This window comes from Sporosarcina sp. 6E9 (assembly GCF_017921835.1).
Classification (GTDB): Bacteria; Bacillota; Bacilli; order Bacillales_A; family Planococcaceae; genus Sporosarcina.
In genome coordinates, this window is record NZ_JAGEMN010000008.1 from 1 (window position 1) to 56,695 (window position 56,695).

Genomic DNA, 56,695 nt, shown 5'->3' on the forward strand with positions numbered 1-56,695 from the left:
GCGCCCGTAGGTCCAGCAGGTCCGATGTCGCCCGTTGCGCCCGAAGGTCCAGCAGGTCCGATGTCGCCTGTCGCGCCCGAAGGTCCAGCAGGTCCGATGTCGCCCGTAGCGCCCGTAGGTCCAGCAGGTCCGATGTCGCCCGTCGCGCCCGTAGGTCCAGCAGGTCCGATGTCGCCCGTTGCACCTGTAGGTCCAGCAGGTCCGATGTCGCCCGTCGCACCCGTAGGTCCAGCAGGTCCGATGTCGCCCGTTGCGCCCGTAGGTCCAGCAGGTCCGATGTCGCCCGTCGCGCCCGTAGGTCCAGCAGGTCCGATGTCGCCCGTTGCGCCCGAAGGTCCAGCAGGTCCGATGTCGCCTGTCGCGCCCGAAGGTCCAGCAGGTCCGATGTCGCCCGTTGCGCCCGTAGGTCCAGCAGGTCCAATGTCGCCCGTCGCGCCCGTAGGTCCAGCAGGTCCGATGTCGCCTGTCGCGCCCGAAGGTCCAGCAGGTCCGATGTCGCCCGTTGCGCCCGTAGGTCCAGCAGGTCCGATGTCGCCCGTCGCGCCCGTAGTTCCAGTAGGTCCGATGTCGCCCGTCGCGCCCGTAGGTCCAGCAGGTCCGGTAGCGCCCGTAGCCCCACCTGCTGTAGTGATTTGAGTAACTTGTTTCAATTTGCTATCCAATAACAACTCCTTTTTCATCGCTAACTCGAGCGTATCTTGGACGCTTGTATTTACTTTCAAGATATCCTCTAACGAAGCTGACGGAGTCAAGCCAGGTAACGTGCCGAGTGCATATTGAATCTTTTCCCCCTCTGCATTAATAATATGTGCTAGTCCTAACTCTTCCATCGCAATGGAGGCTAAGAGTAGGTTAATGGCATCATCCCTTGTAAGTGAAATATCAGGGGTGATATTAGGGATGTTTGGTTGAGACATATAATCTCTCCTTTTCTTTTTTTTGAACAGTCCTTTATCGTAAAAGATAGAATAAGGCTTGTTCTATTTCTAATCTATTCAGGTAAGAAGAAAGGAGATGGGACGAGCGCCCCTTTGTGTTTTTAAAAGTTTGGATATGGAATTCACTATTTGGTGTTTTGATTGTCTAAATTGAAGTTAAAGAAGGCGAAGGTTATTGGGAAACCACATTATAGAAATAGATATGAAGATTTGTAATATGCAGCTACTTCATTTTTAATCATTGGAGGTGTCATCGGTTGGTTCGCGGGAATAATTTTTGGGAAGGACTTGCCGGGCGGAGTTATGGGCAATGTTGTTGCCGGTATCATCGGTGCACTAATCTTTCTAATTAACTTATGTTTTGTAATGAAGTCGATGCGCGAGAGATAGTGATTTCTTGAATAGAGTGAAACGGATGAAGGACCTAACACTAAGTTTTCCATCTATACCAGATGAACAAAGCCGTCTCCCTAAAGAGATGGCTTTTAATATGTATCGCTAAGCACAGTTGAATCCCAGGTTACTCCTGAATCCTCAAGTTCGGGCAGCGTTTTTTCAACTCGGCGACAAACCCCTTTTGATCATTAGGTGAAATCTTAACGCTCCCCAACACTGTCGTCCTATTAAATATTTCGATGCTATCCCGAGATGACAATATTCTATAACCTGTGAAAATCGCTGATGTAGGGGAAACCTTCGTAATACTTTCATAGGGAATTCGACTTCTAAAAGGCCCGCCTTTTACAAATAAGTGTTCTTCATGAAAAACGTATTTAATCGAAAAGGAACACCACAAAATAATCCCCGTCGAAACAAGAAAAGTCAAGGCCGAAATTAGAACAACAAGTAATTGACCTCCACCTACTGCAAATAACGGAAGTAATGTCACCAAACCAATAATAAGTATCATAATCAAAATAAACTTAACAAAAAAGGAATCTACTTTTGAACGAAAAATCATTTGTAATTGCACCACCTTTATATTTAATACGAGTAACTTTCGTAAAGGTTTCATTCAAAAGTATATTGCAATCTATCATTTCCTCACTAAATTATCACAAACGCTACAAGCAAAAACATTATAGCTCTCATTAAAACCGAAATCCTCATACGGCTCAGGGAATCCGCAAACGAGACACTCACAAAGCTTCATATACGAAACAACATCGTCAATTTCAATCGGCGTGTCTTTCGGAAGCTCACCCTTTAAAAACGCAACGCCCTCGTCATGCAATATCTTCACTAAGCTATTTTCATCTTGATCGTCTTCACGGGAAAATAGAATGATACTATCTTCCTTCCTAGCATCGAATTCCTTGCAGTATAAAATATCAGGAGAGCAACCGATTTCCGCTAACACTTCCTTCAACTGAGATTCCAACCGTACCGCCAACTTATCCTCACAGTTATCCTTCAGCTCATCCCAATAAATATATAAACCCTCATAATAGACATATCTCTCTGGGTCCAAAAAGTAATTATAGACCTCGTCATACAAATGCGAAAACAAATCATGCATCCTGGCGATCAACCCATTATAGAAAAAGGCATCAGGATCCATCCACGCTTCGCTTAAACACTGCTGCATATAAAGGTCAACATCATTCGCTAGATCGTCACGCTGTTCAACGGTCTCCATATACGCCGCATCTACCACACACTGCCGATACAACTCCACCATCTCCGCATAAGTAAACGCATAAGGCTCATCCAAAACCCCCTCTGGATAGCATTCAACAGAACAAAATACTGATTGATCCAAGTGAAACTGAAATGGCTCTCCCGTAAACGTTTTTTGACATGTCGCACATTCATGCATCTAAAACCCCTCCTTACGGTCACTATACATACGGCTAAATTAATCTGCTACGGCAGGGAAAATTTTTTTGTTAAACAGTATCCCTTTTTGGAGTTCGCATCTATATATCAAATGAAAATATCATTTGACCAGGGGGATCTTTGTTATGGACTATCTAAAGAATCATCAACCATTCAACAACAAACATGAATTAAACGAGGCCGTGTCTTCGCATTTATATAGATGTAATTTCGAGTTAAATAAAACAGACAAAAGTGTTATCGAAATGTTAAGCCGCTATGCCGTAAAATATCCTGGCGTCGCTCATTTGAAGATGGACACCCTTTCACAAGCAATCAAAAAAGCAACGAGAACAATTCAACGTTCGATTCGAAAACTAGAAGAGTTGAAAATCATCGAGAGAAAACCATTTACTAGGGAAGTGAGTGGGGGTTACGGCGCGAACTTGTATATTTTTTTACCACCAAGTGTCATATCGGAATTGTCACCTCGACAGGAGCCGAACAGACCTACAGCCACAACAGAAGAACACACTAATTTTGAAAATGAAGTTATTAATCTTAAAAGCAAAAAAGATCTTTATAGTCATAATACGTATAAGCAAGTGACCGTCACGCATTACCAAAGATTCAAAAGTCTTCTTAATTCTTACACAGGCGAAGAGAACCAGCAGCAAATCAGCAGGCTCTATAGCATTTACCGTGGACAGACGGGTCGCTTATTAAAATTCAGCATTCACCAAGACAAAAAATTACTACTCGAGGCCCTAGCACTTCAAGCCATCACTATCACATTCCAATCAACAAAAAAGAAAAAAATTCGAAATCTATTCGGATATTACGACGGAGTCTTGCGGAAGTTAATTGAAAATGCATTATTTAGTGAGGCTTTTATGGACTATGGTGTTTCAACGGAATTAAAAATACCTAAGGTAATAGTCGGATGAATTTTGATCTTGATATAATAAAAACCAGAGTATGACAGAGAGAGTGATTCAAATGGAAAATTACTTTATGTCTGCAATGAATGTGATGCCATGCATGGAGATGAAACAGATCATTGTCAAACTTGCGGTTGTGAAAGCATTCGAACCGTACGGGAAGTGGAGTTGCTAGATGGCATGCAGTGGAATTAGAAAGGAAGTTTCCTAAGATGAATTTACAAGTTGAAAATACCGATGAGCGACTCTGCTCGCAGTGTAATATTCCTATGTTTGAAGGGTTTTACTTTGAATCAAATGGTACACATTATTGCAGTGAGGAATGTTTAACAAAGGTTATATCCTGGCAGGAATATTTGATGATTTATGACGATGGAAATGGAGATGCTTTTTGGACGGATTGGTATGATTGTTGAAAATTAACAGCAGTTATCGGACAATTGGTATATAAGACTAATGCAGAATTTTACATGCAAACAGAAAAGGTGAGACAGATTAAAAAAACAGTACATGTCGTAGGTGCAATTATTGAAAATGAGAACGGAGAAATACTTTGCGCATTACGAGGTCCAGAAATGACTTTGCCGAATTACTGGGAGTTTCCAGGTGGGAAAATTGAAGAGAACGAATCAAAAGAAGAAGCCTTAATTAGAGAGATCAAAGAGGAATTAGGTTGCAAAATTGAAGTGTTGAAACATGTCGATGATACGACTTACGAGTATGAACAAGTTATTGTTAGACTTGAAACATTCTTGTCGAAAATTATTGAAGGGGTACCTGAATTATCTGAGCATGCAGAAATAAAATGGGTGCCTAGAAAAGAGCTAAACACTCTAAAATGGGCACCCGCTGATATACCTGCCATTGAAAAGTTGTTATCTAATGAGGTCGTGATATAAGTCTTCTGGGACAGGCTTGTGTAATTTCCAAATAATATTCATGGGCTTGTCCCCATGACTGCTTACGTAATCAATCTCGCCAAGATACATAAATGGTAAAGTCATGCCATGCATTGTAGAAAATTTACGTATAAATAAATGAATATGGATATCACGCTCTTTGTGGTTAATATATTCCTGACCTTGTCCGGATTCATGAGATGTTTTATTTTGACTTTGCCAATGGAAAGTAGTTGGATCTTTGAAGAAGTCTTTATAAAGTAAATGATCCTCAACATCTTCGGCTTTATTAAGATTAATAAAGAGTAAATAATGATTGTCTACTCGACTTACACCCTCTCGCCACGTGCCTTCCGGAACCTTTGCTTCAAAAATAAACATTAATTCATTTCTAGTATAATTTCGATAAAGAGCTAGTTTTTTCTCCCGTGCTAAGACTAAATCGGTGCGAAACGACCTACGGAAATCAATTAAACCGTATTCTAATCTATCTTTTACGTAGTTAGCGTAACCGTAATCGGTTAATATCTCGCTAATTGCCCTTTCAACGTAAAATATTTCATTCTTTATTTCCCCGAAACTCCACTTTTGCTTTTTATAGCGTTTTGATAATCTATCCATAGCACGTAAAATTAATGTTTCATGCTCATCACGATTAATTTCAAGGTCGAACCTCTTGGTTAACCAGGCGACTACGTCATTAATCGAAATTTCATTACTAGATTTAGCCAAATAAATGATGGCATATTCGTATGGCCATTTAATTGAAAGCATGCTTTCAATTCTCTCAACAATTTCATATTTAAGATCGTTTTCTAAGATCTCTTCATCGTAAACATTAAGATCATCCATATATTCTTTAGTTCTTACCCAAGACCGGAACTTATAAATAAAGAAATTTAAGCTTGGTGCTTCTTCGGCATATAAAAAGTCTATAATTTCTGGTGACCTGCCAAGATCATATTTGAATTGTGCATACATTTCTTTGAGAACAGCAACGGAACTAAGTTTAATATTGTCGATTCTATTTAATATTTCACGCTGTGCAATAGGATCTAACTGGACGACTGAACCGCCGGGTGCATCAGCAAATTCATGAAGAACTGCAACACGTAGCGAATCAGTATCAAAGGCTTTGGCGTTATACTGTCCTGACAATGCTAAAGGAATAATAAAAGACTTTTTATAGTTTCCGATAAAGTCGAGTACTGTGACATACTCTTTGTCTTCTGTTCTACGCAATCCCCTTCCTAACTGCTGAATAAATATAGTGGAAGACTCAGTTGGTCTTAAAAAAAGCATAAGATTCACTTTCGGAATATCGATTCCTTCATTAAATATGTTCACTGTAAATATCATTGTCAATTCATCTTTGGGGTCTTCTAATCTACTTATTATAGCTTGTCTGTATTCAACGGAATCATCACCAGTTAAACATTCAGTAACATACCCGCGTTTATTAAATTCCGCACTCATATATTTAGCGTGTTCAATGTTCACACAAAATCCTAAACCATGTAAGAAATCTCCGTCATGTCCATAAGTTTTCATTTTATCAATAATAAATTCAACCCGGGTGAATGTTGATAATGCTCGAACAAGTGAGTTTTCCTCGTAATGCCCATTCAAAATATCTACTTTGTCATAATCAACGGTTTGGTCTGCTACCCCAAAATAATGGAATGGGGCTAATAATTCAGCCTCCAATGCATCGCGTAGACGTATTTCATAGACGATATTATTATCACACAACTCAAGAACATTTCTACCGTCCATTCTTTCCGGTGTTGCAGTCAATCCTAAAAGAAATTTCGGCTTGAAGTAATCAATAACTTTCCTATAGGTTGGTGCTTCCGCGTGATGAAATTCATCGATGATAATATAGTCAAAGTCATCTGGATTGAATCTTTCTAGTGTATTATCTTTTGATAAAGACTGGATTGTACTGAAAATAAACCGTTTATCAAATTCCTTTTTACTCCCCGTTATTTTCCCACATAGAAATTCATCCTTAAACAGTGAGCTATATGTTTTTATTGCACTGTCTAGTAATTCCTCCCGATGAGCAATAAAAAGAAGTCTTTCAGGCTGGAATTGTTGTACGTCAAATGCTGATAGATAGGTCTTACCGGTTCCAGTTGCAGCAATAATTACACCTTTTGTGTGTCCGTTTTTCCTAGTGAAAATCAAGTTTTTTAAAGCTTCTTTTTGCATTTCATTTGGCTGTATATCTGTGTGTTCTAAATAAGGTGCTTCACGTTCAAAAGTAAAGGATGGTAATAATTTAGTCTCCGTCTTTTGGTGTTGTTCATACTGTTGTAAAAACTCTTCTGATGGGTATATAGCCTTTTCGTTTGTCCACATTTTATTGAAAAATTCCATCGTTTGTTCATAAGCAGGCATGTGCTGTGTATGGGGAATTTTCACGTTGAGCTCGTGACCATTGATAAGGGCAGAATGTGAAATATTTGAAGATCCAATGATTACTGTATTTTGATTGGATTTTCGTTTAAATAAATAAGCCTTTGTATGAAAGGACTCATTCTTTAATGGCAATACCTTTATGTCCACATTTGTAAATTGCATTAAGTGCCGAATGGCCTTGGCTTCCGTAATATTTAAATAGGTTGTTGTTAAAATTTTGACTGGTACATTTCTTTTTTCTAACTCAATTAATTCTCTTGTTAATAATTGTGCACCAGACATTCTTACGAAGCTCACAAGAAAATAAATTTCATCGGATGTCTGCATTTCATATGCAAGTGTCTTAAAGAAATTTTTAATCTTATGAGAGTCATTATATAGAACATCAACGCGTGTTAAAAATAGATCTTCTTTGATGGGTATCGTGTTTTCCTTTTCGCTGTAAGTGATCATTGATAAAGGGTGACTAAATTCTCTTTCATCTTTCCCGGCAAGATCATGAATTTGGTCAATTAACTGGAAAATCTCACTATATTTATCATTGTCAGCTAATCCTTTTAGTTTATCGCCAATTATATTTGCCGCGTGCATGGTTAAAGTTTCTACGTACTCATCTACAGATAATTTTTGAATTAGTTTCGCGGAAGGGTATTCTTTTTCTATACGGTAAATCTCTTCTATAACACCTTTTGGTTTGATATCCAATATTATAACCCCCTACTTTTTAGAGCTCTTACGCTAAGTTTAATATCTTTTCTAAATAACACTAATTTCCATTGTATCAAATTATTAAATTGTAAGCCGGGAGCTTTATGGGAGGATTTTCAAATTTATTGTCGAAGTGAGAGTAATTAAGGAGGGGTATCTACTTGGCACTAACACAAATGCAAATCATTCAATCCTTAGGGGAAGCGATGAGTTGGCTAGAAAGAGAAATCAGCTGGGGTAAAAATCCGGCTGAATTGACGCATTTTATGGGGCGTATCGGTGAGTTATATGTGGCGATGTACACGAATGGAAATATAGCGGACGATGTAATGTGAATGAAAAAGGGTCTGACGTTTTGCGAAGGATAATGAAAGGATTTAAGTGAAGACGTCTTCTCTATCTAGTTATCTAGCAGACATAGCCATCGATATCCGGTAAATATTCCCTATGTCAATTTGCTTGGATAATATAAAAAGTCGTCCAGTAAAATTTTACATTTCAAGCTTATAAAGTCATGAAATATTTTAGGGGGAGAACTAATGGAAACGGAAATAACTAGAGGAAGTATATTGAATCTTTTATCAAGCTCCATAATCTACGGTAATTTAGGTCTGTTTATTGGGGCGGGTTTTTCAAAAGCTGTTTTAGATGATGATCAGGATTTAGGAGCATTATCTTGGGGAGAACTCATTGAGGCATCCAGTAGTGAATTATCAATTGATTATTCAAGCATATATAAGACTGGAATCTCTTATCCTGAAATCTCCACGTTAATATGTGATAAATATGCAAGTGATAATAACATCCCATACGAAGAAGCAAAATTTTTATTTAAAAGTAAAGTTTGTGAGTTAACAAATTGGTATCCAGATAGTGAACAAAGAGGCATCTATAGTGAGTACCTCGAATTGATGGACCCCAAATGGATTATTACTACTAATTATGATTTAGTAATAGAAAGTCTACTTACTGGCCGCTGTTTATCCTTAAGTCCTCAAGATTATTTAACTAGCCCAAAGGAAGCAATACCTGTATATCACCTTCATGGAATCCGCCATAATCCCGAATCAATAATTATTACTCAGGAGGACTATGTAAAGTTATTTAGGCCAAATGAGTATCGACAAATAAAGTTGGCGTTAACTATTAAAGAATCCACGTCACTAATTTTAGGGTACGGTTTGGGCGACGTAAATGTTCTTTCCGCAGTAGATTGGTCAAAAAATATTTATAAAGAGGAAAATGTGTCGAATGTGTATCCCAATGAAATAGTACAAGTCATTAGAGTTGATGAACCAAAGGAAGAACCTTATATGGATAAAAATAATATTATCATTATTGAGACCAACGAAATAGAAAGTTTTTTGAAGGAGTTCACTGATGCACATCAAGTAAATTTACGATCTCATGTAGAACAGATGGAGGAAATTCGAAGAATGAACGGTGAATTAACTGCAACTAGTGACGTGAAAGTAAACAAGTTTATCTCTGATCAAGGATTTAGATTGGGTTTATTGGAGGCACTGTCTAAGTTTGAGATACATATGATTTCTCCATTTATTGACTTTTTATCTAGGTGTATTGATAAGACATGGGAAAATGCCATGCCATATGGTGCCTTTCACGGGTATAACGAGAATTTAACGGTTTTACTAGACATTATCATTCATATTGAATTTCAAAAAGTTCCACCTGCTCTTTTTGAATTTGTTGCCTATTCTCTTGATAGAGTTCTGTATTATGTGGGAAACAGCCATGGACAAAGTCATCAAGCAGAAAGAACCTGGCAGTCCAATAAAGATGAAATATCACGAGAAATGGTGAAAGAGTTGCATGGATTCGCGAAAAGACAAAGATACATTAATCTTGAGCGAAAACTGGGCTCTCTTCTGATTACTTAAAAACCCACTTACAAATTATAGGTACCCAAATTGGATATTCTGTATGACCATCTAGTTGTTAAATTAATTGAACATACTATAACTATAAACTAGGAGGGATTGACTGGAATTTTTAAATGCTTTATTGGGAAACGCCTCAACTGCGAACAAAGAGGAAGTTACAAAAGAACTGGATTGAATTTTGGTAGAAGGTGAAGAGGTAGAAGTTGCTTTTTAATTGGTCAGAGATTTAATTGTTTTTACAGACAAGCGCCTTTTGTTGGTGGATAAGCAAGGGGTTACGGGGAAAAAGGTTGAATATCATTCAATCCCATATAAAAGTATCTCACATTTTAGTGTAGAAACGGCAGGACGTTTTGATTTGGATGCAGAACTAAAAATATGGATATCCGGAGCGCAACTTCCTGCGTTAGAAAAGCAGTTTAGAAAAGAAGATAGCATATATGATATTCAAAAAGTGTTGGCTGCTGTATGTGTTTAAGGTTGGGAGCCCGTTGAAGAATTAGCGTGCGGGAAGACAAAGGGGGATGTAGAGATGGCAATCACAATGGAAATGAGTATGGGTGCTTATGAAATAGCAAAAAAGGTTTATTCAAAAAAAATGATCGCGAGCGAAGGGAAATTTGAAATTAATAGGATAACAGGTATGAACGCAGGTTCTGCAAGTGCTTTTATCACCATATTCCTAGCTATGATGAACGGGGAAGAATACAAAAGAGCATTCAATAATGCGACCAATAAGTTTTTGCTTGAAAGTATCAGAAAAGACTTTGGTGAAGGTTCTTATAACAATGCTCTGAATGCTGTGCAGAAGCACATCAATTATTATGAGTCGTTTGGAAATGGTAAACTACCAGGATTACAGAAGATTGTAGATCAAATGAGGAAAGAATATGCTGTGTGAGCAAGGGTATTCTGGTTCATTATTAATTCAAAGTCGTGAATGGTCATTATTTTACCTCGCACAGTAGTCGGCAGAATGCGGGCTGCAGGACATTGTAGATGATTTGCTTTAGATATGGTATGGGGGTGTCATGCGATGAATGAAAAATTTGAGGTATGGGAACCCATTTCAGAAAGTCCTTTTTGTCATGTAAAAAACCAATTGCATTTTTATGATATGAGTTGTATGAATGATTTTATATTAGTGTTTGAAGAAGCAGGAAGTTCAAGATTGTATGTGTTTATTTATGAAGATTTGAATAGGGATAGCGCTGTTATCTCGTTTCGGTTTTCTCTATCGTTAACCCGCTCTGATTTTAATCAGTTGGTCATTGATTTTTCGGAGGGTAAGGAAGCGGCTGGAGCTCATTTTCTTTCATATGAACCGACGTTTTTTAAAGTAAGGCATTCGAGTTGGATTTCTTGGTATAATCGTGTATTTCCAGCAAGGGTGCAGTTGAATCCGGAGATAGCACATCATACATATGTTACTTCTGATTATTTGATTGAAGTATTGAGTGAGCAGGAACCGGGTGTGAAGGTGATGGAGAAGGAAGCGTGGAAGACATACCGGAGTTCTTTATTGGAACAAGAACGATGAACAAGACAATGTAATCAATCTGATTTTAGGAGTCTGTCATGAAGAAAAGTAAGGTTTCTATAACTTCTATAATTTTATGTGTAGCATTTATTATATTTATGTTTTCAACTTTTTATCTTCAATATGAATTTTTATTTGTAACACGTATTGTTTCAATTGCTTTTGCATTGGGATATTTGGTGATTGAAATAAAAAAAGAGTATTTTTCGGAAAATAAAATGATGTTTATTATTTTTAGTGCGGTTAGTCTAATTGCTTTAATAGTAAGTATTGCACTTGAAGATGCAGCGGCGAATAACATGCTAAATGAAAGAGTTTTCTTTATTCCTGTGTACATTTTTATTCTAATTGTTATTATGTATCGTGATTTATATGATGAAAACAAACAATAAAAGATGATAGTTTATATGACATTCAGAAATTATTGGCGGTTTATGTGTATAAAAGGATAAAAACCTAAGAGGAATTCAACCTGATTAAATACTTGGTTGGATCCCTCTTTTTTTATCTTTGCTAGTAAATGTGTAAAGGTTTCGGAGACGTTGATGTCGAAGACAAGCATAGGGAAATGGGGAAATTATTATGAATTGCAAAGGGTAGGTGATTACTGTGAAGTTTATTTCTTTTACTGCCATGTCAAGCAATGGTTTAGATCATAAAGTTAACGAGTTTCTTGAAACCCATCCTAATATTGAAGTCATTGATATTAAGTTTACTGCTAGCTTTGGCAGTATCTATGCAGCAATTTTATTTCGTTGATATCAAAACATTTATTTTAAATTCTAGATAAGCGAACACTGGTCATATCAATCCCTTGGGACTTTCAATAGTTTCAGGGGATTTAATTATTTACAAGATGACAGTACTTTTTATAAACCGAATCGTCTATTGGAGTGAGGGGGGAGGAAGAGTATCATGACAGATTATGAATTTGATGATCTTTATCGGTTGGAGAGTGACCGGGTTTACAGATATATTTATATGCTTATTGGACATAAACAAAAAGCTGAGGACTTAACGCATGATACGTTTTTAAAAGCGTATCGCAGTATTCATACGTTTCGAAACGAATCAGGCCATGCGACTTGGTTGATGAAAATTGCTCGAAACCTGACTTATGATTATTTTAGAAGAAAAAAGGTTGTGCAGTTTTTCGCATTTGGGAAAGAGGATTATGTGGATGAGCGACTAAAAGATCCAGGACAGCTATCAGTAGAACTAGATGATATAGAAAAGTTATATCGGGCAATCAAATCCTTAAAACAAAGTTATCAAGACGTTATTATTCTTCGAAGAATTGATGAAAGTTCCATTAAGGAAACTGCATTTATTTTAGGCTGGTCGGAAGCGAAAGTGAAGGGAATGTCACAGCGGGCATTTAAAGCACTGAAAGAAAAGATGTTGGAAAAGGAAGGTGAGTATAGTGCAGGAACTTGATAATTTATTTAATGGGCTAAAGAAAGTAGAACGTCCAACTGGCGCAAAAGAAAAGACGCTTCAAAAGCTGCAAGGAAGCCGTTCTCGTAAACGTCGCTCGGTTATCCCATCTCTTGTTACGGGGGTTCTTGTAGTCGCCGCACTCCTATTTATTATGATGAATATGGAGAAGGAAGTCAGTCCGTATGCATCGGGAGTTTCAGTGGATAAAAGTTTTATCATGTATTCTGTTAGTGTGATTGAATTTGATCCGGAATTGGTGGACCATATAGGAAAGGTTGAAATTAAAGATAATCCTGTATGGAGTGCCAAAGTGAAGCAGATCTTGGAAACAATGAGTGAAACTGAAGTTTATCCAGAAGGGATGTCCCTATACGATCTTGGGGTGTATTCCGGTGAACAACTATATCGGTTTAAAATTTGGGCTACAGATGATGGGCTGGCAATTAAAGACGTTGATAGTGGGATTCATTATGTAAGTACTAGTGAGGAATCAGATAGCTTTTTGAAGATGGCAGAAGAATTCTTGGAGCCATTAAAAACTCCGCCGTTGGATGAGGACGAAATAGAAGACGAAGACATAGATACAGACGAAGAGAAGGGGACAGATGAAGAGAAAGAAGATGAAACGGAAGTTGAAAAAGTCCCTACAATGAACTTAAGTAAAGAACAGTTAAAAAGTCTTTTCAATAATGATAAGTATGAAGTCAGTATAAAAGTTAGCGATATTGAAGAATCCGCTGATGGAAGTACTGTCAAATTCCATTTGGTTCATGAGAAAAATGGCGGAAAGACGTGGAGCAATATAGAAATGACTAGCAAAAATGATCCTAAAGAAAACCAACTCACAAATATTTCCCTCTTTGGAGCAGGGCTAGAATACGACGCACATTCTTTATATTACTTCTTAGAAATTTTTCATGACATTTTACAGTTGCCAGTGAGTACTGATGAGTTTGTGGAGTTAACTGGATTGTATCCGGGCGCAAGCGTTCAGCAAGTTGATGAACAGTTCAATTTAGGCGGATTCACCTTTACTTCCAAAGTTTCTGAGGAAGGCATGCGATTCATAATAGAGCCAATTAAAGATGTGTAGTAATCGAAGCTAGTACGGGGTCAGTTGAAATGAAGTTTGAAAAGGGAAAGGTTCAAAGCGAACTTTTCCCTTTTTTAAACAATCGCACGAAATTCATAGTTCTTTAGTAAAAGGGCAATTAATATAGATAAGGCATTGATATTTATTTTACCGAATCGTTGAGTATAGGTGAGGAAATTGCTATATTTGACTACACGCTTCACCATAGTCAAGATACATTTTATGCGTTAGCTGATCAAATTTAGTGGAGAGGCTTGTTTCATGAGGGAAGCCTATTTGCAGTTTAAATACCAACTAAATCATCAGCAGGAGCGTATTATGAACAATATCTCTATAAAGCTTTTGTGAAGAAAGGGAAGGTAAATATGAAGAAAGTTACACCGTTTTTAATGTTTCAAGGCGGAATTGCAGAAGAGGCGATGAATTACTACACATCACTCATCGAGGATTCGGAAATTACAAGCATTACTCGATACGGGGCTGAAGGACCTGGTGAAGAAGGTACAGTTGTACAAGCTGTATTCTCGTTAAAGGGACAGGAGTTCATGTGTATCGACAGCCATGTTGACCACGAGTTTACGTTTACCCCGTCTTTTTCAATTTACCTAACGTGTGAGACCGAAGAGGAAATTGACAGCCTATATGAAAAAATGATGCAAAATGGTACAGCTCTCATGCCTTTAAATAACTATGGGTTCAGCAAAAAGTTTGGCTGGCTGAATGACCAGTTCGGCATATCCTGGCAGTTGAACTTACCAGCGTAATCTGGCGTAAATATGAGCGATCTTATTTAAGGGGAGATGTAACATGGCCAAACATAAAATTTATACAATGAGTACCGCAAAGATTTATATCTGTTATGTAAAAAAAGCAGAAAGAAAGGGACGTACAAAAGCAGAAGTCGATGAAATTATCCGTTGGTTTACAGGATATAGCCAGGAAGTGTTAGAAGCGCAATTGGAAAAAGAGATTGAATTTGAGTCCTTCTTTGCGGAAGCTCCACAACTGAATCCTTTGAGGACTTTGATCAAAGGTGTGGTTTGCGGTGTCCGAGTGGAAAATGTCGAAGAACCAACTATGCGGGAAATTCGCTATTTGGATAAGCTGATTGATGAGTTAGCGAAAGGTAAAGCAATGGAGAAGATTTTACGGACAGAATAATTCAAACCGAAGAATACTGAAAGCCTAATTCCTCGCGCTAATGGAGGGATTAGGCTTTTTTGTCTGGGCATGCTTGCGTGCCAAGTATTTAACTTCTAAACGATAACCCTTCTTCCTCCAAAGCAGTCCGAAGTTTGGGTAAGGATGCTGGTCCCATGCCGTGAAATTGCAAGATCTCTTTTTCACTATAAGCTGATAGCTGTTCCAGCGTTTGGATGCCGTTGTGTTCCAATGCGCGCCTAGCCGGTGCTGCTAGCAGTGACAAAAACCCGCTTTCCGGTTTCCGTTCTTGCTCGCAAGTCGGGCAGGTTTGGCAGTCGCTGCTTTTATAATAGGTATGTCCCTTGTCGCAGGCCCGTAGCTCTTTTTTTGATTTCATGATAAGTGGGTCTCCTTGTTTTTATATGTTTTCTGAAGCGTTTAGGAAAACAACTTTTTTTATTGTCTTGTTTGAATTATACAGTGTCGGTTATGTCTTTTACTATAATGACCATACGTGATTTTATTAACTAGGAGCGTGGAAAAATGGAAGATAACGTTTTTGAAGAGATGGCAAAAAGATATGATACAGAGCTAAGAATGGAATTAGCTAACGTTGTCGTTAAGGAAGTAAGACCGGAAATAAGATGTAGTGAGTCAAAATCCTTACTAGATTATGGAAGTGGCACTGGTCTAGTTAGTTTAGAATTATCGGATTTAGTGGATTCTGTTCTGTTGGTTGATTCATCAAAACAAATGTTGGAGGTCGCGGAGGCTAAAATTTCTCAGAGAGGAATTACCAACGCAAAAGTGCTTTATTCAGATTTTACGAGGGAAACAACTGAACTTAAAGCAGACATCGTTTTAATGTCGTTAGTCCTTCTCCATATTCCGGATACTAAAGGGATTTTACAAAGCTTGTTCAATATATTAAATGATGGTGGCAAGTTAATTATAGTTGATTTTGACAAGAACGAAAAAGTTTACCACCCGAAAGTTCATAGCGGTTTTTCGCATGATGAACTGGAAAAAGTACTATCTGAAGTTGGATTTAAATCGATTGGAATTGAAACTTTCTATCATGGAAATCGTATATTTATGAAACAAGATGCTTCGATGTTTATATGCGGTAGTATAAAGTGATTTTAAGTTTAGGGGGGGACTCCATGGGAAATCCATTCAAGATCATGATCATGGGGTATTTACTACCTCTATTATCGGCTGCAATGGTGGTGTTCATACCGGATTATGATTATACGTACGCAATGTGGATAGCTGCGGTCTATGTCATATTGTTGCTGATGCCAATTGTATTGGTAATCCGATTTCCAAGCAATAGGAGGAAGGCATATCTGTTAACGGTTACGTATCAACTATACGCCTTCACCTTCTATATGGCTTTTCCGTTGATAAAAGTGTTTAGTGGAGAAATCGTTTATCAATTGCTGTTGGTCGGCTTCATTTTTGCCGTTTTCTTTTTGGCGCGATTCGATCAGCGAACGGAAGTGCCAGTCGTCTTCCCGGATAATAACAGAAAGGTGAAATGGATTGCCTACGTGTACTACCCAATTCCATTTTTTCTAACTGTTCTCGGTTTTGGAGGAAACCATATAGTAATGGGTAACTATTTTGAAAGATTTGGAGATGCCATCATGATGCCTTACGTTTCAACCATTATCTATCTATTCTCATGCTGGCTAATTTTCCTATTTAGTTCCATGGCATATAAATCCCATGTGAAAGAGGGTTATTTGGAAAAGTAAAAATACTGACAAAAAGGTACCTGTGCAAGAAACTACTCTGACAATACATGAAAGTTGGATAGAGCGTAAGGATAACCCCCGTACATAAGGGTTTGTTAATATCCCTACGTATTTTTATCCAGAGCCGTGAATTGTCATTATTGCGCTTTGCACAGGCACGACTTAATTGTTTCTGTGGAATTTGCCGTCGACTTCGACGGTTTCAAACATATTTATAAATGCATTTTCATCATGTTTTCGGACGATGCTTTTAACGTGTAACGTTTCATACCGAGTCAGAACCATCATCAAGATGTCTTTCTTCTCTTGCGTATAGCCCCCGTAACCTTCTGACATTGTGATTCCTCGGTAGATGGATGCAAGTAGCTCATCGCGTATAGCATGACCTTTAGTTGTGACGATTTGCATTGTCAACTTGACGTGATCTGTGAAGATGGTGTCGATCATTTTACCCGTTATATAAATAGATAGCAGTGTGTAAAGTGCAATTTCCCAGTCAAAGATGAATCCTGAGATAAGAACAATGACGCCGTTCATGCCGGTTAAGAGAAGTCCAATGCTAAAAGAACTCACACGGGAAACCATGATTGCGATAATATCCAAGCCGCCGGAAGTTCCGGAATACTTTAGAATTAGTCCGACCCCAATCCCTCCGATGCCTCCGCCGAAAACGGTCGAAAGCAGCATGTTATCTGTAATTGCGACCTCTGGCAACAAATATAAGAATAACGATAGTGAAGCGACACAAATCAAGGTGTTAATCGTGATGGTTTTTCCAAGTTTGTAATAGCCTAAAATAAGTAGGGGCAAGTTCAGTAAGAAATTCATTGCACCGATGTTAAAGGGGGTAAGTAACCCGATTAAGATGGCGATTCCGCTAAGACCACTGCTTAAAATCCCGAAAGGCACGAGAAAGCAGTTAAAAGCAAATGCCACGATCAACGACCCTACGACAACAACTAAATTCTTCATCATTAGCAAAACCCCTTCTTCGTTAAAAATAAAAAACCCGCCCCTTAAAAGGGACGAGTATGTACTCGCGTTACCACCCAAATACCGCACGTTTTTTTGGGAAAACCAGCGGCGCTCATTACGTACTATTATACGTACTCCAGTATAACGGTGGAAATCCGTCAAAGCCTACCATTCTCGGCTTTGCATCTCGAAGATGATTTTCGGATAAGCGCTGTTCATCGACTTTCACCAAGTGCCGACTCTCTGAAGAACGAGATGCTTTTCGTACTTTTTCTCGTCATAGACTTTTGTATAATTTATCAGAGAAAAATACCTATGTCAATATGTTATGGCACGATATTATTAGCCAATTATAAAGATATCGAAAGACGCAAAAGCCTGATTCCTCTGTCTTTTCAAGGGGAATCAGGCTGGAGTATTATTACACCATGTACAGGTGCCGATATAAGGAATAACAGTTAGTGGTATTGGAACCAGACAAACCATCCTTTCTCCTTACTTTTAGCTAAAAATATTTGGCCTTGAGATAAGTCTGCACCAGGTGCTTTGGGGAAGTCTAGGCGTACCAACCATGACTTTTCGGCAATTTCTTTACCGCAAAAATGTTTTGCCATTTCAAAATAATCTTCATCATCTTTGATACCGACTGTTTCAGGAAAAGGTTTGGCGGTCACTACATGCCATTTGGTATACATATCGGGTAAATTAGGTAACCCAGTTCCATAAGTTTTGGGTATCAATGTATGTAATGCTTTTATTACTTCTTTTCTATCCTTAATTGATGTTTGCGCTAATTCACTTAACACAGGACACTCTTTTGGTTGTGCGTATCCCTCAATTGAATTAAAAAATAAAGTTGAGCCGATAATAATTAATGTAATAAGCTTTTTCATTTGATAATTCCACCTCAAAATTAGCTTTCCCAACCTTCGGAAAAACATGATGTGATGTAAAACTTTTTAAGGCAGCGATACAAGGATAATTCTCATCATCAAGGGAATTCTATCTTTCAAAAGGTGGTGCATTATGAATAAGTTTTTACTTTCCCTGACCATTTTCACCCTTCTTTTACTCAGTTTTGACGGAGCAACTACGGAAGCCGAGACAAAGACTGAGGTAATCCCGCAGAATCAAGTCCCAAGTTTAATGGAAAGGGCATTTCTAAGAAGCCTTGGCGGAACAATCCTTGATATCATGAGTAATCACGGCGATAATCAGTTATTCGAATTTGAAAGAATAGAAAAAATCAGCTCTGGAAACGGTAAATATGACGTTACATTAAGGGTTATCGGGTTCGAAGGAGCGCATGGTCCGCCTTACAAGTTAATTCGTATGACCATTCGTATACCTGGGGATGGGAATGCGGAATATAGTGTTTTGTCTTATTCTCATCGACATATATCCGACAAGGAACTGGAGAAATTAATAAAGTTTGCCACGTATGATTAAGGATCCTAAATTATTAGGTACCTGTGCAAGAAACTATTATGACAATACACTACAATTGAATAATGATAAACAGTGGAGGCGTTTAAACGGTGATTGTTTATTCCTCCACGTATTTTTATCCAAACCCGTGAATTGTTATTATTGCACCATGCACAGGTACCGACACAAATCTCGCGTCGACTTTTTATTTCACTAGCTTTGTTGGCTGGTATTCTTCCGAGACGATGAAATCATCTTCTATCAAAAGATAAGGATGTGTTTCCATTAAAGTTTTTCTGAGGTACTCCGGCATTCTTTCTCCTTCGTAGGCGCAAACTAATGGAAAGGCCAGCTGACATACAGCCTCGTCGACTATTTTCTCAAGATCTTCAATGAGGTGAAGTGGTTCTTTCATGCTGGCCCACTCTACATGTGCCCATGCCCGGAAAGTAATATTACTTTCCAAATAGGGCTGTATTGTTTTACTAAAATATTCAGCGATTGAGGGAGGATGGTAGCTGCCGCTTGACCAATAGAAGTCGAAGCTATTTACATAATGCACAAGCTCCATTTGCTCAGCTGTAAAACGTGTGCTCATTTCTTTATGGATTTTAGGAAAAAGTCGATCATTTTCAATAATAATCACGTAATCTCCTGCTGCAAGGCCGTCTTCGATATAGCTCAAAATCTGTTCAAGATAACTTTCCGGCCCATTATACTTATATAGAAAGTGAAGATGACCATTTTCTTTTTCAAGCAACTGATCCATTTTACTTTTCATTTAATCATCTCTCCTATCTCTATTTTGTTCTATTTCACCATTTCTTCTCAATCCGATTTGTTTGTAAAGTGGTAAAGCCGTTTTTCTCCAGTTTGTTTATCAATTTATCGAGTTCCTCGTCAGTTTTATCGCCTCTGAGTGTGACCACGACGCGCCTGGCCAGTACTGAACCGTTATCCAACGTGAACAATCCTTCGATATGCTCACCGCGTAACGTTTTGGTCAATCTCTCCAGCGTGCTTGACGACTCCGACGATGCAACTGTCATATTGATGCCGCCCGTTTTGAGTCCGAATGCATCTTCTAAGACGCTTTCGACTTGATTGTGCGTAAGAATCCCTGTCAATTTTCCGTCCTTTACAATGCTGATGAACGGCAAAGCTTTAATTTCAAGTAGCGCATTTAAAAACGAGGCATTTTCGTCGAGATGAATATCTTGGTGTTTCACTAAGTGACTGATTGAATCATCTTCATTGCCATTTTTCTCAAGAAGGTGTTCAAGCAAATCCATTTTATAAATCATGCCTCTATATGTATCGTCTGCATCCACAACAGGTACAGATCTGTACCCACTCTCATTGATTTTAGCCAATGCTTCAGCAACCGTTTTATCGCTGTTCACAGTCGCTACAGCAATTCTTTTTAACAATAAATCTCCAATATACATGGTCATTCCTCCTAGAGATATATTTCTGTAATATTTTAATTTTTAGATTATACTAAACCTAAATCTATTATAATAGATTTTTTATTGAAAGTAAAAGGTCTTTAGTATCAGAAGAAAATATAGGATAGCCAAGGTGTACTATAAATCAATGGAGGTTTGTGGAAATGGTTCCAAAAAAGCGTTTAAAGGGGGGCGTATGGGATGGATGAAAAAGACCTTGAAATACTAATCAAATTAAATGAAGAAAGAAATATCACAAAAGTTGCAGAAAGCATGTACATCACCCAGCCGGCATTAAGTTATAGAATTCAACAAATTGAAAAAAACGTTAATGCAACCTTGTTTGTTAGGGGAAGAATGGGGATGCGGCCAACTCCACAGGGGGAGGTTTTCATTGATTATGCCAAAAATATATTAAGTATGATGGAAGAGGCAAGAGAAACAATTCTGCAAATGAATACCGAAATAACAGGAACTATTAAACTAGGGGTTGCTTCGACGTTTGGTCAATATATTATGCCCAACCTGCTACAAGATTTTCTGATAGAGCATCCAAAAGTTAATGCCAATATCATCACAGGGTTAAGTACGGAACTTGCCAAACATTTGGAGAGCGAAGATGTACATATTGCAATAATCAGAGGATATGATCAGTGGGCTGAGCAAAAAATGTTGATTTGTGAAGAGTCGATCTACGTAGTGTCAAAGGATCCTATAGAGTTGAAAGGTTTACCTGATGAGTCAATGATTTACTATAAGATGGATACCTATCTAAAATCACTGGTCGATGAATGGTGGAAAGAAAGATTCAGCGAACAAAGAACTTCTTCAATGACAGTTGATAGTCTTGAGACTAGTAAAGAGATGGTTCGAATTGGATTGGGGTATACAATTTTACCGGGAATATGCTTGAGTGGGGAAAGGGACTTACACTTCCAGCAGCTTATTAATATTGCTGGAGAACCAGTCAAAAGGAAAACTTGGGCACTTTATAAAGAGGAATCATTAAACTTCAAAGCAGTTAAATCGTTCATTGAATTTCTAGATAAATACAAGGAGAAAATTCGTGATTATTAAATAAACTAAATAAAGTTGCTACTTTTTACAGTAGCAACTTTATTTAGTATTGGTCAAAAACAGCTTGTAAATCATCATAGTTCGTATACTTAAGTAAAGCGACCATTAATAGAATCCTTGCCTTTTGAGGAGAAAGATTATCTGCAGTCGGTGCTTCCAGATATTCATACTTCTCAATCGGGACAACCCTTCCGTTTTCGACCCTGCTACTCATAATAACTTGTATGCCTTTATCACGAGCTTGTTTGAGCGCCAGTTCTTCCTCAGGCGAACATCTGCCTGCCCCTGTCCCAGCAACGATAATTCCATCCACAGTTGTTGTATTTATTAAAGAGCTTATAATATTGCCGTTAGCGCCAGCGTAGGAATAGACAATTTCGACGGTCGGTAGTTCTTTTATTTCAAGTTTCGAAAATTTGGATTGGATTGTGTGTGTTCGGGTTGGCGCTCGATAAAACTGAACGGTATTATCAGGATCGATGTAGCCTAAAAATCCAAGTTGGCCTGATTGAAATGTCTCCAAGCGGTATGTATTTGTTTTTGCTACATCTCGAGCGCTACTTATTTGATCATTTAACGCAACAAGCACACCTTTCCCATACGAATCCTTAGAACTTGCCACCTTCACAGCGTTTAAGAGGTTTATGTGTGCGTCCGAACTTAATCCTGATAAAGGTCGTTGGGCTCCCGTCAAAACGATTGGTTTTTCAGTGTCCATTGTAAGGTGTAAAAAATAGGCTGTTTCTTCAAGCGTATTTGTTCCGTGTGTAATCACAATCCCATCGTATCCCTCGTTATTTAAACATTGGTTGATACGCTTCCTTAATTGTAACCAATGACTGGAAGTGATGACTGTGCTACTAAAGTTAGCGAGCTGTTCAATCTCAATAGATGCAATGTCATGGATTTCTGGGATTTCTTTCGTAATATCTTCACAGGAATAGTGTCCAGAAATGTAATTTCTAAAGTCAACTCGATTCGCATGGTGGGCGGATATTGTACCGCCAGTAGCAAGTATTTTTATCTTTTTCATAGTAACCCCCACAAACGAAATTCAACAGTAAGTTAAGCTGTTTTCCCTTTTTTTCTTAAAGATAATAATGCTGGTATTGTTAAAGACAAGACCGTGATGATGAGAAATGCCAATGTGATTGGTCGTTCCAAAAAAATCATGAAACTCCCATTTGAAATTGTTAATGACTTTCGTAACGATTGTTCAATCATTCCACCTAGTATAAAAGCTAATATAAATGGCGCTGCGGGAAACGAAACCAGTCGTAGTAGCAACCCAATAATTCCAAAAGCTAATAATAGGTAAAGGTCAAACGTATTAAAACTAATCCCATAGACGCCAATTAAGCAAAAAACAGTTACTAAAGAGATCAGCATAGGTCTAGGGATATTCAATATTTTAGAAATGTACGGGATTAGCGGTAAATTCAAAATTAGTAAGAATATATTACCGATATACATACTAATGATAATACCCCAAAAAATATTTGGTTGTTCAGTAAAGAGCAATGGTCCAGGTTGGATTCCCATGACCATAAACGCGCCTAGTAAAACCGCTGTGGTTCCCGAACCGGGGATACCTAAGCTAAGTAATGGAACAAATGCCCCGCTTGTTGCGGCGTTGTTTGCAGTTTCCGGAGCAGTCAATCCTTTAATCGAACCTTTTCCGAATTCTTCAGGGTTTTTGGCAATCTTTTTTTCTGTAATGTAAGCAATAAACGATGCGATTGTGGCACCTGCACCGGGCAACACACCAATTAAAAATCCAACAATAGATTGTCTTGATGCAGGACCGCTCATCTCTTTAAGGTCTTCTTTTGAAAGTTTGATACTTCCGATTGTCCGCTGTGGTCCATCATCTTTATTGCGGTCAACAATTAGTTTGAAAACCTCAGCTAACGCATAAATTCCTAAAGCGATTACAAGAAAATCGATTCCACTCAGTAAAGAAGAGCTACCGAATGTAAAGCGTGAAGTTCCAGTTTGTCCATCAATTCCTATCATGGCAACCATAAATCCGAGCGTTCCAGAAATTAGCGCTTTTATCGTCGAACCTTCAGATAAGCTTGCAATTGCCGTCAAGGCGAGTAACATGAGTGCAAAATACTCTGGAGAACCAAACGAAACTGCAACGGTCGCAAGTAAAGGAGCAAATAACATAAGTAGTACTACGCCTACCGTACCCCCAAAGAATGAAGATATTGCCGCTATCGCAAGCGCCTTACCCGCTTTACCTTGCTGTGCCATTGGATAACCATCAAAGGCCGTTGCCACCGTTCCTGCAACACCGGGGGCATTCAGTAAAATCGAGGACGTTGAACCCCCGAAAATTGCGCCATAATAGACGCCCGCCATCATAACAAGTGCCATTGCAGGATCCATTCCATACGATATAGGAATCATGACGCCAATCGCGGTAATTGGTCCTAAGCCTGGAAGCATTCCAATAATCGTACCAAGTAGTACACCCATCAATACAAATGCTATACCTTGGAGGCTGAGGGCAACCTTTGCCCCTTCGAGTATTCCGTCCATCACTCCCATTTTTCATCCTCCTCTAAAAAGGTAAAATCCCTTTTGGTAGTGAAATTTTCAACACAAAGTTAAACAGATAATAAAAGCCAACTGGAACCGCAAGGGCTACGATAATATTTGTCTTATGCTTCTTGTACCCTAAAAGTAGGGTAGTGATAAATATGAAAATTGCTGTCGTAATAAGAAAGCCCAGTATCTCTAGCAAAACAATATAAAATAGAACGATACCACCGAAAACTAGTAACATTTTAGTGTTTTTATCAAGTCCCTTTTTAGGTTTAGTGACTTGCTCCTCACCATCTTCAACTTCTGTTTCTTGATCTTTCGTAAAAAATAGAATGATAGATAAGAAAATCAACAAGTACCCAAGAAAGATTGGAACGGCATCCGCATCAACGGGAACGAGCGTATATTTGGGTAACTTATAACTCATGAATAAAAAAACACTACCTAATCCAATTAAGATTAGGCTGACTTTCTTATTTTGCGAAGCGAGCAATTGATACACATCCTTTTCAAAAAAATTAAGTCAATGCCTAGACATTGACTTAAGATTGGTTGAAACTAATTATCGGCTAATGCCTAGATCGTCGAGAAGTTCTTGACTGGCCTCAACTTGTTCTTTTAAGAACGCTTTATATTCTTCGTGTCCCATGTATAGGTCGCCCCAACCATAATTTGCGCGGATTTCTTTCCATGCGTCTGTTTCTGTCATTGCTTTAAATTGCTGCTCATAATACTTCAAAGCTTCTTCTGGCAAATCAGCTGGTCCAAAAAAACCTCTCCAGTTAATGTAAGTCGTATTAATCCCTTGCTCGATTCCTGTTGGGAAATCAGAAATTGTTTCGCCTTCAAGACGCTCTTCTGATGTTACGGCAAGAACCCTAACATTTCCGGCACGGACTTGTTCAACTACTTCGGAGACGTCAGTTGAGAAAACATCCACACTACCATTTAATAATGCAGTTAATTCGCCACCGTCTTGTTCTGAAACATACTTGAGTTTAGTAATGTCAACACCAGCTTCTTTCGCAAATTTCGCGAATTTTAGGTGGTCCATACTACCAGGTGAAGAAGATCCGATAACAGTAACGCTTGTCGGGTCTTTTTTCATATCATCAAACAAATCATTTAGATTTTCCCATTTCGAGTCTGCTTTTACGGCAAATGCACCGTAATCCGCGATAACGTTCGCAATCGGAGTGAAGTCTGTATAGTCATATTCAGACTGTCCGTTTAATGGTACGTCAATCATTGGAGTAGAGGTTACGAACAGATTGTATGGACTTTCTTTTTTTGTTGCAATATAAGCCCACCCGACTGCTCCTCCGCCACCTGTCTTATTTACAACACCAATGCCTTGATCGATTAAACCCTCTTCTTCTAACACTTTCGCTGCCATACGTGCAGTCGTATCCCATCCACCGCCTGCACCAGATGGAGCAACGATTTCAATATTCTTTGACGGTTTCCAGTCCCCATCCTTATCCCCTGAGCTATTTCCATCAGAAGAATCGTTACAAGCCGCAACAAAAACAGCCAATACTAACACTAAAAATACTAAATAAAACTTCTTCATACTCGACCTCCTAATGTAAGTGCTTTCAAACCAAGTATAGAAACATCAGACAACTTAGTAAAATTGATAAATTCTATGGTTAACCATAGAAACCATTGATGGAAGATTTGGTTGACTTTGGCACATTTGCTAAGGGATTTTTATACCTCATAATCTGACCCCTACGTTATCGACTGGATTGATACTTTCACAGATGCCAGATACGTGCTAAGTTATCAGTATTGAGAAAACAATAACTTTTTGGAAGAGGTTTGACTATGAAAACAACTACAGCCGGCTATTCGAATTTACGCACTTTTGATCTAATTATTACTGCAATGTTAATAGCGCTTGTCTTTGTAGCAACGCTAACGTTAAACATCAGATTGCCAATCGCAGCAAATGGCGGTTTGGTGCATCTTGGAACGGGCATGTTGTTTATCGCGTCGATTTTATTCGGACCTAAAAAAGGCGCACTCGCCGGAGCAATCGGCATGGGATTATTTGACTTAGTATCAGGTTGGACGTTGTGGGCGCCATTCACCATTGTCGCTCGTGGCTTGCAGGGGTATATCGTCGGGAAAATTGCTTGGTCGAATGGACGAAAAGGAAGTAGCATGTCTGTCAACTTGCTAGCTGCCATCCTCTCGATTCCAGTCATGTTAGCGGTTTACTTTCTTTGTGAACGAGTTCTATTTGGTAGTTGGATTATCCCGGTGGCTTCCATTCCAGGTAATTTAGTTCAAAACGTTGTCGGGATCGCCATAGCCCTTCCAGTTTGTGTTTTGTTAAAGAAGGTTTCTGTTTTTAAATAAAATAAGAGAGGCCATTGTTTTGTAGAGATATGTACATTCTTTACCCACATAACGCATAGGATTATTTATTAGTGATGAAGGGATTGAACGAATTGTATTATCACAATCGATATCCTTATTATGTAAATAGGCCAATGTATCATTATGGTTCACAATGTGGTTGTTGGACAAAACAAGCAAACACATGGGGTTCATTTCGCCCCGCCAATGGCGACATTATGTTAAAAGATCATGGTGCAGAACCGTTTGTCGTGAATATCAATCAAGCGGTGAAACAAAACAATACGTTCCGTACTGCTTTATGGACGGGAGAATATTTACAACTGACCTTGATGAGTATCAATGTTGGTGAAGACATCGGTTTGGAGATGCACGATGACGTTGACCAATTTTTGCGTGTTGAACAAGGCCAGGGTATTGTTCAAATGGGAAAAAGTAAAGATAATTTAAGTTTTGTAAGAAACATTCAGGATGATTCTGCAATATTTCTGCCCGCAGGAACTTGGCACAATGTAATGAATACAGGTCATGTTCCACTAAAACTTTACTCGATATATGCGCCGCCAAACCATCCATTTGGAACAGTCCATGCAACGAGGGCAGATGCAATGGCTGCAGAGGAAGGGTACGGCCATTAAATGGCGGATGAGATGAAATGGCTTGGTAAGGGATCCAAGCCATTTTTGACGTGGTTTTTAATCATTACTTAACTTGCAAAGAAACTTCCCTCTTTTTTATATGTCCTAACTAGTCTATAATTGATAGTAGTAGATAAAATTATGTGAAAATAATTGTGATAGATTCTTACAGGGGTATGGGCGGAATATTGGCGTGATGGGGGTGCATAGTCTCCCTCTTTTTGAAAATTAAAAGTATGGAGACGGTGAACATGAATAATACAGAAAACAAAACAGACATTATTTTAATAGGCGCCGGAATCATGAGCGCGACTTTGGGGACGCTTTTAAAAGAATTGGCACCTGACTGGAAGATTACCGTATTTGAAAAACTTGTCAGTGCAGGCGCGGAAAGTTCTAATGAGTGGAATAATGCGGGGACGGGGCATGCTGCATTATGCGAGTTGAACTACACATCCGAAAAGCCAGACGGGACAATGGATATTAGCAAAGCCGTCAAGATTAATGAGCAGTTTCAGCTGTCCATGCAGTTTTGGGCTTATCTCGTAAACAGTGGACTGATTAGTAATCCAGAGGAATTCATCATGCCTTTGCCACATATGAGCATGGTGCAAGGGGAAGACAATGTCACGTTTTTAAAGAAACGGTTTGAAGCATTGACGAAAGATCCTTTATTCCAAGGGATGGAGTTTTCCGATGATCCCAAAAAACTGATGGAATGGATTCCGTTGATCATGCAAGATCGACAGTCGAAAGAACCGATGGCGGCAACGAAAATCGACTCTGGAACTGACGTTAACTTTGGTGCGTTAACGCGCATGTTGTTTGACCACTTAAAAGATCAAAACGTCGAGATGAATTACAAGCATACCGTTGAAGATATTAAGCGTGCTGATGACGGTTCATGGGAATTAAAAGTGCGTAATGGCAGCGGGAAACTTGAACGCCATAAAGCGAAGTTCGTCTTTATCGGCGGCGGTGGGGGTAGTCTGCATTTATTGCAAAAGACAGGCATTCCCGAATCCAAACATATCGGTGGATTCCCGGTTAGCGGGATATTCTTATCATGTACCAATCCGGAAATTACAGCGCAACATCATGCGAAAGTATACGGAAAAGCCAAGGTCGGCGCACCGCCAATGTCGGTTCCGCATCTGGATACAAGATTTATCGAGAATAAAAAAGAGTTGCTATTCGGACCGTTTGCCGGCTTCTCGCCGAAGTTTTTGAAAACCGGTTCCAATATGGATTTAATCACTTCGGTCAAACCGAACAACGTCCTGACAATGTTGGCGGCAGGCGCGAAAGAGATGTCGTTGACAAAGTACTTGATTGAGCAACTGATGTTGTCGAAAGAACAACGTATCGAAGAATTACGCGAGTTTATCCCGAATGCTAAAGCTGAGGATTGGGATTTAGTCGTTGCGGGTCAACGCGTACAAGTTATTAAAGATACGGTTGACGGCAAGGGAACGCTTCAATTTGGTACGGAAGTCGTCAGTGCTGAAGATGGTTCAATCGCAGCCTTACTAGGTGCTTCACCGGGCGCGTCAACAGCCGTTCATGTGATGCTTGAAATATTCAATAAATGCTTCCCTGAACATATGAATGAGTGGGAACCGAAAATTAAAGAAATGATCCCTTCATACGGCAAGTCACTCGGGCAAAACCCGCAGTTGCTAGCAGAGACTCATGCGATGACAGCAAAGGTATTGGGTTTGAAAGAAGAAACGCCAGTTGTTGAAGAAACTAGAGTTGAAGTAACGAATTAATGATAAAAAGCTTAGTCCGTCACAGGTAGAGTGGCGGGCTAAGCTTTTTTATTTGTCTACTGGATCTTTTTCTTCGGATTCCTCAGTAGCTACGATTTCTTCCTCAAATGAAATCGGTGCCTTTTTCTTCTTTCTGATGAATCCCCATAGTGCCGCTAGACCAGCGATTATTAGTACGCCGAACTTTTTGGCGAAAACGAGAATGACGCCTAAAATCCCTATTTTTTTAGCTATAGCTAAGCCGGCACCACCTAGGATTAATGCGTTCAATCCGTATTCTGATACTTTATCGGTGGATTTATCAAAGTCTTCATATTTGTTGCCAGCGGTTACTTCTAACTTTGACATAATTTGTTCATTCAGCATCTTCTTGTCCGCTTCTCTATTGTCGGGATCGGTCACAAGAACGACTGAGATATTTCCTTCTCTTGTGAGTAGAAGGGTATTATAATTTAGGAAAGTTTCTTTGTTTTCGTCTTCTAGTAATAAAGACCATGTGAGTCTATGCGTTTCTTCATCGTAATGTGGTTCGATATCCCAACCGGTTACATAGAAACGTTCACCGGGTTCACGCGTTTTATTGTCCTCTTTTGCGCCATCTTTGTAGCTTTTCAATAAAGCTTTGGCGTCAATTTTTTCCTTTTCAGCGTCTTTAATATGACCGATTTCCTCATAATCGAAGAAAACTGCCCAAGTTTGGGATTCATCCATAGGGTAGATGCTTCCGATTTCAAAACCTGAAACATAATCCCCGTAGTCCTCTGCCATTTGCTGCGTGTTTTTCCCGTCTAGAAAGATGAATTCAGGATCAAGGTCTATTTTTGCCATATCCCCTAAGTCTACCGACGTGCCACCTTCAATCCATTCATAATCATTCTCTGCGTTTACTGTCGTGCCAAATACCATAAATAGTACAGCCATCAATCCAATCCATCGTTTCACGTTACGACTCCCCCAAATGACTCATTTGTATTCAAATAAGGAAAATTATAACATGCCTGCGTTGAGAATTGATAGACTTTTTTAAAATTAAAAAAAGTTTAATCCTGCATTTTTTGTGCGTCAAAAGTCACAACTTGCAAGCAAATCGCATTGAGTGCAAGCAAAATACCGGCTTGTGCAAGCAAACGTGGTCCGTGTGCAAGCAAATCATGTACGAGCACTCAATCAGTCGCTTTTTCTAACAATAAAACTCAAATGCCTTCCGCACTGTCTATCTTCACGATATGAAAAGCCGTTTGGATCTTTAAATGTACAGGTTTGATCTATCTCAATTTGATCAGCAGGTATATCAGCAAGCTCCAATTGTTTTTGTACCGTTAATTGATTGTCGATGTGGTATTTGTAGGTGGCATCATTGAAATACATAAACTCGTCCGCATAGCCAAGGCCTTTGAATTTCAGATAGACATCTTCATCGACTTCGAACTTTTCTTGGCTAAGGGCGGCGCCGATTTGAACATGAAAATCTTTCGGATCGCACTGTTCAACTTGTATTAAATGATTGAAAAGCTTTTTTGTGATTTCTTTCACGGTGCCTTGCCAACCGGAGTGGATGACGCCGATGAGTCCAGTTTTTTCGTTGCGGAAAATGACGGGCACACAATCTGCTGTGAAGCTACATAGGACGATATTGGGTTCGTAAGTGTAAAGTGCATCTGTGTCTTGGATAGCCGTTTCTAGTTGCTCAGAACCCCGTCCTGTGTCTTGTAGGGTTACTTTGTAGAAGTTGTCACTGTGCGTCTGATTCGCGCATACAAAGGAAGCCAGCTCGCATTGTAAAGATGCGGCTAGTTTTTTTCTATTTATGATTATATTGTCAGGGTTTTCACATGCGTGAAGCGCCATATTGTTCATTTCGAGTTCTGTTTCCTCTTTCATTGTCATGCCTGCAATTAAGTTTTCGTTGTTAATATATAGTTTTGTTTTCATGTCATCACCTATTGTTAATATAGCGAAGTATTGTGGTGATGTATAGGCGAAGACAGATAAATTTATATCCTGCATATAGCGGCGGATATCCGTCACATAGCCAGCTATATCCGACGCAAATGGAAGTTTATCCGTCACATAGCGCGATATATCCGCAAAACAGGACTAATCTCACATGAAAATAATCGCTTTCCCACTCACTAAATATCAGAAAATACTTTTATTTTGATGAACACAATGGTAGACTTGTAGTAATCATACAGAGGAAGGACTGAGCGTGGAAGATGGACAACTAATCTTTTGATTCCGAGAAATTTAGGTTTGATTCAACGGAAACAGGATTAGTCTGTCTACTTTTACGAACAGTTCCTTCCTCGACGCGCGAGCTAGAGGTTTTTTAAGGTTCTTTTTTAGACTAATCCTTTCGATTAATTTCGAAGGGATTTTTTTGTCCCTTCGTTTATGGAGGAATGGCTATGCTTATTGGGAAATTGAATGGTGTATCGGTTCGATACGGGGAAAAAGTGATTATTGATGAAGTGACGGCGGAGATTCCGGCAGGTGCACGTATTGCGATTGTCGGGCCGAACGGGGCTGGGAAGACGACGCTTTTGTCAGTGTTGGCCGGGGAAACAGCGCTAACATCCGGGACAATTCACTGGAACGGAAAAGCGCCTTCGGTCACGTATTTTCGGCAGGAACAGGAAGAAGAATCGCAAGTTGACTGGGAACGGGCGGATGCGCATATTTACCGGAAGAAGTGGAATGTGCCCGAAAAGACTGCGTATAATTTTGCAAGCGGTGGAGAACGGATGAAAATGAGACTTTCCGCAGCACTTGCTGAGCGAAGCAACCTGGTTTTACTGGATGAACCGACGAACCATTTAGACAGCAACAGTTTGGACGAATTAATACGGATCATTCAAGCAGGCAAAGAAACGTATCTCATCGTTTCGCATGATCGGCATTTCATCGATAAAGTTGCGGACTATGTATTTGAGATCGAATCCGGGAAGTTAACGGTTTATCAAGGGAATTATACAGATTACCGAACGAAGAAAGATTTTGATCGCGAAGTTCAGCAACATCACTATGAACAGCAGCAACGCATGATTGAAAGAGTCGAGGGTCAGATGGATCAGCTTGGAAGATGGTCAGAAAAAGCGCATACGGCTTCAACGAAAAAAGGTGGAGCGAAAGAATACTGGCGCATGAAAGCGAAAAAGAAGGATGTGCAGATTCGTTCGAAGCGGAAGCGGCTTGAAGCTGAGCTGGATAAGGAACGCATTGATAAGCCAGAGGACGAATATGGCGTGTCGTTTGATATGAAAGGGCGGACGAAAAAAGGTAGACGCGTTCTTGAATTGAAAGGTGTTCAAAAATCATACGCTGGAAATGCATTGTTTAGCAATGTCTCATTTACAGTGCAGGCGGGTGAGCGAATTGCGCTTGTCGGTCCGAATGGTGCAGGAAAATCCACGTTGTTTCGGATGATTCTTGGAGAAGAAAATTACGAAGGCGATCTTTGGAAAACAGATGGCATGACGATTGGCTATTTAAGTCAGACGGTGTTGGATTTACCGTGGGATGAGACGATGGCGGATTATTTTCACGCAGAAACCTATGAGGAACAGGGTTTAATTCGCATAAATTTAACGAATCTCGGGTTTTCAGAAAGTCAGTGGAATCTACCATTGTCAGCGTTAAGTATGGGTGAGCGTGTGAAGGTGAAATTGATGCAGTTCATCCTCGAGGGGACGGATGTGTTGGTATTAGACGAGCCGACGAATCATCTGGATTTGGCTTCGCGGGAGGAGCTCGAGCGGACGTTGGACACATTTCCGGGTACGCTATTATTTGCATCGCATGACCGTTATTTTGTAGAGCGCATGGCGAATGGGTTGCTTGTTTTTGAAGAGGGAACAATCCGGAAGTTGCCAATGACATATGCGGAGTGGAAAGAGCGGGGGGCTACTCCGAAACCGAAGTCGACGGTGGAAGAAAGACTTCGACTAGAAACGGAGTTACAAGCGGTTTTGGGCCAGCTTAGTTTGTTGAAGCCTGGGGATAAGGAGTATGCGGAACTTGATGAAGCGTTTTTGGATTTGAGTAAGCGGTTGAAAAGGTTGTTGTAAATAGAAATAGGCTAGTTTTAATATGTGAAACCAAGCCTAATAATTAATCGACACATTTTTTATGAAACTCTTATGTTATATCTTTATCAAGGAGTGATTTAATGAGAAAAATATATACGATTATCTTATTACTATTTCTACTTTCAGCTTGTGGTGAATATTCTCCTTCAAAGCATGATGTAGTCAATTCCCATGGAGAAATAGAAAATCTTGGATTGCTTGAAAAGTTTATAGAAGATGTTTCATTGAAAAAGGACAGTGAGATTCGAGTAGTAAATTACACCGAGGAAGGCGATCCAATTATCCATGACTTAAACTATTCCAACGATAAATTAACTACGAAAATCGATACAAGGGAAGATGAATATGGGGAACAATTAGTAATGGAAGATGTGTGTGAAAGCATAAAAAAAATCGGCAAAAATAATCAAGCGATTTACCAGTTAGAGGGATGTAAAGGCGAAGAAGAAGTAAAATATGTACTTGTAATTGATAATGATTAGTGGTCAAACTCATTTAAATGTATTGTAAAATATTATACACATGTGGATCAGTGAAATAGGGATTATAAACAGTTTGTTGAATATAGTTAAGGTGGATATTTAATGAGCTTAACTAAAGGAGAAAAAAATACGATGTTTTTCAGCAAAAATAAGCTAGTAAAAGACAACTTAAAAGGTAGCGCAAAACTAATGTTTCAAGATGTTTCGAAAGATGCGTGGGATCAAGAGAATTTGACGAAAGAAAATCTGGATTTTACCGTTGATAGCATTCGATATATTGATTTGTATGCAAAAAAACTAATGACTACAGACGCCGAACTGTTGGATAAGCATTTCGATAATTTTGTGAGTCGAATCGGTGCCTATATCGGGGAAGTTATTAAAAGAAATTTAGAACAAGGCTATCACTGGTTTGAATTCGACTCTGTTGATAATTATTCCTCCAAACTCCAAGGGGTTTCCAGAAAAAAAAAGGGGTGGACGCTTCTTTATTCCAAAAATCGGGATCAAGTCATCATGCCTTTATCAGTGGTTGCGGAGTTTTTTGAAGGGGACTCAACCTATCCTGATTTTCTCAGTTATGTAGAAAAAATGATTCATGCACACTAGTTAACAGAATGGGGGATTAAAGCTATGCCTTTAGAAATTGTGCGTAATGATCTTACAAAGATGAATGTAGATGTTATCGTAAACGCTGCAAATAGCGCGCTTCAAATAGGTGGCGGTGTTTGTGGGGCTATTTTTAATGCGGCAGGTGCGACTGACTTGCAGGTGGCATGTGATGAAATTGGCGGGTGTCCGGTAGGGGAGGCAGTCATTACTGATGGTTTCGGCTTGCCTGCAAAGAAAATTATCCATACAGTCGGACCAATTTGGAAAGGCGGCAATGCGAATGAAGAAACGCTGCTTAGAAATTGTTATAAAAACTCTTTAGCGCTTGCTGTTTCTGAAGGATATGAGTCTATTGCGTTTCCACTCATTTCATCTGGAATTTACGGCTATCCAAGGGAACAAGCCTTCCAAGTCGCGATGTCGACGATAAGCGAATTCTTACTGACGCACGACATCTATGTCTATCTCGTTGTCTTCGATCAGAAGGCGTTCGGCATCAGCCAGCAGTTATTTACATCGATTAAGGCGTATATTAATGAGCATTATGTGGATGAACAAGAAATCACTTATTCTCGCGATCGCAGGCAGTTGGACGAGGAAGTTATGCGGGAAGTTGAATCATATTCAATCGAAATGCCTGTCAGTAAAAGAAATCTAGAAGACGTTTTGGCGCAAATGGATGAATCTTTTTCCGAAAGCCTGCTGCGTTTAATTGATGACAAAGGCATGACGGACGTAGCTACATATCGAAAAGCGAATATCGATCGACGTCTATTTTCCAAAATCCGCAATGCTGTTGATTACACACCGAAGAAAAAAACGGTCATTGCATTCGCAATCGCGTTGGAATTAAATCTTGATGAAACGATCGATTTATTAGCAAAGGCTGGGTACACGTTGTCGCAGAGTTATAAATTCGATGTGATTATTGGCTATTTCATAGAAGAGGAAGTCTATAATATCCACGAAATTAATGAAGTGTTATTTAGTTTTGATCAAGTGTTGTTGGGGGCGTAAATGTCGCTTTTGAAGCGACCTATTCGATTCGGTAACTTGTTATTCTAAGTTTGTAGCGTTAATAAACGAGGAGGAATGACAATTATGAATGCGAATGGAACGGAATTAGTGTTTATTTTGGATAGAAGTGGTTCAATGGCGGGGCTTGAGGCGGATACGATTGGCGGCTATAACGCGATGCTCGCAAAACAAAAGAATGAGGAAGGCGAAGCGACGGTCACCACGGTGTTATTCAACCATGATATCGACTTGCTGCATGACCGTATCAAGATTAAAGGAATTGCGCCGATAACGGAACGGGAATATGAAGTAGGTGGCACGACTGCGTTGCTGGATGCCATTGGGTCGACGATTCATAAGATCGGCAATGTGCAAAAGAGAACGAGCACAGAAGAACGCGCTGGAAAAGTTCTTTTCGTCATCACGACGGATGGGATGGAAAATGCCAGCCGTGAATATGATTATGCGAAGATAAAAGCGATGATTGAGCACCAAAAAACGACGTATGACTGGGAGTTTATCTTCCTCGGGGCGAATATTGACGCAGTGGCTACCGCTTCGAAATTCGGCATTCAAGAGGATTACGCCGTAAACTATCATGCAGACAGTGAAGGGACTCAGGTTAACTTTCAGGCACTCAATGAGGCTGTGACATCTTTTCGAAAAGGTCAAAAGATCGATCGGGTTTGGAAGGAAAACATTGAAAAGGATTTTGAAAGTCGCAAATGAGCGCTGAATGTGAAACAGTATCCGTGAAAATGGGTACTGTTTTTTTAACTTCAATCAGCTATCATTATTATTTAATTTGAATCAAAGTGTTGACAGATGTATTCGATCCGTGTTATATTTTATATTGAATTCAAGATATCTCAATTCAAGGTATCCTGAAGACGCGCTAAGATTAGAATTAGCCATCTCATTTTTTTAAATAGATATCTCGAATTCGAGACAAGGTGATGGATTGCAGATGCACGAGGTAGAGGAGTTGGAAAAAATGGGTTTACTAGATAAATTATTTGGTACAAAAAAAGAGGAGGAAATTACAATGACAAAATCAAACATAGGGATTATTTTAGGATCAACACGTGAAGGACGCGTAAGTCCACAAGTAGGGGCATGGGTTAAAGAATTAGCAGATCAACGCGGGGATGCAAATTACACAATTATTGATATCGCGGATTATAAATTACCACTACTAGGCGAAGCAGGCGGCGACGCATCAGGTGCAGCAGCTTGGTCAGAAATCATTGCACAACAAGACGGATTTGTATTCATTGTTCAGGAATACAATCACTCGATCACAGGGGCACTTAAAAATGCGTTAGATTACTTACGTGTAGAGTGGAACGACAAAGCAGCAGGGATTGTATCGTACGGTTCAGTAGGCGGAGCTCGTGCAGCGGAACATTTACGTGGCATTTTGAGTGAATTATCAGTAGCACATGTCCGCGTACACCCAGCTTTATCATTATTTACAGACTTCGAAAATGGAACGGACTTCAAACCAGCTGACGTACAAGCGAATTCAGTGAATCAAATGTTAGACCAAGTAATCCCTTGGACAACAGCATTAAAAACAGTTCGTAAATAATTTTATAACTTCATGATGTATTTATCTAAAATTGGAGCAAAGTTAATTCAATAGGGCCAACTGAGTATATTTGATTGGCCCTATTATAAATTGAAGAAATAACCATCCCTACCTGTCATAGGGGGACGGTTATTTTTTTATTAGGAAAAAGATATTAGAAATCTATCTAAATTATTCGTCATCTTTGTCCCTATTCTTCTGTAGGCCACAGTAGTTAATATAGGCGCTTTTAGGAGATTCGTAACGTCTATGTCTCATTTTTTCGTAGAAGAGGCTTAGAATGGACGCTGAAAGGCTGGTTTTGAGACTTATCAATAAAAAAAACGTCATTTTCATTAAAAATCATTCTTTTTTTATCGTGAAATCCTAAAACCTAAATGTTAATTATAATGAAAGTTGAGAAAGGTCCATACAATATTGTGTGAGGCTTTTTTGTTTGCAAAAAAATAGGGGGGGGAGAGGGGAACCATATTGTTCGCTGGAGCTCCTTTTTTCGATGTTTACAAAATTAGTTACAAGTATACAAAAGCGTATACAATTGTAAACAATATAGTGTACAAGTATACAAAGCTGTACACATGTTGTAATGGCGCTAGTGTACGAAACTGTAAACATGTTTACGTTATTGTGTACAAGTTTACAATTATGTGGAAGGTGTTTGGTGGTCATTGACCTTCTATTAGAAGTTCGATAAAATTTATATAGTAATCTATGTAAAGAGAGAGGATGTTTTATTTTGACAAATTCGCGCATTGCAGCAATTGACGTAGGAAATGATTCATTGAAAGCTATTTTCGGAAAATTAGACGCAGAACTAAATATCCCGAATGTAATTGCACAGGATATCGAAGACCGTCCAGTTATCGGAATTGAAGAATTAGATAAACAAGAATCGATTGACGGAATTCATATTCGTCTGCACTCCCCTGCCCTTCAAGACAACAATTCGATTTACCGTGTTGGGAACTTAGCTGCGAAAAGCGGTAATTCTACAGAGCTTGATCCAGGAAGCAACAAATCTGAAGAAGATCAAACGCTTGTCATGTTATTTGCGGCACTCGCATTGGATGCGGCCCGAGAAGAGAATAAAGAAGTTTTCAAACGCAAAAATAATGTAATTGAAGCTACTTATACTTTAGGGACAGGTCTTCCACTGAGAGAAGTAAAGGAAGGGAAAGACGTTGGGTATCGTTCTCAATTACTTGGATCTGTTCACCAAGTAGAGTTTTTAGTAACACCTAAATATCAAGGCATTAAAGTGAATATCAAATTTGATGAAGTGAAAGTTTATCCGGAAGGCTTTGCGGCGTTTATCAACCTTGTAATGGACAATGATTTGAATGTCATCAATAAAGAATTGATCGACAAACAAATTTTGATACAAGATATCGGTGGTCTTTCAACAGACGTGGCAGTGATTAAAAACCGTAAAGTCGATGATGATAAGGCACAAGGCTTCAACTTGGGTGTGTCAGCTTCGCTTGATGCAATTCGTGAAGAAATCTATGCTAGACATGAAGTTGAGTTGGATAGCCGGATGGATGTCGTGGATATTATCACGCGTAAAAATGACCGCAACCATATCATGGTAAGAGGTAGCCGGACAAACGTACATGATATCGTAGACCGGATTCTATTGGATTTAGCGAAAAAGCAATATCGTCATTTACGAAATACATGGGCAAGAAATTCCCAGTCTGAAATTTGTTATTTCATCGGCGGAGGGTCAATCGTTCTAAAAGATTACCTAAAAACTTTGAACAATAGCTTAGACGGCTATAACATCGATTTCTTTGAAGATGAAAAAGAAAGTGTTTGGATGATGGCAAATGCTTATTATAAACTGATTACAGATTTCGCCAAAAAGAATATGGCACAACCGGAACCGAAAGCTGAAGAAAAAGTAGCAGCTAAAACTAAATAGGGTGATTGTGCGTGAGTGAAAAAGGATTAAAAAGGGGTCAACCCATTACATTTCGTATCCCATCCGATGCATCTGATCACACATTACGAGAATTACAGAAGCTGAAAGATGTCGAAAGAAGAAACTTCTCCAGTAAAATTGCAGAGTTTGTGATTGATGGTGTGAATGATTCTCTATTAAAACACCGAGAAGCCATTGTCGTTCCGCTCCCAAAAGGTTTATCAAAAGCGCAACGTGATTGGTTAAAACACGAACATTCCGAAGCGCTTCTTGGGAGCATTGTTTATCAGCTATTGTCAGACCCGAATCGTACAGCGGCACTGTTTGCATCGATTAACAGTAACGCGTTAGAAGTGGATGAGGCCCTGTACCTTCAAGAAGAAACAGCGGCTACCGTCGAACCAGAAACGAGAGATTTCCGTGAGATGGATGATGATTTGGATAACTTTGACTGGACTAAGGTTACAAAGAGCGAACCGACACCAGTTGAAGAAGAAATCGATCCGCTTGGCGATTTTCTAGCACAGATGAATAAATGAATTACCCAACACAAAAAAACTCAGCTAGCAAAATTGGCTGAGTTTTTTGTTTGTTTATTGGTATAATCAAGAAAACGTGATTAATCAGGGAGTGGCTAATGATGAATGGACCGAAGAAAATCCGAGATCGTGGCATTACAATTGGGCGGCTACCTATCGGTGAGAAGAACTGTATTACGGATGTAGCGGGTGTAAAGGTAGGACATATCACGCTTGATAAGCCGTTGGCGGGTGAAGAATACGCTGCAACAGGTGTGACGGCTATTTTGCCACACGGCGATAACTTGTTTCAAAATAAAGTAGTCGGCGCGACCTATGTGTTAAATGGTTTTGGTAAAACAACGGGGCTTGTTCAAGTAGATGAATTGGGACTCATTGAATCACCGATCATGTTGACGAATACATTTGGCGTTCCTGCGGTAACACAAGGAACGCTTCAATATATGTTAGAAGAAACACCGGAAATCGGCGATTCGACCGGAACCATCAATATCGTTGTAGGTGAATGCAATGATAGTCGATTAAATTCGATTCGTGCGCTACCGGTTCAACCGAGTGATGCGACTGCTGCGATTAAAGAAGCGTCGACTGGTGCTTCATTGGAAGGGGCAATTGGTGCTGGAAAAGGAATGATTTGCTTCGGTTATAAAGGCGGAATCGGTACTTCATCCAGAGTCGTTCAAGATGATGCATCAGGAAAGTCTTACACAATGGGCTGTCTCGTTCTTAGTAATTTCGGCGTGAAAGATGAATTTCAAATTGATAAATATAAACTAGATGACAAACAAGAAGTTCCGGCTTATCCCAAATCAGCGGATGGTTCTATCATGATTGTTTTGGCTACAGATGCCCCGGTAGATAGCAGGCAGTTGCGAAGGATAGGGAAAAGAAGTGGAATCGGGCTTGGCAGGACGGGTAGCCATTTCAGCAATGGAAGCGGGGACATTGTCATTGCTTTTTCGACAGCCCATAAAATAAAGCATATTTCCTCGGAAATTGTCGAAAGTAGATGTCAATTAAGGGATGATCATGCCATTATGAATGATCTTTTCCTTGCGGCCGCTGAAGTTACCGAAGAAGCGATACTGAATTCTTTGTCGCAAGCAGTAACTACAACGGGACGTATGGGGAATATTGTTCATGCCTATCCGTTTGATTAATATAGAAGCAGTGTCCTGAAAAAAGGGCGCTGTTTTTTTTATTCGAATAAATAAGGTTTCCGTAAATGGATTTTCGGGAAAAGAGAATTGAGGTGTTAGTTATGGGAAAAGTAGTCTATCTCGTGCGTCACTGTGAGGCTGAAGGGCAAGCGCCGCATGCAAAATTGACGCCAGAAGGAAAGAGGCAAGCAGAGGAACTGGCATTGTTTTTTGGAAAAGTCAAGATAGAACGAATCATATCAAGTCCTTTCGTCCGTGCAAGGAGCACGGCATTGCCGATTGCTGAATCGAAAGGATTGTCTATTGAACAAAATAGTGATTTGGCTGAGCGTGTGCTTAGTTCGCAGGATGAAGAAAATTGGCTCGAAAAATTAAGAGACAGTTTTTTGGATGTCCATTTAAAATATAAGGGTGGCGAGTCTTCGATAGAAGCAATGACGCGTGCCTATAAAGTATTAAAGGAAATAAGTGGCGATAGACCTACAGTCATTGTGACGCATGGCAATCTGATGACACTATTGTTGAGGTGTTTTGACAAGCGTTTCGGATTCGAGGAGTGGAAAGCGCTCACGAACCCGGATGTTTTTCGTATTTCTGAAACAGGTGGACATGTTTCGGTTAAGCGTGTTTGGGAGGGCTAATTTTTTAGCGCTCCCATTTTTATGCTAACTATTCTAATGTCCCGAGTTGTTTTCCGACGTGTGTGTGTTGTAATCGTGCAGCAAGAAGTAGCCCCAATGCTGCTCCGCTAAAACTGGAAATCAGAAACGGTGGGACAAAGAAAAAGGGGGTGACCGTCGTGCCCATCAGTATTTTAGCGTAGGGAACTGCAAACAATGGCGCGATGAAACCTGTTCCGATCACTTCGCCAAGCGCAGCAAACGCAGTCTTTCCAAATCGTTTGTACATCACACCCGCCAAGTAAGCGCCAAGCATGCCGCCTGGAAATGCAAGAAGTGAACCAGTTCCGGTTAATAAGCGAACAAGCCCCGTTACAAAGGCAATCGTAAGTGCTGGAATTGGTCCGAGCATAATCGCTGCCACTACATTGACTGCATGTTGAATTGGGTATGCGCGTGCGATACCTGCGGGGAATGAAACAAATGCAGATCCAGCGACAGCGATTGCGACAAACATCGTCATAATCGCAAGTTTTCGTGTATTCATTTTTCAATATCCTCCTTCGAATAAAGTCCGTTCAGAAAATGGGCAACAAAATCACCTGGTCCATCGGCCAGTTCTGCGGCTTTTTCACCAGCACGTTTATAAAAATTCAATGCGGTAGCGACGGCTTCTAGCTGATTTTCATGGCCAACTGCTAAAAAAGCACCGACGATACTACTTAATAAGCATCCAACGCCAGTGACACGCGTCATAAGCGGATGCCCGCCTGTTATTTTGATGATTTCATGGCCATCTGTCACGATATCGACTCTTCCGGAGACGGCTACGAGGCAATTGTGTGCACGCGCCATCTCTTTCGCAATTTCTTCGATATCGGCATCGCCTTCACCCGCATCGACCCCCTTAACCTGCCAATCAACCCCCGCAATCGTTGCGAGTTCACCGGCATTACATCGAATCAGGGTGACATCTACCTCTTTCAATATTCGCTGGACGCTTCCTTTGCGGAAAGAAGTAGCGCCAGCGCCAACCGGATCGAGAACAACAGGTGATCCATTTTTTACAGCGCTATTTCCAGCCAGAATGATGGCTTCCACAGTATCTCGTTTTAATGTTCCGATATTTAAAATGGTCGCTGACGACACCGCTGCGATATCGGCGGCTTCTTCGATTGCATCCGCCATGACTGGCGATGCGCCGAGTGCAAGTAAGCCGTTTGCTTGGAAATTTGCGACGACGATATTTGTGATGCAGTGAATAAGCGGTTGCTCTGTTCGTAGTTTTTTTAAGAGATTCTCGGTTTGATTCATTGATAAATTCCCGCCTTCAGTCATTTTTTTGAATTGAAAAAGCCGCTTCCTGAAAGTGGGGAAGCGGCTGCGGTTTTGAATTAGCATCATAAAAATACGCAGTCCCACTTCCCTCCGCTGGTATGAACCAGATCAGGTCATAAGAGTCCGCATATCCATATGCATCTCAGTCCTTGTAAAGGACACCCCTAGTGGCAAAATCATTCAGTTTGTTTTCCTCATCACTATAACATAGATTGATTAAAAGTAAAAAAGGGTTTATGAATTTAGAAGTCGAATACCAAAAGGATATGTTTCATATTGAATAGGGGAGATTTGTTGAAGGGGTACATGCCTGAATTTATCATAGCGTTACTTATTTATATCATACTCGAATTAGTTAATTCGCAAGTGTATAACAATGTCATGTCATTGAGTGTGGTATTCTCTTTCTTAGTATTTTTTGTTATTCTTTCTAAACATCGTAAAACGAATAAAAAACCGATTTCAGTTAAGCGAAAGATTACGGGACATACTATACTTTTTTCAATAGTTTTGGTGTGCATTTATTTTTCATTACCAGCGTTAACTTTTAATCAAGCAAAAGAAATAGTACTTAACAATTATGATATTACGATTAAAGAATCGTATAACGTTCCACTGGAAAGTGAATGGAATCCATTTGCAGCCAAGTGGGCTTATTGGTTTGAAGGCTATAATTCAAAGCAAGAAAAAATTTCATTAATGGTTAGTCCGGATACCGGTAAAGTATTTTTAATGGATTGATAAGTAGTTGTCATGCACGTCAACGCGATGTCCATTTCGAATTTCCATTCAAGTATGTTATACTTACATCAAAGCTGAATAGTTTGATAACCACTAGGGGTGCCTTTTTATAGGCTGAGACGTGCGCATTTGCACGGACCCTTGAACCTGATTCGGATTATGCCGACGTAGGAAAGTGGGCATCCACGCCTTTTATTTTGATGGTTGCTGCTTCCTGACGTTTCAGGTGTGGCTTTTAACATAATGAAGGGCGTGTTTCTATATGGTGAACGTAGCAATGACAATAGCAGGTTCAGATAGTGGTGGAGGCGCTGGAATTCAAGCGGACCTCAAGACATTTCAAGAACTTGGCGTGTTTGGAACATCTGCAATAACAGCGGTTACAGCGCAAAATACGCACGGCGTGACGGCCATTCAAGCAATGGAACCAACGATTATTTCCGAGCAAATAAAAGTAATTACAGAAGATTTTAATGTGAAAGCGATCAAAACGGGCATGTTGTTTTCGGCTGAGATTATTCATGCAGTTGCAGATTCGATACGGGGTAGCGGAATACCGCTCGTTGTCGATCCGGTCATGATTGCTAAAGGGGGGGCCTCCTTACTGCACGATGAAGCGGTCGAGGCACTGAAGTCTGTTCTCTTGCCGTTAGCGACTGTCGTCACACCGAATATCCCGGAAGCTGAAGTATTGACGGGCTTAACCATCAAAACGGCTACAGACATAGAAGAGGCGGCCAAGCATATACTAGCCTTAGGCACGAAGGCTGTCGTGATCAAGGGCGGCCATCGACAGGATGTAGCCTATGCTGAAGATGTGTTTATGTCAAAAGCAGGCACAAGGTTTTCGGTTCGCTCATCTTGGATAAACACGAAAGACACACATGGAACGGGATGTACCTACGCAGCCGCGTTGTCGGCGTTTCTAGCGAATGGGGAAAAACTAGAAGATGCGGTCGTTTCCGCAAAGCATTTTATCCATGCGGCGGTTGAAGATGGTCTAATAATCGGTGGTGGTCATGGACCGACAAACCATTGGGCGTATGGCCGTCGCATGAAAAACGAAAAACTTATAGAAGGGATTGCGATCATTGGACAAAAGTAAACTACAATTATACTTTATAATGGGGACACCAAACATAGGTGGAAAAGATCCACTTGCAGTACTCGAAGCGGCGCTAAAAGGAGGCATCACAGCTTTCCAACTCCGAGAAAAAGGAGAAGGGGCACTTGTTGATGTTGAATTGAAAGAACTAGCAGAACAATGTAAGGCACTATGTGAGGAATATAAAGTGCCCTTCATTGTCAATGACAACGTAGATTTAGCACTCGAAATAGATGCGGACGGCGTTCATATCGGGCAAGAAGACGGCGTTGTATCAGAAGTGCGTTCGAAAATTGGTAAAGACAAACTTCTCGGCGTTTCAACGCACTCATTGAATGAAGCATTGACCGCATCAGACGCGGGAGCTGATTATGTCGGCGTTGGCCCGTTATTTGACACGGACTCGAAAGAAAATGCCGGACCTGTAGTGGGAACGGCACTTATTAAAGAAATCGTTACGCATCTGCCGGGCTTGTGTATCGTGGGAATTGGCGGAATCACTGAGGGGAAAGCGAGCCAGGTGATCCATGCCGGGGCATCAGGTGTCGCAATCATTTCGGCGATTACAAATGGTGAAAATATAGAAGAAGCGACGCGTAATATTAAAGGTCGCATTACGCTGGCATTGACCGGCGTTGAAATGTAGGTAAAGACGTATAGCTCACTTTAAAATACGCCACACTTCCTAATAAGAGGGAGTGTGGCTTTTTGTATGGATGATAATCTTCTGTTCGAAGTAGAAACCGTAACACATAGACATGATTTAATCTCCTTCACATGGAAGGATGTCGGTGGACTTTATCAAGTTTATCGAGACGAGGAACTCCTCTATGAAGGGACTGTCGCGGAATTTTACGATGGTAATTTTAAACATGCGAAAATGTATAATTATTCGATTGAACGACTTGTCGGTGATGAAGTCGTAGATGTCATCGCGCTGCAAACTTCGGCATTTGCCGAACAACGTAATCCTGAAAATCCACTTCAGTTTCTTGTGATGACAACAATTGTCGCAAAGTCGCAAATTGCTTTGTCATGGGAAGAGATTAAAGATGTCGACACCTATGAAATATATCGTAATGGCATTTATATGCAGACGGTGAAAGGAAATCGTTATATTGACCGCGATTTCTCTTTAGATGAACCCTATACATATCGAATTCATTCGAAGCGGCCATTGGGGAAGTCTGAAGAGCGAATGAGTCGCAGTAAGTCAATCCTATCGAATGTATTTAAGAGATCAAGTCAAGCTTCAGCCAATGCAGAACCGGCGATGGAACGTTATACAGTTTCGAAATTAATTGCAAAGCCAAGGCTATTGTTGGTCCCTGTTTTAAAAAGAAATCATCGAAAAAACGTAGATTATTGGAAGTTTCGCTACGCGACATTTTTATCTGAAGAATTTGTTGTCAATCCGAATCCACTGTCGAGAAATCATATTTTCAAAGGCGACGGCAGAGATTTTCAACCAGACAGTGAAAGGTATCGCACCTGTGTTCATGTGAATCTCGACTATCCCAATCACCGCTCAATGACGTTCACGAAAGATATTGGTCGTACTATCGCCTATGACCGTTCCGGAAGAGTCCGTGATGAAGGCGTCGCCTCGAGCGATGGGATTGTGTTAGAAAAAAGCGAACATCAACCAGGTGAAGTCGGTTTTCTATTGACGCATGCTGTGGGCAATCCGCTCGTTGCAGCCCCTACCGTCGATTATGAAGTGCGAACTGTCTTCAGGCGAGATGGCACGTTTGATATGACGGGTTATCATGATCAAGCCCCTCATCACGAAATCTATATCGTCCGCGGAGAAGGCGGTGAGTGGCGAACTATCCATTTAAGCAGAAGTAAGGGACTTGCGTGGATGTCGGGAGTTATCGCGTGGCAATATTGGCGATTTTCAAATTTTGAGTGAAACAAGCTCATTGACAATGTGAATCTGGTTTGATAACATTACCTTGAATTCGAGATAGTTTATATCTTAATGAAATGGGAAAAGATTTATAAGGAGGAATGAAATTGAAGCATATTTTTAAACAAGGTAGCGATTCGTCGAAACCAGTACTATTGTTATTGCATGGTACAGGTGGAACGGAGCACGATTTATTGCCGCTTGCGGAGATGATTGATCCGGAAGCTTCGGTTTTGAGCGTTCGAGGAAATGTGTCCGAAAACGGCATGCCACGATTTTTCCGTCGTCTAGCTGAGGGTGTATTTGATGAGGAAGATTTGATATTCCGTACGAAAGAACTGCATGAATTTCTAGATAAAGCTGCAGAAGAGCACGACTTTGACCGCTCGAATATCGTGGCTTTCGGTTATTCAAACGGTGCCAATATCGCAGCGAGTCTATTGTTCCACTATGAGGATTCGTTAAAAGGTGCGAGTTTGCATCACCCGATGGTTCCATTACGCGGGGTTGAGATGCCGAATCTATCCGAAGTACCGGTATTTATCGCCGCAGGGAAAAATGATCCGATTTGTCCCCCTGAAGAATCCGAGGAATTGGATGAGCTTTTAAGAGGCGCAGGCGCAAATACAAAGATACACTGGGAGATGAACGGGCACACGTTAACCGGATCTGAAGTCGCTGTCGCGGCGGAATGGTACCGAAGCCAGTTCTAAATCAAATTCCATTAGTGGGTGAATAAAAATGGGTTACTTATATAGACTATTCGGGAATACGAGCACAAAGGAGATGGATAATTTGCCGAAAATAAATACAGCAATCGTTTATTACAGCGCAGGTGGTACAAACTATCAACTTGCACAGTGGGCAGAAGAAGCAGCAAATGAAGCGGGTTCAGAGGTAAGAGTGATGAGAGCACCTGAGACAGCGCCACAAGCGGCAATCGATTCAAATCCAGGTTGGAAAGCGCATGTTGAAGCAACGAAAGACGTTCCGGAAGTAACACCTGCCGATCTTGAGTGGGCAGACGCAATCATTTTTAGCGTTCCGACACGTTTCGGAAATATGCCAGGGCAAATGAAAAACTTCTTGGATACGACGGGCGGACTTTGGGCACAGGGCAAGCTTGCAAATAAAGCAGTGAGCGCAATGTCATCTGCACAAAATCCACACGGTGGACAAGAAGCAACAATTCTTTCTTTATATACGACAATGTACCACTGGGGCGCGATTGTAGCAGCACCTGGATACACAGATTCAGTTGCGTTTGCAGCCGGCGGAAATCCGTACGGAACGAGTGTAACTGTTGGCCAGGACGGTAAAATGGCGGATGATGAAGCAGCGATTAAAGCGGCGGTTCAACACCAGGCCAAACGCACAGTGAAAGTCGCGGAAGCGTTAAAACATTTAGAAGCATAATTGTAGAATATCGACTCTAATGGGAGTCGATTTTTTTATTGGCTATGTTGTTATACAAAGTAGTGGACATTTTAAAGTGTGTTAGCTAATATGTAATACAAGATAGTGGTGTGGAGGTGGAACTGGATGGCTTCATCGAGTCAGATGTTGAAAGGGGTTTTAGAAGGCTGCCTTCTTGCGGTCATCAGCAAAGGGGAAACATACGGATACGAAATGATTGAGCGATTGGGGACGTTCGGATTAACGATGGTCAGTGAGGGAAGTATCTATCCGGTTCTGCTCCGGATGCAAAAAGACGGATTCGTATCGACCGCGATGCGTCCGTCACCCAATGGTCCAAAAAGGAAGTATTATTCACTTACTGCGGACGGAAGAACTGAACTCGAAAGTTTTAAAGCGCGTTGGAAAGAACTTTCGACAGGCGTTGACTTGTTAATGGAAAGGGAGGGGGAGCATCATGAGGCTATCAAAGAGAAGTGATGAGTTTGTTAAAAACGTTCGGCTGTATTTGTTCACGTCGGGGAAAAATGAACAGGAAATTGTGGAGGTTACAGGGGAGCTGGAAGATCATCTAGCGGAACTTGAAAGTCGCGGGAAGAGTGTTGAAAGTATAACGGCTGGGTCGCCGGCGGAGTACATGGAGTCTTTGGAGAAAGAGATGACGAATGATTATGGATCTTGGTTAAAGTACGTGCCGATTATTGGGCTACTTATTGTGGCGTATTCGGTGATGGGCAATGCGATAAATGGGGATTTTGAATTAAATATCATCCAGCTCATTGGTGTGCCTGCTGTGGGAATGGTTTCGCTAATTATCTACTGGGCGTTGTTTAGAAATATGGCGAAAAAAGAGTGGATGGGTAAGAAAAGCTTTTTTGCGTCATTTTTCGCAGCGACATTTGTTATGCTTTTGTTTATAGCAGTCGCGCTTACAAGCCGGTTTTTTGTCGAACCGTTGTATGTGGCGTCTCCGATGATGAACATTGTCATAGCAATTATTTGCGCGTTAGTTTTTATTGTCGGGGCAATTTGGTTAAAACAGTGGGTTGCGATTGTGGTTCCTGTTTTACTATTCGGACCTCAGATCGCCTTTAATTTTACGTCGTTTAATGAAGAATGGAAAATCATCGTGAGTTGGATGATTTCGATGGTGCTTATTACGATGGTATTCGTAGTGCATTTATTGGTTCTGAAAAAGCAGGAGTTGAAACTTACGCGTCGGGAATAAATCATGTGGTTTTCGCATTACGAGAAGGATATCGTCGAGTTAAAGGGAAATTATCCAATAAAAAAGGAAAAGCCCGAAAGCTTTTCCTTTTACATTAACTTATTTACCTTCTTTGCCTTCTTTTTCTTCCAAAGTATTTTCAACTTTGTACTTCTCTTTCAATTCACCCATTAAGACTGCGTATTCCGTTTGCATTTTTTCTTCGAAAATAGCGTCTTTAATTTTTTCTTTTGAATCTTCAAGAGCTGCTTCTTTTGCTTCTTTTTTATCCGTTAGGTGGATAATGTGGAAACCGTGACTTGTTTCTACAGGACCACTAATTTCATCGACTTTCATTGCGAATGCAACTTCTTCGAACTCCGGAACCATTTGACCTTTTCCGAAAAACCCTAGTTCGCCGCCTTTAGTTGCGTTCGATGGATCTTTTGAATACTCTTCGGCAAGTTTCGCAAAGTCTCCGCCGTCTTTAAGCTTTTGTTCGACTTCTTTTGCTGTTTTTTCATCTTCAACAAGAATATGGCTAGCCTCTACTTGTTCTGCTTGACCCAATTGTGCTTTGTGTTCTTCGAAATAAGCTTCGATTTCTTCATCTGTAATTTCAATGCGTGGTTCCACTAATTTACGAAGCGATAGGTATTCAACAATATTATCTTTGAATTCTTTTTCGCTCATTCCACTTTGTTCTAAAGCAGCTTTAAATGCCTCTTCGCCGCCAGTTTGTTCGACGAATGTTGCAAGCTCATCGTCGACTTCTTTGTCGGACACTTTAATTTTTTTATCTTTTACTTCAAGATCGATTAGTTTGCCGTCGATTAATACTGCAAGGGCTTCTTGACCACCCGTTTTTACCATTGCATCGTATAACTCATCTTTTGTAATCTTTTGACCGTCAACTGTAGCTACTTTTTCACCATCATTTGAACAACCTGCGATAACGAATGCGATTGCTAGTAAACCAGTGAGTAGCAGTGATTTCATGAACTTCTTGCGCATTATTTCTCCCCCATAAGTGTTAGATTTACTTCCATTGTACATGCGAAATATGAACAAACTATTAACAAATGGAATTTGGTGATGAAAACTTCCAGATGCATAATTAGTAGTATACCCTATTTCGGCAATGTAATTGTAAATATTGTTCCTTTTCCTTTGTCACTTGCAACGTCAATTGTTCCATTATGCATCATTACGAGTTGTTTGACAATGGATAACCCGAGACCAAACTCTCCATAAGGGTTCGTCGTTCGCGACAAAATCGCTTTATAGAAGCGACTCCATATCTTTTCGATATCAGCAGGATCGATGCCGATGCCTGTATCTGAAATTTCGATAATAATATATTCATTTTGCTCAAAACCGCGTAAAGATATAATGCCATCTTCTGTAAACTGAATGCTGTTTTTGGTGATGTTAATCAAAATCTGCGTCAAACGGTCATAATCCGCATGCAAAATCACCTCGGGTTCTGCGGAAATAATGATTTCATTTCTCTGTTCTGCAGCCATATCGTACAGTTGGTCTTTTATGATTTCAAATAACTCGACGAGTTGGATATCTTGTTTATGCAACTCTATTTGGTTTGAACGGATTTTTTCATAATCCAAGTTTTCATTGACGAGACGAATGAGGCGTCGGGTTTCATTGCTCGCAAGTGCAAGTCCTTTCGCTTTTTCCGTTTCGGAAATCATGTCATTGCTCATTCCTTCGATAATTCCCCGAATTGTGGTGAGTGGCGTTCTTAATTCATGGGAAACGTCTGCCATAAATTGGCGTCGTCGATTTTCCAGTGTTTCAATCTCTTCCATAGAGTCATTCAGTTTCTCCACCATGCTATTGAAGTCGCCGGCCAGTTCGCTAATCTCATCGAAGTTGGAGGATGGAATGCGGACGGAATAATCCCCGCCAGAAACGAGCGATGTCGCTTCTTGAAGTCGTTTAATGCGACGTACGTGAAAGGTGGATAGAATCCAGCTCAATAATAATGAAAATACGAGTGCAATGGCGGTTGTATAAAGTAAAAAGGTATTCATTTGCGAGACGACCTGACGCGATCCTTTAATGGGGGAGGTGAGCAGAATCCCGCCGATGAATCGATCATTGTGAAAGTAGGGCAGTAAGACAAATGTGACAGCTTCACCGAAGCGGTTGAAGTCTTGTTTGACGGTGATGACATTACCATTTTTTATATTTTGCCATTCCTCGTCTCGCAATTCGATGAGCGGTGTTTTTTGTCCGGTTGAATAGGTAATGACGGAGTTTTCGTTAAAAAGGCTGTATTGAATATCACGTCCGTCGAGAATATGTCCGTAAGATTTTAAAATACTGCTTGAGTTAAGTTGGTTTCTTTCTGTGTCTGCCAAAATGTTTTTCCCGTAGGTTACAAGTTCCTCGGTTTTCGAATCGTAGACGAATTTTTCGACGTACTGGGAAAACACTAAACTTAAAATCAGGAAAGCGATGATAATCACGCTTAAATGACTTGCGATTTGCTGGTATAAGTATTTAATCTTCAAGTGGAATCACCAAAGGTTTCATCGAAACGATACCCGACGCCCCATACTGTATAGAAAAACGGCTGCGTGTCGGTCGCGATTTTTGTACGTAAACGCTTTATGTGGACATCGACTGTTCGATCATCTCCGTAAAAATCGAAACCCCATACACGCTCCAAGAGTTGTTCGCGTGAAAATACTTGTTTCGGATGTTGCACGAAATGGAGTAACAAATCGAATTCTTTTGGCGTCAGGTTTTGGACAGGTTGCCCGTCAAGCAGTACTTCGCGCGTGTTTTGATTGATAATAAAGTGTGCGGTTTTAATGGTTCCCGATTGTTCGGTTTCAGCTGAGTGTGTTGAATATCTTCTTGTGACGGCTTTTATTCTTGCCATTAATGTGAGCGGGCTGAATGGTTTGGTGACATAATCGTCTGCGCCCATTTCGAGGCCCAGGACTTGGTCGGATTCGCTGTCTTTTGCGGTTAACATGATGATAGGGCCAGAATAGTTTTCGTCGCGCAATTCCCGGCAGATCATGATACCATCCATTCCGGGTAGCATCCAGTCAATAATGAGGCAATCCCAACTACCCGCGCGTGCTCGTTTCAAGCCCTCAAGGCCGTCTTTAACGAATTCGCCTTCTATTCCTTCTTTCGAGAAAAACAATTCAATCATCGAAGCGACACTTTCATTGTCCTCAATTACTAAAATCTTCAATTAACCACGCCTCCTTCCCAAGTTGTCATTATTCTAAAATTAAAGCGAAAACGATAAATAAGCAACTAGAAACCCCTTATCCTGGAAGTGAAGACGGTGTTTCGGGTACTTGATTTAAGTGCAAGCAAACGTCTACCAAGTGCAAGCAACTTCAAATTTTATCTCCTGGAACAGAAATCAACACAAAAACCAAGTACTTGAACAATTATTCATTCAAGTACTTGGTCAGTTTTAGCTTATTACTTACTATTGCTCGTTAAAGTAAGGTCTATTGTAATTTTGTCAGCCCCGCGGTAAACGGTGAACGAAGCTTTGTCGCCGACATTTAGTTCTGAATAAAGGTACTTGCGTAATTCAGTGGAGTTCTTCACGGCAGTGCCGTTGATTTCAGTAATGATATCTTGTTCTTTAATACCGGCTTTACCCGCCGCTGATTCAGGGTCGACGCTGACAATCATTGCGCCACCTTCAACAGATTCTGGAAGACGTTGCACGTATTCTGCTCGAACTTCGTTGAGATTCGCTAGACCGACACCGATATATGGTCGCTCAACACTGCCGTTTTTAACGATTTCATCGACAAGCGGGCCGACTTCATTACTTGGGATGGCAAAGCCTAGTCCTTCAACACCGCCTTGTGCGATTTTCAGACTGTTAATGCCGATGAGCTCACCAGCCGCGTTCAATAAAGCGCCGCCGGAGTTTCCGGGGTTAATGGCTGCGTCAGTTTGGATTACGTTTAATTCCCAAGCGCCAGCGGCTGTTTCCACGTTTATCGTCCGGTCCACGGCACTAACAATTCCTTGTGTAACCGTTCGTGAAAACTCAAGACCGAGCGGGTTGCCGATTGCGACAACTGGATCTCCAGCCCTAAGCACATCGGAGTCGCCAAATTCAAGGACGCTTTTCGCATATTTCGCATCGATTTTCAACACCGCTAAATCGCTGAGTGCATCTTGCCCGATAAGTTCAGCGGTCGTCGTATCACCGCTCTCAAGGGACACCTCAATTTTCTGTGCGTCTGCAATGACATGATTATTTGTAATGATATAAGCTTCGTTTCCGTCAACCTTATAAATAACACCGGATCCTGTTCCGCTTTCCACGTCTTCTACATTTTGCGCAAAACGATTTCCGCTACTCTGGTATTTCACGACACCAACAATCGCGCTCGAAGCTTGTTCAACCATATCTGAAAGTGAAAGGGGAGCGTTTTTTGCCGATGTTTGTTCGATGTTATAGGAAGGAGTGGTGTCCGACTTTACTTCAGTAGCACTTTGTGAAGTTGCTGGTAGTAAGTTCGTATTCAAAACAACGCCAAGTGTTAGCGCGGCTCCAATGACGCCGGCTCCTACTGTGGATAAAAACCGTTTCCAAGGACTATTTTTATGCTCAGTTTCCATACTGGTTCCTCCTCGTATTTTCTTGTTATATATAGATTACATGGAAAATATGAACAAATTATTAAGGAGATATGAACAAAGTGTAAATCCTTTAATTAAGAAGAAATTTTGATAAGTGGAAAGACGCACGCTTTTTGTAGAATAAAAAAGTTTAATATTTTGGGCATATTACTAGGTATACGCCCATAGGATAGTAGTGCGTGGAAAAATCACAGCAAATCAACATGTTGACGGGGAACCTCAACAGGGCAGGGAGCGTTGTCTGATGAATCAGATAATTTATAATTGTAGTGAGTGGTTTTAAATGGCCTTTACATTGAACTTTGATTCTTATAATAGAATTGAAGTGTCTATAGTCGGCTAGGTAAATGGATGATTCTCCTCGTATTTCCTGGGGAATATTATCGAAATAGAACGATATTTGTCGGAAAAACACACTTAAACGAGACTAGTTATTTATTTAGTTGAAATATTATATTTAGTCTGACATAATGAGTGTGCAACCTCTTAGAATTTCAGAAATTTGGTAAGCAAGTAGATTCATAGGGAATCTATTCGCAACAAGTGTTTAAGAAAATTAACGAAATTGGAGGAATGGAAAATGGTACAAGCAGTAGAGAATCAGGTTTACGCATTTCCAAACACGGACGGAGCAAAAGTAAATTATAAGAAAAGATACGAGAATTATATTGGTGGCAAATGGACACCGCCAGTAAGCGGCAAGTATTTTGATAATCCAACGCCGGTTACGGGGAAAGTTTTTACAGAAGTGGCACGTTCTACTTCAGAAGATATCGAACTTGCACTCGATGCAGCGCATGATGCAAAAGATGCATGGGGAAAAACATCTGTAACGGAACGCTCGAATATTTTACTCAAAATCGCAGATCGCTTGGAGCAAAATCTAGAAATGTTGGCTGTCGCAGAGTCGTGGGAAAACGGAAAAGCGGTTCGCGAAACTTTGAATGCGGACATTCCACTCGCAATTGACCACTTCCGTTATTTTGCAGGGGCGATTCGCGCACAAGAAGGCGGCGTAAGCCAAATTGATGACGATACAGTCGCGTATCACTTCCATGAGCCGATTGGCGTCGTCGGTCAAATTATTCCTTGGAACTTCCCGATCTTAATGGCGGTTTGGAAACTCGCACCAGCGCTAGCTGCTGGAAACTGCGTCATCTTAAAGCCGGCTGAACAAACGCCAGCATCGATTATGGTTCTTGTCGAATTAATCGAAGATCTGCTTCCAGCAGGTGTCCTAAACGTGGTGAACGGTTTCGGATTAGAAGCAGGGAAACCGCTCGCATCGAATCCGCGCATCGGAAAAATTGCTTTTACAGGCGAAACAACAACAGGTCGTCTCATTATGCAATATGCATCTCAAAATACAATTCCTGTGTCACTTGAGTTGGGCGGAAAATCGCCAAATATCTTCTTTGAGGATATTGCTGACGAAGACGATGCGTTTTTCGATAAAGCTGTTGAAGGATTTGTCATGTTCGCACTCAATCAAGGGGAAGTGTGCACATGTCCATCGCGGGCTTTAATCCACGAATCCATCTACGATAAATTCATGGAACGTGCGCTTGCACGAGTAGAAGCAATTAAAGTAGGAAACCCGCTTGATCCCACAGTAATGATGGGCGCGCAAGCTTCCACAGAACAACTGGAAAAAATCTTGTCCTATCTAGACATCGGTAAGCAAGAAGGTGCGGAATGCTTAGCGGGCGGGGAACGTAATAAGCTTGAAGGTGATTTGGCGGAAGGCTATTACGTCCAACCGACAGTCTTTAAGGGCGACAATAAAATGCGGATCTTCCAAGAAGAGATTTTTGGACCTGTCGTTTCTGTTACGACATTTAAAACGAAAGAAGAAGCACTCGAAATCGCGAATGACACATTATACGGTTTAGGCGCTGCAATTTGGACGCGCGATGTCAATACGGCATACCGTTTCGGTCGCGGCATTCAAGCAGGACGTGTTTGGACGAATTGCTACCATGTCTACCCTGCACATGCAGCTTTCGGCGGCTACAAAGCATCAGGCATCGGACGCGAAAACCATCTCGCTATGTTGTCGGGCTACCAGCAAACGAAAAACATGCTCGTTAGTTACAATGAAAACAAACAAGGATTCTTTTGAGCGAGCCGACCAATGACAAAACGTGTGATTGCGACCGACGCGACACTGGAACTCATTGAGTTTTTGAAAGCGAAACACGGCCCGCTTATGTTTCATCAGTCGGGCGGTTGTTGCGACGGATCGTCACCAATGTGCTATCCAGACGGCGAACTAATTATCGGGGAGCAAGACGTCCTTCTCGGACACATTGGGGACGCACCGTTTTATATGCATAAAAACCAGTTTGACTATTGGAAACATACGCAACTCATTATTGATGTGGTTGAAGGTCGTGGGGGCATGTTTTCACTCGAAGGGGTAGAGGGAAAACGTTTCTTAGTAAGATCACGCGCCTTTACCGCGGAAGAAAATGAAGCATTACAAGTGTGAATGAAAAAAGCCTTTTGGAGAAATCCAGAAGGCTTTTTTTTACGTCCAGCTCCAAGCGCCAGATACTCAAGTCATAAGCCAGCCCGTCTTATGCTTGTCGCATCTAAACGGGCGCCTTGCGCTTTTTGTTTCATAAAAATCGATTTCGCACATCTGGGGATGGTAATGAACAAGACAGTTCTCTTTTGCCAAACCATTTATAGCGATTTTTCGCGATGTAGTTATAAACGCCGTCACGAATCGGCCGGGGAATGAGTATCAATATGAATAACAAATGCCATAAACCATCCAGTTTTTTTGCTATGCGGAGTGCAGCGTTCGATTTTGTGTAGGCTTTATTGTTTTCGATTAAAACTAGGCTATCGACATCTTCGGGTATGCCGTATTTCTTCGTGAAATTTGCACCTGTTTCACTTTGCAGTGATGCAAAATGAAAATGAGCATATGGATCTCGTTTGATAATAAATTGCACGTTGGCATCACAGAAATTACATTCGCCGTCAAATAAGATAACTCTCTGCATTAAAATCCCTCCTTATCGCATAGTATAACCTTACACCACGAAAGTATAACGAATAAAGCGTAGTAGTTTACTAATGACGGAAAATTTAGTATACTATAGGTAGATGAATATGCTGTTTTAAGCGATTTCCTTTTCCCATCACATTTAGCCATGGTTATTATTGTATTGGAGGGTTGATTGTTTATGAGTCTTTTACCAGTTGATCCAGAAGAAATGGCGCGTAGACAGGACGAAGATTATATTGCTTCGTTAAAAATGGTCGGTGAAGGCGCACCTATTTTTGATCCCCGTGCAGAGGAAGTAAAGGAATCTGTCGTCCGGGATCAAGAACTCCCAGAGACTTACCAATAAATAAGTTTGCTAACATACATGCCATTAAAGGGTTTTCCTAACTAAAGGAAGACTCT

At 40.5% G+C, this 56,695-nt stretch carries 64 protein-coding genes, 2 pseudogenes, 2 riboswitches and 1 other annotated feature; of the genes and pseudogenes, 43 read left to right on the top strand and 23 right to left on the bottom strand.

Annotated features, from left to right (window positions below; translation table 11 throughout):
• Positions 1-917, bottom strand: a 917-nt coding sequence (locus J4G36_RS17390) for an alpha-helical endospore appendage domain-containing protein (protein WP_483315912.1), incomplete at its 3' end; no start/stop codon positions are given.
• 258 nt (positions 918-1,175) lie between these two features.
• Here J4G36_RS17390 and J4G36_RS18605 point away from each other — a divergent pair.
• Positions 1,176-1,280: pseudogene (locus J4G36_RS18605) on the top strand (GlsB/YeaQ/YmgE family stress response membrane protein); the annotation flags it as partial.
• Positions 1,281-1,458: 178 nt separating this feature from the next.
• On the opposite strand, the gene J4G36_RS17400 reads toward J4G36_RS18605, so the two are convergent.
• Both J4G36_RS17400 and J4G36_RS17405 read right to left on the bottom strand, forming a co-directional pair.
• Entirely contained in the window at positions 1,459-1,899 is a 441-nt protein-coding gene (locus J4G36_RS17400; protein WP_210471692.1) for a PH domain-containing protein, read from the bottom strand.
• A 75-nt stretch (positions 1,900-1,974) separates the two neighbouring features.
• The gene (locus J4G36_RS17405) at positions 1,975-2,757 is read right to left on the bottom strand and encodes a hypothetical protein (protein ID WP_210471693.1); all 783 of its coding nucleotides are present in this window, start codon (positions 2,755-2,757) and stop codon (positions 1,975-1,977) included.
• A 145-nt stretch (positions 2,758-2,902) separates the two neighbouring features.
• Between J4G36_RS17405 and J4G36_RS17410 the strand changes: the two genes are divergently transcribed.
• From J4G36_RS17410 to J4G36_RS17425, 4 genes are all read left to right on the top strand, one after another.
• Positions 2,903-3,703 carry a helix-turn-helix domain-containing protein gene (locus tag J4G36_RS17410; RefSeq protein ID WP_210471694.1) on the top strand — a complete coding sequence of 267 codons (801 nt, stop codon included), beginning with the start codon at positions 2,903-2,905 and terminating at the stop codon, positions 3,701-3,703.
• A gap of 31 nt (positions 3,704-3,734) precedes the next feature.
• The gene (locus J4G36_RS17415) at positions 3,735-3,872 is read left to right on the top strand and encodes a hypothetical protein (protein WP_210471695.1); all 138 of its coding nucleotides are present in this window, start codon (positions 3,735-3,737) and stop codon (positions 3,870-3,872) included.
• Positions 3,873-3,909: 37 nt separating this feature from the next.
• Positions 3,910-4,113 (top strand): hypothetical protein, encoded by a 204-nt coding sequence (locus J4G36_RS17420; RefSeq protein ID WP_210471696.1) that lies wholly within the window; start codon positions 3,910-3,912, stop codon positions 4,111-4,113.
• 78 nt (positions 4,114-4,191) lie between these two features.
• Positions 4,192-4,596 (top strand): (deoxy)nucleoside triphosphate pyrophosphohydrolase, encoded by a 405-nt coding sequence (locus tag J4G36_RS17425; RefSeq protein ID WP_210471749.1) that lies wholly within the window; start codon positions 4,192-4,194, stop codon positions 4,594-4,596.
• Here J4G36_RS17425 and J4G36_RS17430 read toward each other — a convergent pair.
• Positions 4,573-7,719 carry a DUF3427 domain-containing protein gene (locus tag J4G36_RS17430; protein WP_210471748.1) on the bottom strand — a complete coding sequence of 1,049 codons (3,147 nt, stop codon included), beginning with the start codon at positions 7,717-7,719 and terminating at the stop codon, positions 4,573-4,575. The genes J4G36_RS17425 and J4G36_RS17430 overlap by 24 nt on opposite strands.
• Before the next feature lie 170 nt (positions 7,720-7,889).
• Here J4G36_RS17430 and J4G36_RS17435 point away from each other — a divergent pair, with 170 nt between their 5' ends.
• From J4G36_RS17435 to J4G36_RS17480, 10 genes and pseudogenes are all read left to right on the top strand, one after another.
• The gene (locus J4G36_RS17435; protein ID WP_210471697.1) at positions 7,890-8,063 is read left to right on the top strand and encodes a hypothetical protein; all 174 of its coding nucleotides are present in this window, start codon (positions 7,890-7,892) and stop codon (positions 8,061-8,063) included.
• A gap of 204 nt (positions 8,064-8,267) precedes the next feature.
• On the top strand, positions 8,268-9,629 hold the full coding sequence (locus tag J4G36_RS17440; RefSeq protein WP_210471698.1) for an SIR2 family NAD-dependent protein deacylase: 1,362 nt from the start codon (positions 8,268-8,270) through the stop codon (positions 9,627-9,629).
• Positions 9,630-9,732: 103 nt separating this feature from the next.
• Positions 9,733-10,110, top strand: a pseudogene (locus J4G36_RS17445) (PH domain-containing protein).
• A gap of 54 nt (positions 10,111-10,164) precedes the next feature.
• A complete protein-coding gene (locus tag J4G36_RS17450) occupies positions 10,165-10,533 on the top strand; it encodes a hypothetical protein (RefSeq protein ID WP_210471699.1) in 369 nt (122 codons plus the stop codon).
• Positions 10,534-10,668: 135 nt separating this feature from the next.
• Positions 10,669-11,172 (top strand): hypothetical protein, encoded by a 504-nt coding sequence (locus J4G36_RS17455; RefSeq protein WP_210471700.1) that lies wholly within the window; start codon positions 10,669-10,671, stop codon positions 11,170-11,172.
• A gap of 38 nt (positions 11,173-11,210) precedes the next feature.
• Positions 11,211-11,564: a hypothetical protein gene (locus J4G36_RS17460; RefSeq protein ID WP_210471701.1), complete on the top strand. Its 354-nt coding sequence runs from the start codon at positions 11,211-11,213 to the stop codon at positions 11,562-11,564.
• 523 nt (positions 11,565-12,087) lie between these two features.
• Positions 12,088-12,609, top strand: a complete 522-nt coding sequence (locus tag J4G36_RS17465; protein WP_210471702.1) for an RNA polymerase sigma factor — start codon at positions 12,088-12,090, stop codon at positions 12,607-12,609.
• The gene (locus J4G36_RS17470; protein WP_210471703.1) at positions 12,596-13,705 is read left to right on the top strand and encodes a hypothetical protein; all 1,110 of its coding nucleotides are present in this window, start codon (positions 12,596-12,598) and stop codon (positions 13,703-13,705) included. The genes J4G36_RS17465 and J4G36_RS17470 overlap by 14 nt, the downstream gene beginning before the upstream one ends.
• Before the next feature lie 365 nt (positions 13,706-14,070).
• The gene (locus tag J4G36_RS17475; protein WP_210471704.1) at positions 14,071-14,469 is read left to right on the top strand and encodes a VOC family protein; all 399 of its coding nucleotides are present in this window, start codon (positions 14,071-14,073) and stop codon (positions 14,467-14,469) included.
• Positions 14,470-14,512: 43 nt separating this feature from the next.
• Entirely contained in the window at positions 14,513-14,866 is a 354-nt protein-coding gene (locus J4G36_RS17480) for a DUF2200 domain-containing protein (protein ID WP_210471705.1), read from the top strand.
• 88 nt (positions 14,867-14,954) lie between these two features.
• Here the strand turns inward: J4G36_RS17480 and J4G36_RS17485 are convergent, their stop codons facing one another.
• Entirely contained in the window at positions 14,955-15,245 is a 291-nt protein-coding gene (locus J4G36_RS17485) for an RNA polymerase alpha subunit C-terminal domain-containing protein (RefSeq protein ID WP_210471706.1), read from the bottom strand.
• A 146-nt stretch (positions 15,246-15,391) separates the two neighbouring features.
• On the opposite strand from J4G36_RS17485, the gene J4G36_RS17490 reads away from it, so the two are divergent.
• Entirely contained in the window at positions 15,392-15,988 is a 597-nt protein-coding gene (locus J4G36_RS17490) for a class I SAM-dependent methyltransferase (protein ID WP_210471707.1), read from the top strand.
• A gap of 23 nt (positions 15,989-16,011) precedes the next feature.
• Positions 16,012-16,608, top strand: a complete 597-nt coding sequence (locus J4G36_RS17495) for a hypothetical protein (protein ID WP_210471708.1) — start codon at positions 16,012-16,014, stop codon at positions 16,606-16,608.
• A gap of 162 nt (positions 16,609-16,770) precedes the next feature.
• Here J4G36_RS17495 and J4G36_RS17500 read toward each other — a convergent pair whose 3' ends face one another.
• Complete coding sequence (locus tag J4G36_RS17500; protein WP_368668804.1) at positions 16,771-17,583, bottom strand: YitT family protein; 813 nt, start codon at positions 17,581-17,583, stop codon at positions 16,771-16,773.
• Positions 17,584-17,626: 43 nt separating this feature from the next.
• Positions 17,627-17,873, bottom strand: a binding site (T-box leader).
• 168 nt (positions 17,874-18,041) lie between these two features.
• Positions 18,042-18,476 (bottom strand): hypothetical protein, encoded by a 435-nt coding sequence (locus J4G36_RS17505; RefSeq protein WP_210471709.1) that lies wholly within the window; start codon positions 18,474-18,476, stop codon positions 18,042-18,044.
• A 133-nt stretch (positions 18,477-18,609) separates the two neighbouring features.
• Here J4G36_RS17505 and J4G36_RS17510 point away from each other — a divergent pair, with 133 nt between their 5' ends.
• Positions 18,610-19,032: a DUF3888 domain-containing protein gene (locus J4G36_RS17510; RefSeq protein ID WP_210471710.1), complete on the top strand. Its 423-nt coding sequence runs from the start codon at positions 18,610-18,612 to the stop codon at positions 19,030-19,032.
• Between the two features lie 184 nt (positions 19,033-19,216).
• Here the strand turns inward: J4G36_RS17510 and J4G36_RS17515 are convergent, their stop codons facing one another.
• Together J4G36_RS17515 and J4G36_RS17520 are read right to left on the bottom strand one after the other, a co-directional pair.
• Positions 19,217-19,792, bottom strand: coding sequence for an MEDS domain-containing protein (locus J4G36_RS17515; protein WP_210471711.1), 576 nt, complete (start codon positions 19,790-19,792; stop codon positions 19,217-19,219).
• 34 nt (positions 19,793-19,826) lie between these two features.
• Positions 19,827-20,459, bottom strand: a complete 633-nt coding sequence (locus J4G36_RS17520; RefSeq protein ID WP_210471712.1) for a CBS domain-containing protein — start codon at positions 20,457-20,459, stop codon at positions 19,827-19,829.
• A 201-nt stretch (positions 20,460-20,660) separates the two neighbouring features.
• On the opposite strand from J4G36_RS17520, the gene J4G36_RS17525 reads away from it, so the two are divergent.
• The gene (locus J4G36_RS17525) at positions 20,661-21,536 is read left to right on the top strand and encodes a LysR family transcriptional regulator (protein ID WP_210471713.1); all 876 of its coding nucleotides are present in this window, start codon (positions 20,661-20,663) and stop codon (positions 21,534-21,536) included.
• A 43-nt stretch (positions 21,537-21,579) separates the two neighbouring features.
• On the opposite strand, the gene J4G36_RS17530 is transcribed toward J4G36_RS17525, so the two are convergent.
• The 4 genes from J4G36_RS17530 to J4G36_RS17545 all read right to left on the bottom strand — a co-directional run bounded on the left by J4G36_RS17530 (position 21,580) and on the right by J4G36_RS17545 (position 25,662).
• Positions 21,580-22,569, bottom strand: a complete 990-nt coding sequence (locus tag J4G36_RS17530) for an asparaginase (protein WP_210471714.1) — start codon at positions 22,567-22,569, stop codon at positions 21,580-21,582.
• A 32-nt stretch (positions 22,570-22,601) separates the two neighbouring features.
• Positions 22,602-24,092, bottom strand: coding sequence for a tripartite tricarboxylate transporter permease (locus tag J4G36_RS17535; RefSeq protein ID WP_210471715.1), 1,491 nt, complete (start codon positions 24,090-24,092; stop codon positions 22,602-22,604).
• Between the two features lie 13 nt (positions 24,093-24,105).
• Positions 24,106-24,582: a tripartite tricarboxylate transporter TctB family protein gene (locus J4G36_RS17540; RefSeq protein WP_210471716.1), complete on the bottom strand. Its 477-nt coding sequence runs from the start codon at positions 24,580-24,582 to the stop codon at positions 24,106-24,108.
• A 69-nt stretch (positions 24,583-24,651) separates the two neighbouring features.
• Entirely contained in the window at positions 24,652-25,662 is a 1,011-nt protein-coding gene (locus J4G36_RS17545; protein WP_210471717.1) for a tripartite tricarboxylate transporter substrate binding protein, read from the bottom strand.
• 257 nt (positions 25,663-25,919) lie between these two features.
• On the opposite strand from J4G36_RS17545, the gene J4G36_RS17550 reads away from it, so the two are divergent.
• From J4G36_RS17550 to J4G36_RS17560, 3 genes are all read left to right on the top strand, one after another.
• A complete protein-coding gene (locus tag J4G36_RS17550) occupies positions 25,920-26,456 on the top strand; it encodes an ECF transporter S component (RefSeq protein WP_210471718.1) in 537 nt (178 codons plus the stop codon).
• Positions 26,457-26,530: 74 nt separating this feature from the next.
• Positions 26,531-27,094, top strand: coding sequence for a cupin domain-containing protein (locus tag J4G36_RS17555; RefSeq protein WP_210471751.1), 564 nt, complete (start codon positions 26,531-26,533; stop codon positions 27,092-27,094).
• A 227-nt stretch (positions 27,095-27,321) separates the two neighbouring features.
• Positions 27,322-28,866 carry a malate:quinone oxidoreductase gene (locus J4G36_RS17560; RefSeq protein ID WP_368668807.1) on the top strand — a complete coding sequence of 515 codons (1,545 nt, stop codon included), beginning with the start codon at positions 27,322-27,324 and terminating at the stop codon, positions 28,864-28,866.
• A 48-nt stretch (positions 28,867-28,914) separates the two neighbouring features.
• On the opposite strand, the gene J4G36_RS17565 is transcribed toward J4G36_RS17560, so the two are convergent.
• From J4G36_RS17565 to pgeF, 3 genes are all read right to left on the bottom strand, one after another.
• Entirely contained in the window at positions 28,915-29,808 is an 894-nt protein-coding gene (locus J4G36_RS17565; protein ID WP_210471719.1) for a DUF2167 domain-containing protein, read from the bottom strand.
• Between the two features lie 98 nt (positions 29,809-29,906).
• Positions 29,907-30,029, bottom strand: coding sequence for a hypothetical protein (locus tag J4G36_RS18725; protein WP_256439621.1), 123 nt, complete (start codon positions 30,027-30,029; stop codon positions 29,907-29,909).
• Between the two features lie 4 nt (positions 30,030-30,033).
• A complete protein-coding gene (gene pgeF / locus J4G36_RS17570) occupies positions 30,034-30,798 on the bottom strand; it encodes a peptidoglycan editing factor PgeF (RefSeq protein WP_210471753.1) in 765 nt (254 codons plus the stop codon).
• A gap of 476 nt (positions 30,799-31,274) precedes the next feature.
• Between pgeF and abc-f the strand changes: the two genes are divergently transcribed.
• The 10 genes from abc-f to J4G36_RS17620 all read left to right on the top strand — a co-directional run bounded on the left by abc-f (position 31,275) and on the right by J4G36_RS17620 (position 40,920).
• Complete coding sequence (gene abc-f, locus J4G36_RS17575; RefSeq protein WP_210471720.1) at positions 31,275-32,933, top strand: ribosomal protection-like ABC-F family protein; 1,659 nt, start codon at positions 31,275-31,277, stop codon at positions 32,931-32,933.
• Between the two features lie 101 nt (positions 32,934-33,034).
• Entirely contained in the window at positions 33,035-33,436 is a 402-nt protein-coding gene (locus J4G36_RS17580) for a DUF4362 domain-containing protein (protein WP_210471721.1), read from the top strand.
• Between the two features lie 102 nt (positions 33,437-33,538).
• The gene (locus J4G36_RS17585) at positions 33,539-34,045 is read left to right on the top strand and encodes a hypothetical protein (protein WP_246880705.1); all 507 of its coding nucleotides are present in this window, start codon (positions 33,539-33,541) and stop codon (positions 34,043-34,045) included.
• A gap of 24 nt (positions 34,046-34,069) precedes the next feature.
• Positions 34,070-35,065: a macro domain-containing protein gene (locus tag J4G36_RS17590; RefSeq protein WP_210471722.1), complete on the top strand. Its 996-nt coding sequence runs from the start codon at positions 34,070-34,072 to the stop codon at positions 35,063-35,065.
• 84 nt (positions 35,066-35,149) lie between these two features.
• Entirely contained in the window at positions 35,150-35,794 is a 645-nt protein-coding gene (locus J4G36_RS17595) for a vWA domain-containing protein (RefSeq protein WP_210471723.1), read from the top strand.
• A gap of 265 nt (positions 35,795-36,059) precedes the next feature.
• Positions 36,060-36,656: an NADPH-dependent FMN reductase gene (locus J4G36_RS17600; RefSeq protein WP_210471724.1), complete on the top strand. Its 597-nt coding sequence runs from the start codon at positions 36,060-36,062 to the stop codon at positions 36,654-36,656.
• Positions 36,657-37,392: 736 nt separating this feature from the next.
• Positions 37,393-38,580: a ParM/StbA family protein gene (locus tag J4G36_RS17605; RefSeq protein WP_210471725.1), complete on the top strand. Its 1,188-nt coding sequence runs from the start codon at positions 37,393-37,395 to the stop codon at positions 38,578-38,580.
• 11 nt (positions 38,581-38,591) lie between these two features.
• A complete protein-coding gene (locus J4G36_RS17610; RefSeq protein WP_210471726.1) occupies positions 38,592-39,119 on the top strand; it encodes a hypothetical protein in 528 nt (175 codons plus the stop codon).
• A gap of 98 nt (positions 39,120-39,217) precedes the next feature.
• Positions 39,218-40,279, top strand: coding sequence for a DmpA family aminopeptidase (locus tag J4G36_RS17615; protein WP_483315913.1), 1,062 nt, complete (start codon positions 39,218-39,220; stop codon positions 40,277-40,279).
• 101 nt (positions 40,280-40,380) lie between these two features.
• Complete coding sequence (locus tag J4G36_RS17620; RefSeq protein ID WP_210471727.1) at positions 40,381-40,920, top strand: histidine phosphatase family protein; 540 nt, start codon at positions 40,381-40,383, stop codon at positions 40,918-40,920.
• Between the two features lie 28 nt (positions 40,921-40,948).
• Here J4G36_RS17620 and thiW read toward each other — a convergent pair whose 3' ends face one another.
• Positions 40,949-41,446, bottom strand: a complete 498-nt coding sequence (thiW, locus tag J4G36_RS17625) for an energy coupling factor transporter S component ThiW (RefSeq protein WP_210471728.1) — start codon at positions 41,444-41,446, stop codon at positions 40,949-40,951.
• Entirely contained in the window at positions 41,443-42,237 is a 795-nt protein-coding gene (thiM, locus tag J4G36_RS17630) for a hydroxyethylthiazole kinase (RefSeq protein WP_246880707.1), read from the bottom strand. Before thiM ends, thiW begins: the two co-directional genes overlap by 4 nt.
• Before the next feature lie 68 nt (positions 42,238-42,305).
• Positions 42,306-42,413, bottom strand: a riboswitch (TPP riboswitch).
• A gap of 130 nt (positions 42,414-42,543) precedes the next feature.
• Between thiM and J4G36_RS17635 the strand changes: the two genes are divergently transcribed.
• The 8 genes from J4G36_RS17635 to J4G36_RS17670 all read left to right on the top strand — a co-directional run bounded on the left by J4G36_RS17635 (position 42,544) and on the right by J4G36_RS17670 (position 48,639).
• Entirely contained in the window at positions 42,544-42,978 is a 435-nt protein-coding gene (locus tag J4G36_RS17635) for a hypothetical protein (protein WP_210471729.1), read from the top strand.
• A gap of 85 nt (positions 42,979-43,063) precedes the next feature.
• Positions 43,064-43,169: riboswitch (TPP riboswitch) on the top strand.
• Positions 43,170-43,240: 71 nt separating this feature from the next.
• Positions 43,241-44,083: a bifunctional hydroxymethylpyrimidine kinase/phosphomethylpyrimidine kinase gene (thiD, locus tag J4G36_RS17640; protein ID WP_210471730.1), complete on the top strand. Its 843-nt coding sequence runs from the start codon at positions 43,241-43,243 to the stop codon at positions 44,081-44,083.
• Positions 44,070-44,729, top strand: a complete 660-nt coding sequence (gene thiE / locus J4G36_RS17645; RefSeq protein WP_210471731.1) for a thiamine phosphate synthase — start codon at positions 44,070-44,072, stop codon at positions 44,727-44,729. Before thiD ends, thiE begins: the two co-directional genes overlap by 14 nt.
• A 66-nt stretch (positions 44,730-44,795) precedes the next feature.
• Positions 44,796-45,998, top strand: coding sequence for a DUF3238 domain-containing protein (locus J4G36_RS17650; RefSeq protein ID WP_210471732.1), 1,203 nt, complete (start codon positions 44,796-44,798; stop codon positions 45,996-45,998).
• A gap of 104 nt (positions 45,999-46,102) precedes the next feature.
• Positions 46,103-46,708: an alpha/beta hydrolase gene (locus J4G36_RS17655; RefSeq protein WP_210471733.1), complete on the top strand. Its 606-nt coding sequence runs from the start codon at positions 46,103-46,105 to the stop codon at positions 46,706-46,708.
• Between the two features lie 28 nt (positions 46,709-46,736).
• The gene (gene wrbA / locus J4G36_RS17660; RefSeq protein WP_210471734.1) at positions 46,737-47,411 is read left to right on the top strand and encodes an NAD(P)H:quinone oxidoreductase; all 675 of its coding nucleotides are present in this window, start codon (positions 46,737-46,739) and stop codon (positions 47,409-47,411) included.
• 126 nt (positions 47,412-47,537) lie between these two features.
• Positions 47,538-47,891 carry a PadR family transcriptional regulator gene (locus tag J4G36_RS17665; RefSeq protein WP_210471735.1) on the top strand — a complete coding sequence of 118 codons (354 nt, stop codon included), beginning with the start codon at positions 47,538-47,540 and terminating at the stop codon, positions 47,889-47,891.
• On the top strand, positions 47,869-48,639 hold the full coding sequence (locus J4G36_RS17670) for an HAAS domain-containing protein (protein WP_210471736.1): 771 nt from the start codon (positions 47,869-47,871) through the stop codon (positions 48,637-48,639). Before J4G36_RS17665 ends, J4G36_RS17670 begins: the two co-directional genes overlap by 23 nt.
• Positions 48,640-48,738: 99 nt before the next feature.
• Here J4G36_RS17670 and J4G36_RS17675 read toward each other — a convergent pair whose 3' ends face one another.
• The 4 genes from J4G36_RS17675 to J4G36_RS17690 all read right to left on the bottom strand — a co-directional run bounded on the left by J4G36_RS17675 (position 48,739) and on the right by J4G36_RS17690 (position 53,253).
• Complete coding sequence (locus tag J4G36_RS17675; RefSeq protein WP_246880708.1) at positions 48,739-49,632, bottom strand: peptidylprolyl isomerase; 894 nt, start codon at positions 49,630-49,632, stop codon at positions 48,739-48,741.
• A gap of 116 nt (positions 49,633-49,748) precedes the next feature.
• The gene (locus tag J4G36_RS17680) at positions 49,749-51,152 is read right to left on the bottom strand and encodes a sensor histidine kinase (RefSeq protein ID WP_210471737.1); all 1,404 of its coding nucleotides are present in this window, start codon (positions 51,150-51,152) and stop codon (positions 49,749-49,751) included.
• A complete protein-coding gene (locus J4G36_RS17685; protein WP_210471738.1) occupies positions 51,149-51,850 on the bottom strand; it encodes a response regulator transcription factor in 702 nt (233 codons plus the stop codon). Before J4G36_RS17685 ends, J4G36_RS17680 begins: the two co-directional genes overlap by 4 nt.
• A gap of 239 nt (positions 51,851-52,089) precedes the next feature.
• Positions 52,090-53,253: a S1C family serine protease gene (locus tag J4G36_RS17690; protein ID WP_210471739.1), complete on the bottom strand. Its 1,164-nt coding sequence runs from the start codon at positions 53,251-53,253 to the stop codon at positions 52,090-52,092.
• Positions 53,254-53,854: 601 nt separating this feature from the next.
• Between J4G36_RS17690 and adh the strand changes: the two genes are divergently transcribed.
• Positions 53,855-55,396 carry an aldehyde dehydrogenase gene (gene adh, locus J4G36_RS17695; protein WP_210471740.1) on the top strand — a complete coding sequence of 514 codons (1,542 nt, stop codon included), beginning with the start codon at positions 53,855-53,857 and terminating at the stop codon, positions 55,394-55,396.
• A gap of 12 nt (positions 55,397-55,408) precedes the next feature.
• Entirely contained in the window at positions 55,409-55,765 is a 357-nt protein-coding gene (locus tag J4G36_RS17700; RefSeq protein ID WP_210471741.1) for a DUF779 domain-containing protein, read from the top strand.
• 130 nt (positions 55,766-55,895) lie between these two features.
• On the opposite strand, the gene J4G36_RS17705 is transcribed toward J4G36_RS17700, so the two are convergent.
• A complete protein-coding gene (locus J4G36_RS17705) occupies positions 55,896-56,288 on the bottom strand; it encodes a thiol-disulfide oxidoreductase DCC family protein (protein WP_210471742.1) in 393 nt (130 codons plus the stop codon).
• A gap of 183 nt (positions 56,289-56,471) precedes the next feature.
• On the opposite strand from J4G36_RS17705, the gene J4G36_RS17710 reads away from it, so the two are divergent.
• On the top strand, positions 56,472-56,639 hold the full coding sequence (locus tag J4G36_RS17710) for a hypothetical protein (protein WP_210471743.1): 168 nt from the start codon (positions 56,472-56,474) through the stop codon (positions 56,637-56,639).
• The last annotated feature ends 56 nt before the right edge of the window (positions 56,640-56,695 follow it).

Excerpts from the sequence above, each read along its gene's own strand:
- J4G36_RS17420 (WP_210471696.1), top strand. The coding sequence starts at position 3,910 with ATGAATTTACAAGTTGAAAATACCGATGAGCGACTCTGCTCGCAGTGT.
- J4G36_RS17615 (WP_483315913.1), top strand. The coding sequence starts at position 39,218 with ATGATGAATGGACCGAAGAAAATCCGAGATCGTGGCATTACAATTGGG.
- J4G36_RS17520 (WP_210471712.1), bottom strand. The coding sequence starts at position 20,459 with ATGTATATTGGAGATTTATTGTTAAAAAGAATTGCTGTAGCGACTGTG.
- J4G36_RS17490 (WP_210471707.1), top strand. The coding sequence starts at position 15,392 with ATGGAAGATAACGTTTTTGAAGAGATGGCAAAAAGATATGATACAGAG.
- J4G36_RS17705 (WP_210471742.1), bottom strand. The coding sequence starts at position 56,288 with ATGCAGAGAGTTATCTTATTTGACGGCGAATGTAATTTCTGTGATGCC.
- J4G36_RS17550 (WP_210471718.1), top strand. The coding sequence starts at position 25,920 with ATGAAAACAACTACAGCCGGCTATTCGAATTTACGCACTTTTGATCTA.
- J4G36_RS17510 (WP_210471710.1), top strand. The coding sequence starts at position 18,610 with ATGAATAAGTTTTTACTTTCCCTGACCATTTTCACCCTTCTTTTACTC.
- J4G36_RS17535 (WP_210471715.1), bottom strand. The coding sequence starts at position 24,092 with ATGGGAGTGATGGACGGAATACTCGAAGGGGCAAAGGTTGCCCTCAGC.
- J4G36_RS17400 (WP_210471692.1), bottom strand. The coding sequence starts at position 1,899 with ATGATTTTTCGTTCAAAAGTAGATTCCTTTTTTGTTAAGTTTATTTTG.
- J4G36_RS17405 (WP_210471693.1), bottom strand. The coding sequence starts at position 2,757 with ATGCATGAATGTGCGACATGTCAAAAAACGTTTACGGGAGAGCCATTT.
- thiM (WP_246880707.1), bottom strand. The coding sequence starts at position 42,237 with ATGACTGAAGGCGGGAATTTATCAATGAATCAAACCGAGAATCTCTTA.
- thiW (WP_210471728.1), bottom strand. The coding sequence starts at position 41,446 with ATGAATACACGAAAACTTGCGATTATGACGATGTTTGTCGCAATCGCT.
- J4G36_RS17505 (WP_210471709.1), bottom strand. The coding sequence starts at position 18,476 with ATGAAAAAGCTTATTACATTAATTATTATCGGCTCAACTTTATTTTTT.
- J4G36_RS17530 (WP_210471714.1), bottom strand. The coding sequence starts at position 22,569 with ATGAAAAAGATAAAAATACTTGCTACTGGCGGTACAATATCCGCCCAC.
- J4G36_RS17650 (WP_210471732.1), top strand. The coding sequence starts at position 44,796 with ATGGATGATAATCTTCTGTTCGAAGTAGAAACCGTAACACATAGACAT.
- J4G36_RS17465 (WP_210471702.1), top strand. The coding sequence starts at position 12,088 with ATGACAGATTATGAATTTGATGATCTTTATCGGTTGGAGAGTGACCGG.
- J4G36_RS17455 (WP_210471700.1), top strand. The coding sequence starts at position 10,669 with ATGAATGAAAAATTTGAGGTATGGGAACCCATTTCAGAAAGTCCTTTT.
- J4G36_RS17415 (WP_210471695.1), top strand. The coding sequence starts at position 3,735 with ATGACAGAGAGAGTGATTCAAATGGAAAATTACTTTATGTCTGCAATG.
- J4G36_RS17635 (WP_210471729.1), top strand. The coding sequence starts at position 42,544 with ATGCCTGAATTTATCATAGCGTTACTTATTTATATCATACTCGAATTA.
- J4G36_RS17670 (WP_210471736.1), top strand. The coding sequence starts at position 47,869 with ATGAGGCTATCAAAGAGAAGTGATGAGTTTGTTAAAAACGTTCGGCTG.
- J4G36_RS17545 (WP_210471717.1), bottom strand. The coding sequence starts at position 25,662 with ATGAAGAAGTTTTATTTAGTATTTTTAGTGTTAGTATTGGCTGTTTTT.
- J4G36_RS17460 (WP_210471701.1), top strand. The coding sequence starts at position 11,211 with ATGAAGAAAAGTAAGGTTTCTATAACTTCTATAATTTTATGTGTAGCA.
- wrbA (WP_210471734.1), top strand. The coding sequence starts at position 46,737 with ATGGGTTACTTATATAGACTATTCGGGAATACGAGCACAAAGGAGATG.
- J4G36_RS17590 (WP_210471722.1), top strand. The coding sequence starts at position 34,070 with ATGCCTTTAGAAATTGTGCGTAATGATCTTACAAAGATGAATGTAGAT.
- J4G36_RS17450 (WP_210471699.1), top strand. The coding sequence starts at position 10,165 with ATGGCAATCACAATGGAAATGAGTATGGGTGCTTATGAAATAGCAAAA.
- J4G36_RS17620 (WP_210471727.1), top strand. The coding sequence starts at position 40,381 with ATGGGAAAAGTAGTCTATCTCGTGCGTCACTGTGAGGCTGAAGGGCAA.
- J4G36_RS17700 (WP_210471741.1), top strand. The coding sequence starts at position 55,409 with ATGACAAAACGTGTGATTGCGACCGACGCGACACTGGAACTCATTGAG.
- J4G36_RS17500 (WP_368668804.1), bottom strand. The coding sequence starts at position 17,583 with ATGATGAAGAATTTAGTTGTTGTCGTAGGGTCGTTGATCGTGGCATTT.
- thiD (WP_210471730.1), top strand. The coding sequence starts at position 43,241 with ATGGTGAACGTAGCAATGACAATAGCAGGTTCAGATAGTGGTGGAGGC.
- J4G36_RS17675 (WP_246880708.1), bottom strand. The coding sequence starts at position 49,632 with ATGCGCAAGAAGTTCATGAAATCACTGCTACTCACTGGTTTACTAGCA.
- J4G36_RS17485 (WP_210471706.1), bottom strand. The coding sequence starts at position 15,245 with ATGAAATCAAAAAAAGAGCTACGGGCCTGCGACAAGGGACATACCTAT.
- J4G36_RS17710 (WP_210471743.1), top strand. The coding sequence starts at position 56,472 with ATGAGTCTTTTACCAGTTGATCCAGAAGAAATGGCGCGTAGACAGGAC.
- J4G36_RS17580 (WP_210471721.1), top strand. The coding sequence starts at position 33,035 with ATGAGAAAAATATATACGATTATCTTATTACTATTTCTACTTTCAGCT.
- J4G36_RS17410 (WP_210471694.1), top strand. The coding sequence starts at position 2,903 with ATGGACTATCTAAAGAATCATCAACCATTCAACAACAAACATGAATTA.
- J4G36_RS17555 (WP_210471751.1), top strand. The coding sequence starts at position 26,531 with ATGAAGGGATTGAACGAATTGTATTATCACAATCGATATCCTTATTAT.
- J4G36_RS17585 (WP_246880705.1), top strand. The coding sequence starts at position 33,539 with ATGAGCTTAACTAAAGGAGAAAAAAATACGATGTTTTTCAGCAAAAAT.
- J4G36_RS17440 (WP_210471698.1), top strand. The coding sequence starts at position 8,268 with ATGGAAACGGAAATAACTAGAGGAAGTATATTGAATCTTTTATCAAGC.
- J4G36_RS17600 (WP_210471724.1), top strand. The coding sequence starts at position 36,060 with ATGGGTTTACTAGATAAATTATTTGGTACAAAAAAAGAGGAGGAAATT.
- J4G36_RS17495 (WP_210471708.1), top strand. The coding sequence starts at position 16,012 with ATGGGAAATCCATTCAAGATCATGATCATGGGGTATTTACTACCTCTA.
- pgeF (WP_210471753.1), bottom strand. The coding sequence starts at position 30,798 with ATGAAAACAAAACTATATATTAACAACGAAAACTTAATTGCAGGCATG.
- adh (WP_210471740.1), top strand. The coding sequence starts at position 53,855 with ATGGTACAAGCAGTAGAGAATCAGGTTTACGCATTTCCAAACACGGAC.
- J4G36_RS17475 (WP_210471704.1), top strand. The coding sequence starts at position 14,071 with ATGAAGAAAGTTACACCGTTTTTAATGTTTCAAGGCGGAATTGCAGAA.
- J4G36_RS17665 (WP_210471735.1), top strand. The coding sequence starts at position 47,538 with ATGGCTTCATCGAGTCAGATGTTGAAAGGGGTTTTAGAAGGCTGCCTT.
- J4G36_RS17525 (WP_210471713.1), top strand. The coding sequence starts at position 20,661 with ATGGATGAAAAAGACCTTGAAATACTAATCAAATTAAATGAAGAAAGA.
- J4G36_RS17480 (WP_210471705.1), top strand. The coding sequence starts at position 14,513 with ATGGCCAAACATAAAATTTATACAATGAGTACCGCAAAGATTTATATC.
- abc-f (WP_210471720.1), top strand. The coding sequence starts at position 31,275 with ATGCTTATTGGGAAATTGAATGGTGTATCGGTTCGATACGGGGAAAAA.
- J4G36_RS17515 (WP_210471711.1), bottom strand. The coding sequence starts at position 19,792 with ATGAAAAGTAAAATGGATCAGTTGCTTGAAAAAGAAAATGGTCATCTT.
- J4G36_RS17595 (WP_210471723.1), top strand. The coding sequence starts at position 35,150 with ATGAATGCGAATGGAACGGAATTAGTGTTTATTTTGGATAGAAGTGGT.
- J4G36_RS17690 (WP_210471739.1), bottom strand. The coding sequence starts at position 53,253 with ATGGAAACTGAGCATAAAAATAGTCCTTGGAAACGGTTTTTATCCACA.